Here is a 54988-nt window from a genome sequence, read left to right as displayed (position 1 = left end):
GGGGCAGACTGCCAGGGCGATACTGGCCTGATCGTTGAACGCGCGGCTGAGCCGGGTGATGCAGCGGCGACTGATCTGGCGATGGCGATGTCTCCGAAATATGCCGAGGCGCTGAGCGGCAGCTCGGCACGGACAGCCGTGTTGTGGGAAGGTGCGGATTGGCAAGCGCTAGGGTTGGAGGCGGCCATCTTTGTGCCCCGTCCGCGTATGGCGATGGCCGGGATCACCACAATGTTGGATCGCGGGCAGGGCGTAGCGCCGGGTATTCACCCTTCGGCCGTGATCGACCCGACCGCGGAAATCCCCAAAGACGCAGCCATCGGCCCCTTGGCCGTCATCGGTGCGCGGGTTCGTATTGGCAAAGGCGCAGTTATCGGCCCGCATTGCGTGATTGGCATGGATACGGTTCTGGGCGAAAACGCCATGTTGCGTGAGATGGTTAGCATCGGGTCCAGGGCGCAGATCGGTGATCGTTTCATTGCCCAACCCGGCGCACGGATCGGGAGCGACGGGTTCAGCTTTGTTACCCCCGAGGTTTCGGATGTTGAGAATGTCCGCAAAACAATGGGCGACAAAGGTGATGCGCGGGCGCAAAGCTGGCTTCGCATTCACTCGCTGGGTGCAGTTGAGATCGGGGATGACGTTGAGGTCGGCGCCAATTGTACCGTCGACAACGGAACGATCCGGAATACCTGCATCGGAAACGGGTCCAAGTTGGACAATCTTGTGCATGTGGGGCACAACACACGGGTTGGGCAGGATTGTCTAATTTGTGGTCAGGCTGGCGTTTCCGGCTCGGTCGAGATTGGCAATAACGTGGTACTGGGTGGCCAGACCGGCGTGGTCGACAACATCTTTATCGGTGACGGCGTGATAGCGGCGGGCGGCACTAAAATCCTGTCCAACGTTCCTGCGGGTCGGGTACTAATGGGATATCCGGCCATCAAAATGGAAACCCATACCGACATCTACAAAGCACAACGTCGTTTGCCCCGCATGGCGCGTGACGTCGAGGCGTTGAAAAAGGCTGTTTTCAAACAGCCCCCGAGTGATTAAATCATCCGCAACGGGAAAATCAGAGGACCGACATGAGCATCACCGACCGCGTCATCGCAATCATTGCTGAGCAGGCCGTGCTGGAGCCTTCGGACGTCACGCCCGAAAGTACACTTGAAGATCTGGGTATCGACAGCCTGGGTCTGGTCGAGAGCATTTTCGCCATCGAAGAAGAGTTCGATATCTCGGTCCCGTTCAACGCGAATGAACCACAAGCCAGCGATTTCGATATCTCAAATGTGGCAGCGATCATTGCCGGGATCGAAAAGCTTGTGTCGGAAAAGGTCTGACCTGAAATTATGAAACGCGTTGTTATTTCCGGGGCCGGGACGATTAATTCGCTGGGTCACTCTGTCCCTGATACGCTTGAAGCTATGCGCGAAGGGCGTTGTGGTATCTCGCAACTTGAATTCCGCGATGTTGAGCGGCTTTCCATCAAAATCGGCGGCCAAGTGCGCGGGTTCGAGGCCGAAGGGCGGTTTAATCGCCAGCAGATGAGCCTTTACGATCGCTTTACGCAATTCACGCTGACCGCCGCGAAAGAGGCGATTGACCAATCCGGGATCGAGTTTCACGGAGATCTTGCTGCTCGGTCCGGTGTCGTTCTTGGCACCGCCGGTGGCGGCGTGTCCACTTGGGACGATAATTACCGTTCCGTCTACGAGGACGGTAAAAACCGTGTGCATCCATTTGTGGTGCCCAAACTGATGAACAACGCGGCGGCCAGCCACGTGTCTATGGAACATAACCTGAAGGGGCCAAGTTTTACGGTTTCAACCGCTTGCGCCTCATCCAATCACGCGATGGCATTGGCGTTTCAGATGGTCCGCAGCGGCGCCGCACCTGCAATGATCACGGGTGGATCAGAATCCATGTTGTGTTTTGGCGGCGTCAAAGCCTGGGAAGGCCTGCGCGTGATGTCCAAGGACGCTTGCCGCCCGTTCAGCGCCAACCGAAATGGAATGGTGCAGGGCGAAGGGGCCGGGGCTTTTGTCTTTGAAGAATACGAACATGCGCGCGCACGAGGGGCAGATATCCTGTGTGAGGTTGTCGGCTTTGCCATGTCCTCGGATGCGTCCGACATCGTGATGCCCAGTAAGCAGGGCGCGGCACGTGCCATGTCAGGTGCGCTGACCGATGCGCGCCTGAATGCGGACCAAGTCGGGTACATCAATGCGCATGGGACGGGCACAGCGGCGAACGACAAGACCGAATGCGCGGCGGTGGCCGGTGTGTTCGGGCCGCACGCAGACGACCTGATGATATCGTCCACGAAATCCATGCACGGGCATTTGATTGGGGGTACTGGCGCGGTCGAGTTGCTGGCATGTATCATGGCGTTGCGCGACGGGGTGATCGCCCCAACCATCGGTTATGAAGATCCAGATCCCGAATGTGCTTTGGACGTGGTGCCAAATGAGGCGCGAGACGCGAAGGTGGATGTTGCGCTTAGCAATGCGTTTGCCTTTGGCGGGTTGAACGCGGTTTTGGCTCTGAAACGGGTCTGAAGCTTCGGAAGCAAAACGACAAAACGCCGCCCGAAGGACTGGGCGGCGTTTTCTGTTTTACTAGTATTAGTTTTTGATGACTTCCAGCTGGTCAAACCCGGCAGTGAACCCTGCTAGAGATATTTCCAATTGCAGCGCCTGCGAAGGTGCCAGAACAGAAACCATCGACAAGGTACCTTTGGTCCCACTCTTCAAAGCTTCGAGGTCTTGCTGGGTAAAGCCCACTTGCGCAAGGCACCCAACGGGGTTGCAGTGGTGATAGTTGTATCGTTTGCCCGGCGCTCCGTCGATCGACAAGGATATCTGAGCTTGCAAAAGCACCTCGAGGGGCACAACGATGATCGCAGCAGCTACGGCCGGAGCTTCTTCGGGCAGCTTTTCAATCGTAATTTCCGCAATGGGCTGGTCTTGCTGACCGGTCAGAATCTGTCGCATGACACAAGGTTCGCTGTCAGTTCCTGTATTGATGCACATGACTGCCCAGTCGCCGGTCTCTTCCTTAAGGTACTGCTCGCCAATACGCGGGCCGGATTCCCCAAGATCCAGGTCAGCACCGGTTTGGGTTTGCGGAGCCTCGGCATCCTGCGTTGCTTCTTGTGCATAAGCGGCACCACACCAAAGCGCAGCGGCCACAAGGCTGAGAGATAGAGTGTTCTTGATCATGAATGCCTCGGCTATGTGATTGAGCTTTTTGACCCGTCTATCATCCTTGGATCATGGTGTCAGGCATTAAGCTGCACAAATGGGTGACCGTAGTCAGCTTTTTGCCGCTTTCCAGTGCTTGAAACCAGGATGAAACAAAAAAGAAAGGGAACCGGTGGAGCGGCTCCCTTTCATAAATTTTTCTCCCCGTCGGACTGGCCGACTTAGTTATGCGCAGACGTTACGAAAGGCGGTCGCATGCGTCAACTGAAAACCTGAAATTTTAATGGAAGAACCAGCATTGCTTTAAAAAAACCGCGCCCGAAGGCGCGGTCAGTCGACAGGGAGGAAGTTTGCCGCACCCGACCTCTGACAGCGAGGGCAGCAAAATGACTATCGCAGTCAAAGGTTAACTTTGTATGCTGGGTCCAGATCGGTGGAAATTAAGGCCTTACCTACATGGACAAAAACATTTTTCTGGGCGGCGCGGGTGAAGATTACAGCCAGCCTCAAAACCTGACCCTCAAATATGCCAACCGGCACGGGTTGATCGCAGGGGCGACGGGCACAGGCAAAACGGTGACGTTGCAAATCCTGGCCGAGGGGTTCTCGGCTGCGGGCGTCCCAGTGTTTCTATCCGATGTCAAAGGCGACTTGTCCGGGTTAGCAATGGCGGGCAGTGAAAGTCACAAGTTGCACCAGGCGTTTCAGGATCGCGCGGCGCGCATCGGCTTTCAGGATTATACCTATGCCGCATGCCCGGTAACATTTTGGGATCTGTTCGGCGAACAAGGCCATCCTGTTCGAACGACCGTTACAGAAATGGGGCCATTGCTGTTGTCTAGGCTCATGGACCTGAGCGAGGCGCAGGAAGGTATTTTGAACATTGCTTTCCGAGTGGCGGATGAAGAAGGGATGCCGCTGCTGGATCTCAAGGATCTGCAAGCCCTGCTGGTCTGGATCGGTGAGAACCGCACACAGTTATCCCTGCGCTATGGTAATGTCTCGACTGCTTCGATTGGAGCAATCCAGCGGCGGTTGTTGGTGTTGGAAAACCAGGGCGGAACCAATTTGTTCGGTGAACCCGCGCTGGAATTGGCCGATCTGATGCGTACTGATGCAAACGGGCAGGGGATGGTGAACATCCTGGCCTCGGATAAGCTAATGGGGTCGCCGCGTCTCTATGCGACTTTCCTGTTGTGGCTGTTGAGTGAGCTGTTCGAGGAATTGCCCGAGGTCGGCGACCCCGACAAACCCAAGTTGGTGTTCTTCTTTGATGAGGCCCATTTGTTGTTCGAAGATGCGCCCAAGGTTTTGGTAGACAAAGTAGAGCAGGTCGCACGGCTGATCCGTTCCAAGGGTGTCGGCGTCTATTTCATTTCTCAAAACCCGGCGGATATTCCCGAAGATATTCTGGGGCAACTCGGCAACCGGGTGCAGCACGCGCTGCGTGCCTTTACCGCGCGGGATCGCAAGAACCTGCGTTTGGCGGCCGAAACCTATCGCGAAAACCCGGCCTTTGACACCGAAACCGCAATCCGAGAGGTTGGCGTGGGTGAGGCAGTCACGTCGATGCTGCAAAAGAAGGGCGTGCCAGGTATTGTTGAGCGGACGCTGATCCGTCCACCGGGAACACAACTTGGGCCAATCACCGCGTCCGAGCGTCAGGCGATCATGACAGCGTCACCGATGCAGGCCAAGTATGGTACATTGAAGGATCGGAAATCGGCCTTTGAAATTCTGCAGGCACGCGCCGATCAGGCCGCGCAGGCTGCTGCAAAAGCAGAAGAACAAGAAGAGACACAATCTGTTGCTGAACGCGAGTTCGCCACGGCCAGGCGCTATTCCGGTGGCCGGGTCGGGCGATCTTCCTCTCGCGTTAAACGGCAGAAAGATACCTTTGCTACAGCAATGAGCGAGGCCGTCATCAAAGAGCTAAAAGGTACAACCGGGCGCCGCATTGTTCGTGGAATTCTGGGCGGGTTGTTCCGCGCTAGGTAAGCCCAAGGCGCCGCACAGCGGTTTCGTTGCGCGGCGCTGTTTAGGTTACTTCAGACGACGCTGACCTTCCTGCCGGCAGTAGCCGTCAGCCTCGGCCACAGACATCTTGGTCGCGGGGTAGTCGATGGCACGATCCCAGATGACGCGATCCGGGCGGTACAACTGGCACGTCACCACACCCTTTGAGGTCTGGACCTGAACTGGATCGGTTTCCAGATCTTCGGGTGACGGGATACATGCGGCCAGGCTGGCAACAACTGTCAGCATTAGGATTTTTGGGATAAACGAAGTTTTCATGTGTCGTCTTCTTACTCTCGAGAGGTGACCTGTAGTATCAGCGTCAACTGACTAATTAACCGTGAAGGCGATCTGGCGCAGGTCCGGAAACTGCCCAACGATAATTCGGTCTATTAAGGTTCGGTTCATGAATCAAGAAACCGCGCCGATTTTGAGGCGCGGTTCCGAATATTCCCCTGAAAGTGATCTATTTCTCGGGGATCAAGCCCCTTGGACTGAATCTGAGAACAATCAGTAGGATCAACCCCATGGTCAGCAGGCGCATATGCGCGGCGCTTTCGATCAGATGTGCCTTAAGCGCGCTGCCATCAGGCAATCCAGCGGTGATCAGGTTCATCAGCCACAGCCCGATAGGTTCGACCTGAACCCACAGGAACCAGATCACGAACGCGCCCAGTACCGCACCAAAATTGTTACCTGATCCACCGACGATCACCATTACCCAGACCAGGAATGTAAACCGCAATGGCTGATACGCGCTGGGGGTCAACTGGCCGTCCAGCGTTGTCATCATAGCACCTGCAATTCCGCAGATGGCCGAGCCCAGCACAAAGATCTGCAAATGGCGGCGGGTCACGTCCTTGCCCATCGCCTCGGCCGCGACCTCGTTGTCACGAATGGCGCGCATCATGCGGCCCCACGGGCTGTTCAGCGCCTTTTGCGCCATCCAGAGCAGGACCAGCAGAACGATCAGGAACAGAAACGAATAGCCCAGTTTAACCGCCAGCGTCGAAGCCGTGACTGTATCCAGCCCCAACCATTCGGCGCGAGCGACAAAGCCAGGGTCACTCTGCAGATCGACCTCGTACCCAACGACCGGCGCAGGGCGCGGGATGCCGTAGACGTTTTTGACGCCCCGGGCCAACCAGTCCTCGTTTTTCAAGATCGCGATGATGATCTCGGCAATCCCCAGCGTTGCAATCGCCAGATAGTCCGAGCGCAGGCCCAGAGCAGTTTTACCAATCAGCCACGCTGCACCAGCCGCCAGCAGTCCACCTGCGGGCCAGGCCAGCAGAACAGGCAGATTCAGACCGCCGAGGTTGCCCGCAACAGCCGGTTCAATGGCCTCGACCGCCGCGGTGTTGGGGTCGAGAACAGCGCGGTAAACAAAGAAGCCGATGATGAGAATGGCAATGATCGACAAAGTCCGAACCCGACCTTTGGGCATCTTCTGCGCCACCAGAACTGTGGCCACAACGGTTGCAGCGCCCAGCAGCAGGGCCAGTACAATACCGAAACCTCCGGCAGACCAGGCGCCAGGTGTTGTCGGGGTCGAGACCAGCACAACGGCAAGCCCGCCCAACGCAACAAAGCCCATGACCCCGACGTTGAACAAACCGGCGAAACCCCATTGCAGGTTCACCCCAAGCGCCATGATGGCCGAGATCAGTCCCATGTTCAGGATCAATATCGCGGCGTTCCAGCTTTGCGTGAATCCGGTCAGCAGGATCAGGCCACCAACAACAGCGAAAAGCAGCGTATTTTTGACAGGCTCGGTCATACCGCTTTCCCTTTAAACAGACCCGTAGGTTTGAACAGAAGCACGATCAGCAAAATGACAAAACTTACGGCGAATTTGTAATCGGTGGACAGGAATTGCACCAATCCCGACGGCTCCAGGTTTTCCGGGGCAAGATAGGTCAGCACCTTTTTCCAGGCGTAAGTGATCGTGACTTCGGAAAAGGCGATGATGAACCCGCCGGCAATGGCACCCACAGGGCTGCCTAACCCGCCGACGATGGCCGAGGCGAAAATCGGCAGAAGCAGCTGGAAATAAACGAAAGGTTTAAAGCTCTTGTCCAGCCCGTACAGGACCCCGGCCGTGGTCGCGAGCGCCGCCACGATGATCCATGTAATCATCACCACCCGCTCGGGGTTGATACCGGACAGCAGGGCGAGATCTTCGTTATCCGAATACGCACGCATCGATTTGCCAGTGCGGGTTTTGTTGAGGAACCAGAACAACAGCACAACGGCAACAACTGCAACGATGACGGTAATGCCCTGAGATGTCTTGATCGCCAGCCCCTCATTCAGCCCGGTCATGGCCTTGAATTCACGTGCGGAGATCACAAACCGCTGACCGTCCGAAAACCTCTGATCGTCCGGGCCGATGATGAACCGCACCAGACCGTTCATGATGAACATCACGCCCATCGACACAATAACCAGAATGACCGGCTTGGCCTTTTGCTCGCGATAAAATCGATAGACCATTCGGTCGGTGATCAGCACCAGAACGATACAGCCCAATATGGCAAAGGGCAGGGCCAAAAGGGCGGTCGGCAGCGGACCAAAACTGACCCCAACGGCCTGCAGCCCCCAGGTGACCAGAACGGCGATCATCGCGCCAAAGGCCATCGTGTCGCCATGGGCAAAGTTGGAAAACCGCAGGATACCGTAGATCAGCGTGACCCCCAGCGCCCCCAGTGCCAGCTGGCTGCCATAAGCAATTGCAGGCACCAACACAAAATTCGCAAGCGCGACAAGCGCGTTCAGTATGTCCATCTCACCTTCTCATTCCGCCGGGTGCGGCCTTATGGCATACCCGCGCGCAAAGACACAATATTTCAACGGTTATGGACGGTCGAATTCCGAAGAAAAACTGCATATGGGCAGCGTTCCTTTCGGGCAATCAAGGCGCGCCTGACAGGATCATGTCCGTCAGACGCGTCGCTGGTTCAGCTTTGCTGTTCTTGCGATAGTAAATGTGGTCAATTTTTGAGCGTACAGACCCCGCGTTCGTTGCGCTGTTGCCCGCCAGAGGCGCGAACTTCAAGGTGGCCGGTCTCTGATGCAACCGTGTATCCCACACTTCCGTTGCTTAGAATTTGTAGAAATTCCTGCGCGCCGAGGCCGGGGATCACAAGGACTTCATGCTCTTGACCCTCGGCCAGCAGCAAGCCCTTGGATTGCCCTTCGATCTGTTTCAGCACGACCTGGTGGGCTGGTTCAATTGGATTGCACCCACCGGGGTTGCAGGTTTCGGTAATCTGGCACTCGTAAACAAATTCACCTTGCGCGGGGGCTTGCGACACGGCCTGCGCGGTCGCAGGCAGAACGATGGCGGCAAGCGCAGCCAGATATTTCATAATATGTCTCCTGAAGGGGGCAATTGCCCGAAATATTTGAGAATCCAATCAGGATTCCCGCTGTTCGCGCGTTCGTGATTAGGGGCGGATCGTGGCGGAAATTGAGCCGAGACAGGGCGGAATTCTGAAGGGATTAATTTTAACAATTCTTAGGGGAGTGGGGTAACCATCCGGGAATAAACCGTTTTATTGGAGGTTGTTTATCCGACCAGTGGCGCAAAGCTGCAAACGCCATCTTCTCGCCACGATTGGTTGCATGAAAGCACGCGTTTTAACCGTGTCAAAGAGGCGTTGACACGCGAACACAGCCTTTCACCTGGGATCAACTGAAAGTGAGGACCGCCGTGCAGCCCGTTGAAGTTATTGATCTAAATGATGATCTTGCCCTGTGCTCGAGGGCGCTGACTAATGGGAGGTACATCATGAAAATCTGTGCAGTAGTGATATTGAGCGCGGCTTTGCCAGCAATGGCGCTAGCCGCAACAAGCGACCCTCTGGACGGGGCGGATTTCGTTGTTAATTGCGTATCGGACAATACTGGCGGCGCGGTGACATTGGCGAGGTCCGGAACCACGGATAAGGGATTTATCGTCACTGATGACATCCGCGGAGAGGCCACGATCATTGCCGGTCTGAACTCGCTGACCTTTCTGCACATCATGGACAAGGACGTCGTGACCTTTGTCGTGGATTTTGAGGATCTGAACTACGACATGTCGATTAAAGGACCGCATGCCGCGCAGGATTTCGGGTCGTGTGGTGATCCGATCGGGTGAATGAGGCTGAATGTATTGGTGGTGAAGGTAGTACTAATGAGAATAAGTCCTATTTACCCCACCTCAGCTATTTATCGTAAAGTTACCGAAGCAATTTCAATACGACCAAATTTGATTAGCCAATTTATACGACTGCAGAAACAAGGACGAAGTTGGAGAGCGCTACAAAGACGTCCATTAGTTGTTTTCTCCGCAGTGGCCATGAAGTACCGACACGTCGACCATCCAACCTCTGGTTTGTGTTGTGATAGTGACGTCAGTTGGCTGACCCTTGTCCAACTCGATCTGCATGATCGCCATTTCTCTGTCGTCGGTGCGGCGTGCGACAAGTCGGCCATTTTTCGAAAGTTCCGGTTCGAACTCAAAGCCAGCTAACGGAAATTTGGAGTCCTTATCTGGCCCGACGGCAAAAGTGTTCAGTTGGTTGCCGATAGAAGAAAGTTCCATAGTAAAGCCGCCTTCTAGACACTCGACGGCATCACAGTCGTTCGAGATGCAATGCGCACGAACTTCACACATTTTTACCTGACAGTAAGTTTGGGGAACGATTTCGGCATATCCTACACCAGTTGCACCGAACCCAGCGACAGTTAAGAAAAGAAAGTGTTTCAGTCCTCGCTGAGGAAACACAGCACTCATCCCCCCAAGAAGCTCTTGCGCACTTCGGGATCGGCCAGCAATTCTTTACCCGTGCCACTATACGCATTCCGCCCCTGCACCAGGACATATCCCTTGTCCGCAATCTCCAAAGCCTGACGGGCGTTCTGTTCCACCATCAGGATTGGCAGGCCGGTGCGTGAGACCTCAATGATCCGGTCGAACAGTTCATCCATCACGATGGGTGAGACACCGGCAGTGGGTTCGTCCAACATCAGCACCTTGGGCTGGGTCATCAGCGCTCGGCCCACGGCAACCTGCTGGCGTTGACCGCCCGACAGCTCTCCGGCCGCCTGGTTGCGTTTGTCGCGCAGGATCGGGAAGAGGTCATAGACCTGCTCCATCGTCTGACTGATATCGTCGCGCCGGATGAAGGCACCCATTTCTAGGTTTTCCTCGACCGTCATGGACGTGAAGATATTCGAGGTCTGCGGCACAAAGCCCATCCCCCTGATCACCCGATCCTGTGGCGACAGTTTGGTGATGTCCTCGCCATCCAGCCGCACCGACCCGGCACGGACATCCAGCATTCCGAACACGGCCTTCATCGCGGTGGACTTACCGGCACCGTTGGGACCAACGATGACGGCGATTTCACCCTTATCCACGGCGATGGTACAGTCGTGCAGAATGTCGGGACCCTTGCCGTAGCCACCGGTCATGGTATCTCCGATCAGGAAGGGGCCGCCGCTGACCTTGTAGGTTTCTCCGCTGGTTGGATGCGCGGGGGTCATTGTGCCAATGCCCTTGGTATTGGCAATTGTTGCGTCCTTGTTGCCGTGATCGTCCTGATAGGGGTTGTCGCTTGCGCCCGCAGTCATGTCTGGGCCTCCAGCTTGTCTTTGTTCTTCAGGCCGGTGCCCAGATAAGCCTCGATCACGTGTTCGTTGGCCTTGATCTCGTCCAGAGTGCCCTCGGCCAGCACTTTGCCCTCGGCCATGCAGATCACCGGGTCGCAAATTTTGCCGATGAAATCCATGTCATGCTCGATGACGACAAAGGTATAGCCGCGCTCCTTGTTCAGACGCAGAATGGTGTCGGCTATGGTCATCAGCAAGGTGCGGTTCACACCCGCGCCAACCTCGTCCAGAAACACGATCTTGGCGTCGACCATCATGGTGCGACCAAGTTCCAGCAGTTTCTTTTGCCCGCCCGAAACCTGACCTGCCTTGTGGTCGGCCAGGTGTTCGATGGTCAGGAACTCCAACACCTCGTCCGCCTTGGCGCGCAGGGCGCGTTCCTCGTCGGCGATGCGTTTGCGGCCAAACCAAGTGTTCCACAGTGATTCACCCGATTGCGCGCCGGGCACCATCATCAGGTTCTCGCGGCAACTCATTGACGAAAACTCATGCGCGATCTGGAACGTGCGCAGCAGCCCTTTGTGAAACAGCTTATGCGGAGGCAGGCCAGTGATATCTTCGCCATCCATGAAAACCTTGCCGCTGGTCGGCGGCAACACACCCGCGATCACGTTGAACAGGGTTGTCTTGCCCGCACCGTTCGGTCCGATCAGGCCGGTGATCGAGCCCTTTTGGATTTCCAGCGAAGCACCGTCCACCGCGTGGAACCCGCTAAAATGCTTATGCACGTCCTCAACGACGATCATGGTTTTCCCTTGCCTTTTCCCCGAAAACAGAGGTGCAGCCTTTTGTCACTGAAACAGCCCGGACACAAGGCCCGGGCTGTTCGGTTTTGCTCTGTCAGATGAGGATTTAACGGTAGTTAACCGTCTTCATCTCACCATCGATGACTTCGATTTCGCGGTATGCACCGGCGCTTTCGCCGGGGCCGATCAGCTCAACGCCCGAGGCGCCGACATAGTCGATGTCTTGGCCCGCTGCGAGGAGCTCCAGACCCTTGGCCAGCTCACCCGGATAGATCTTTTCACCCGGTTCGTTGGCAACATCCATGATCTTGCCGCCATAGTCCGCCGGGTTGCTGGAACCCGCCGCCTGCATGGCCAGCAGGAACAGCGCCGCTGCGTCATAGGACTCGGGCACGAAGATGGACGAGCCGTCAAAACCCTCGGCTTCGGCCATGGCAAAGAACGAATCCGCAGCTTCGCTTTTCGATCCTGGGGCCTGACCATACGAGCCGTTCAGATCCGGACCGACGTTTTCAGGCAGCGAGTCACCGATCATGCCACCCGGCAGACCAAAGGTGTCAAATGCGCCGCTGTCCAGCGAGGACTGAATGATGCCCAGACCGCCCTGATCCAGATAGCCCGCAACGACCAGAATGTCGCCACCTGCCGATGCCAGCGCGCCGACTTCGGCCGAATAGTCGGCTTTGCCGTCTTCGTGCGCGGCAACGATGGTTACCTCACCGCCCAGCGCCTCGAACGAGGATTTGATCGCCTCGGACAGGCCCTTGCCGTAGTCGTTGTTGGTATAGGTCAGAGCGATCGAGTTGACGCCGCGCTCTTTCAGGATGTCGGCCATGATTTCGCCTTCGCGCGCATCCGATGGGGACGTGCGGAAGAACAGGCCGTTATCTTCCATAACTGACAGGCCCGGAGAGGTGGCCGAAGGTGAGATCATGACCATACCGTTCGGCACGGCGACGTTTTGCAGAATGGCACCGGTTACGCCCGAACAGTCTCCGCCAACAAGGCCGTTGATGCCTTCGGCAACCAGACGTTCCGCATTAGCGGTGGCCAGAGCATTGTCAGCGCAGCCCGTATCAGCACGTACGGGCGTTACGGTGGACCCGTCCAGCAGTTTGCCGGATTCCGAAACCTCTTTCATCGCCAGCTCAGCGCCGGACGCCATTGCTGGCGAAAGCGATTCAATCGGGCCGGTGAAACCGAACATAATGCCCAGTTTAACGTCTTCGGCCATGGCGGTGCCGGCCAACAGTGCGGTTGCTGCGGTTGCAGTAAGCAGCTTTTTCATGTGGTTACTCCCAAATTGGAACGTGTTCGTTCTGGGCACGACCCTAGGCAAGCTGTTCGGAAAAGAAAAGTCCTCACGCAATTGTGTGGTTGCCACCTGAAGTTCTGATTGTTTTGTTGGGTTTGTCCCGTTTCTGGCGGCTGGCATGCTGCAGGTGGAGAGCTGAATGTTGAGAGTTTTCACGATTCTGTTTCTTGTCTTTAAGGCGGGGCTGCTCAGTGCCGACGTACTGCAAACTTCTTCTGGCCCTGTGCGAGTGACGCCGATGGTCGAAGGATTGGATGCCCCGTGGGCAATTGGTATTTTGCCGAACCAGGGGGTATTGATCACCGAACGGGATGGCAAACTGCTTTATGTTGCGGATGGGAAAGCCAAATCCGTCAAAGGTGTGCCCGACGTTTTGGCCAAAGGGCAGGGCGGTTTGTTGGACGTGACGGTCGCCCGTGATTTTAGCCAAACACGCGAGATATTCCTTACCTTTTCCAAACCACAGCGCGGCGGCACCGGAACGGCCCTTGCGGTGGCCCGATTGTCTGAAGGCGGTGATCGGCTGACCAACCTGCGTGTGATCTTCGAGGCTGTCCCGGGTGGTTCATCAGGGCGTCACTACGGTTCCCGCGTGGTGGAAGCTAAGGACGGAACTTTGTTCGTCACAATCGGCGACAGGGGGGAACGCCCCAAGGCGCAAGACAGGTCCAATCATAATGGCACGGTGATCCGCGTGAACCGTGACGGATCGGTTCCCGGTGACAATCCCTTTGTTCAGGCAAGCGGTGTGCAGCCTGAGATCTGGTCCTATGGCCATCGCAATCCGCAAGGGGCCGGTTTGGACGCAAGGGGCCGCCTTTGGATATCGGAACACGGGGCAAAAGGTGGGGATGAGGTCAATCTGGTTCAGCCAGGGTCGAACTACGGTTGGCCAGTCATCTCCTATGGCGTGCATTATTCCGGCGACAAAATAGGAGAAGGCACCGCGAAGCCGGGTATGGAACAACCAGAGCATTATTGGGACCCTTCCATCGCCCCTTCGGGTCTGATGGTTTATTCCGGCAAGCTTTGGTCGGACTGGAAAGGGGATATCTTCGTTGGGTCGCTCAAATTCGACTATATCGCGCGGCTGGCGGGATCGCCGCTGCGCGAGGTTGAACAGATCAAGGGCCCTGAAACGATTCGGGTGCGCGACATAGTCGAGGCCCCTGACGGGTCAATCTGGTTCATTTCCGTGGGTGAAGGGGCCGTCTATCGTATGACCCCTGAGTAACTTACACCGACAACCGGTCGCCCTGCGCTCCACGCTCGCGATAAGGCGTGGTATTGTAATGCGCCCGGTAGCATTTCGAGAAATGGCTGGGCGAGGCAAACCCGCAGGCCAGCGCCACATTGATCACACTCATATCGGTTTGCATCAACAAGTTGCGCGCTTTGTGCAGGCGCAGCTCCATGTAATACCGTTTGGGCGAACGGCTCAGGTAGCGGCGGAACAGACGTTCCAACTGCCGCGTCGACATGCCGACATCCTTGGCCAGAATCGAGGGTGAGATCGGTTCCTCGATGTTCTTTTCCATCATCAGGATGACCTGGCTCAGTTTCGGGTGACGCACGCCAATCCGAGTTGGTGTCGATAGACGCTGGGTGTCTTGGTCGGTGCGGATCGAGGAATAGATCATCTGATCCGCAACGGCATTCGCCAAATCCTCGCCGAAGTCATCAGCAATGATTTTAAGCAGCAGGTCGATGGAAGACGTGCCGCCTGCAGTCGTCATCCGGTTGCCGTCGACGATAAAGACGGACTTGGTCAGTTCAACCTCGTCGAATTCCTCGACAAAGCTGTCGGAGTTTTCCCAGTGAATGGTTGCGCGTTTGCCATCCAACAGCCCGGCCTTGGCCAAAGTATAGGCCGCTGTGCATAGGCCACCGATGCGCAAGCCGCGCCTTGCCTCGCGGCGCACCCAGTTCAACACCTTCTTGGTGGTCGCCGCCTGAACGTCGACCCCACCGCAGATCATGACAACATCGTCGCGCTGCAGCTCAACCAGGTCTGAATCCAGCGCAAAGGTAGTTCCGGCCGAACAGCTGACTGTTTCGCCACCTTCACCCATCAATGTCCACGTATACAGCGTTTTGTCCGCCATACGGTTGGCTATGCGCAGGCTGTCCAGTGCCGAAGCAAACGACAGCAGAGAAAATTTGTCCAAAAGGACAAATACGAAATTGCGGGAGTTGGCCGCAGTGTCTTCCACCGTGACAACTTGGCGTTGCTCTTGCATGGCGAGGTGTCCTTGATTCGGCGCCCGGCGACTTTTTGTCCGACGTCAGATTTGGCAGCCACCTTGATCAAAGCTTGTTTGCTGCGTCAAGAGGGCCAAATCGTATATGGTCAGTCTTCAATGCATTTTGTATAGAAGCAACCTGAATACTTCAGCGGAGATCAAAGCTATGACTGAATGGCAAAAAACGAACTGGCGCAACAAGCCCCGGGTTCAAATGCCAGACTATACCGACGCGGCCGCGCTGGCCAAAGTCGAGGCTCAGCTTTCACAGTATCCCCCGCTGGTCTTTGCGGGCGAAGCACGGCGTCTAAAGCAACATTTGGGTGCCGCCGGTCGCGGCGAGGCCTTCCTGTTGCAGGGCGGGGATTGTGCGGAAAGCTTTGAACAATTCAGCGCGGATGCGATCCGTGATACGTTCAAGGTGATGCTGCAGATGGCAATGGTTCTGACCTATGGCGCCAAGGTACCGGTGGTCAAAGTGGGCCGCATGGCAGGCCAATTCGCCAAACCGCGCAGCGCCCCGACCGAGGTGGTGGATGGCGTTGAGCTGCCCAGCTACCGTGGTGACATCATCAACGAACTGGCCTTCACACCCGAAGCACGGATTCCGAATCCGGGCAAGATGCTGCAGGCCTACACTCAGGCGGCTGCGACCCTGAACCTTTTGCGCGCTTTCTCGACCGGTGGTTTCGCCGATATGAGCATGGTGCATTCCTGGACTTTGGGCTTCACCGATGTACAGGACGTGCAGAAATACTCGGAAATCGCCGACCGTATTCAGGACACTATCGACTTCATGGGTGCGGCGGGGATCACGGCGGACACCACGCATGAGTTCTCGACCGTTGAGTTCTACACCAGCCATGAAAGCCTGCTGCTGGAATACGAAGAGGCGCTGACCCGTCTTGATTCCACCTCTGGCAACTGGCTGGCCGGTTCGGGCCATATGATCTGGATCGGTGACCGCACCCGTCAGCCGGACGGGGCGCATGTAGAATTTTGCCGCGGTGTCCTGAACCCGATTGGTCTGAAATGTGGTCCCTCGACCACGGCAGAAGACCTCAAGGTTCTGATGTCCAAGTTGAACCCGGAAAACGAGGAAGGTCGCTTGACCCTGATCGCGCGCTTTGGTGCGGGCAAGGCGGGTGAGCATCTGCCGCGTCTGGTCAAGGCCGTCAAGGAAGAGGGCGCCAAGGTCACATGGGTCTGCGACCCGATGCACGGCAACACGATCAAATCGGCGACGGGCTACAAAACCCGTCCGTTTGATTCAGTCCTGCGCGAGGTGCGCGACTTCTTTGGTGTGCATCAGGCCGAAGGCACCATCCCTGGGGGCGTGCATTTTGAGATGACCGGTTTGGACGTGACCGAATGCACCGGTGGGGTGCGTGCCGTGACCGAAGAGGACCTCTCGGATCGTTACCACACTGCGTGCGACCCGCGACTGAACGCGACGCAATCGCTGGAACTGGCCTTTTTGGTTGCCGAAGAACTGACCAACCTGCGCCGCGATCGCAACAAACGTGAAGCCAGCTAAGATTTGCTGTCTTTAAGGTTAAAAGGCGGGCTGCACTGGCCCGCCTTTTTTGTCAGTCGTCCCGTGACGCAACCAGCCGTAGATGTGATCCGGGTTTCTTGAATTCTGCTTGCTCTTCCGCAAACCCGGCCGAGATTTGCTGCGCCGGTTGTTGCGGTGCCTGAACGTCTGAAACAGCCCGCACTCTGGTGTCGGGGATTGAGAAACGGCGAGGCGTCGCGCCGATTGCACCGTCGGACATCATGACACCCAACACGCGGCTGACATCGCCAAGATCGCTTTTCAGGGGCAACAGGATCATACGTGCCTGCAACTGGTTGCGGCCCAGTTTGCCGGCGGCGACTAATCCAAGCTCGGCAATTGCCGGCTGGGCAAAGACCTGCTCCAATACGTCCGATATCTGGCCACGAGCGCTGGGTTCGAAAAACGCGGTTAACGGCATGCCGCGCACTTCCATGCCTGCCAGCTGTGTTAGTTGGCTTCCAGCCAGACGAAACCGGGCCAGACCGGGCGCGATACGTTCCAGAATGAACGTGTATTCCAGAACGTTCTCAAGCCCGCGCGGATCGATCTGCGCACGTTTGGGGACACCGTCGCCGGTTAACAGCGCGGTCCAGTACGCCTCGACCTGTCGGATGGGCGAGAGGCTGCGCCCGCTGTCAAAACGATCCATTGCGACGATCTTTCCAGAGTTTGATCCGAACCTGTTACCGAAAAACGTTTTCATTTACATCACCCTAGCGTCAATCGCCCGTCATTTATCTAAAATTCAAGATATCGGGACCCTTCAGGTCCGATCATCCCTGACCAAAGCCAAATTGACACGAGTTGAGTCAATTTTGGAGGAATTCTTTAACGAATGGTTAACTTCTGGACGAAGGCCGAAAACCAGCAAACTCTTGCCCTGCGCCCGCCGATGGCATTAGGTGCGACAACCGAGCAGACAAGGACAGCCAACATGATCAGATCCATGACCGGATTCGCCGCAGGCAAAGGGGCGTATGGACCCCATAGCTGGACGTGGGATCTGCGCAGCGTGAACGGCAAGGGTCTGGACATACGGTTGCGCATGCCCGAGTGGCTGACCGGGCTCGAAACCGCCTTGCGCGGCCAGCTGTCCAAATCACTGAGCCGGGGAAATGTCACTTTGTCCTTACGGTTAAGCCGCGAAGAAACTGCCCCTGATCTGGTTCTGAATGAAGACGCCATGGGCGCGGCACTTGCTGCGCTGGCCCGTACGCAGGAAATGGCGGCAGAAAGCGGCGTCGCGCTGGCACCTTCGACCGCGGCGGACCTGATAGGGCTGAGAGGAATGTTGGAGGCTGGCAGTGAAGTGGACGACCCCGCGCCTCTGGTCAAGGAATTGACGAACGAATTTGCCGACCTGTTGGCAGCTTTCGTCGACATGCGCCAGACAGAAGGCAAGGCTCTGGCAGACATTCTGGACGGTCAGCTTGCTCAGGTCGCCGACTTAACGGTGCAAGCGGCCGAGCTTGCAGAACAACGCAAGGACAAGACCGCCGAGGCATTGCGCGAAAATCTGGCCCGTGTGCTGGACAATGCGCAAGGGGCTGACCCGGACCGGGTCGCGCAGGAATTGGCGCTGATCGCGGTCAAATCCGATATCACCGAAGAAATTGACCGCCTGAAAACGCATGTGAACGCCGCACGCGATCTGCTGTCGCAGGATGGGGCCGTGGGGCGCAAGCTGGATTTCCTGATGCAGGAGTTTAACCGCGAGGCCAACACGCTGTGTTCAAAGGCGCAAAGCGCCGAGCTGACCTCGGTTGGGCTTGAGCTGAAGGCCGTAATAGATCAGATGCGCGAACAGGTGCAAAATGTTGAATAGCGATGGGAACAACTGACATGGCAGATCGCCGCGGCCTACTTATCATCCTGTCTTCGCCTTCCGGGGCGGGGAAATCCACTTTGGCCCGCAGGCTTATGGCCTGGGATGAAGGTCTGGAATTCTCGGTTTCGGCCACGACCCGCGCACCTCGCCCGGGCGAAGAACACGGACGGGAATATTACTTTTTGTCAGAGGATGAATTTAGACAGCAGGTTGCCAAGGGTCAGATGCTGGAACATGCGCACGTGTTTGGGAATTTCTATGGCTCTCCAGCAGGCCCGGTGCAGGACTCGATAAATGCGGGCCGCGATGTTCTTTTTGACGTGGATTGGCAGGGTGAGGTTCAGATCCGCAATTCGGATCTGGGTAAGCACGCATTGTCGATTTTCATCCTGCCACCCTCGATCCCCGAATTACGCCGCCGCCTGGAAACCCGCGGGCAGGACAGCGAGGACGTGATCGCCAAGCGGATGCTCAAAAGCTGGGATGAAATCAGCCACTGGGGCTATTACGACTATGTGCTGGTCAACGATGACCTGGATACAACCGAGGAAAAGCTGAAAACCATCGTCAGCGCAGAGCGTATGCGCCGTATCCAACAACCAAGACTGCAAGACCACGTACGCACCTTACAGAACGAATTTGAAGGTTTGTCATGACCATCTATGCCTTGGGCGAACACGCACCACAGATCCACGACGATACTTGGGTTGCACCCGATGCCAACTTGATTGGCAAAGTAGTGCTGGAAGAAGGAGCCTCGGTTTGGTTCGGCTGCACCATCCGCGCTGATCATGAAGAGATTCGCGTTGGCGAAGGCAGCAATGTGCAGGAAGATTGCATCATGCATATCGACGCCGGTTATCCTCTGACCATCGGTAAGAATTGTACCATTGGCCACAAGGTGATGCTGCATGGGTGTACGATCGGGGAAAACACGCTGATCGGCATGGGAGCCATCGTGTTGAACGGGGCAAAGATTGGTAAGAATTGTCTGATCGGGGCAGGGGCCTTGATCACTGAAGGCAAGGAAATCCCCGACAACTCGCTGGTCATGGGAACGCCGGGCAAGGTCGTGCGGGAACTGGACGAAGCCGCGGCGCAGAAAATCACGCTCAGCGCGTTACATTATCAACAGAATATGCGCCGGTTCCGTGACGAGATGAAGCCTGTGTCCTAACTTGCCGGGAAGGGTCTGAAGAATGTCAGACGACCTGCTTGCCGAATTTGTCTCGGCCATTCCGATGCCGGCTTTGATGGTCGACCAGACCGAACGGATCATTGCCGCCAATGACGATGCCAAAACCCTTCTGACGCAGAATATCGTCGGTCGGCATTTCGCGACGATTCTGCGGCAGCCTGGGGTGATTGACGCAATTGAACAGTGCCTGCATACCAATGGTCCGGCAAAGGCGCGCCACCTGTCCAATGACGGAGCGCAGGACACCACGTTCGAGGTCGAATGCCGTTATCTGAACGGTGTAGGGGCGGTGTCCGGCGGTGCCATGCTGGCGACTTTCCAAGATGTCTCGCATGTCGAGCAGGCCAGCCAGATGCGGCGGGATTTCGTGGCGAATGTCAGTCATGAGTTGCGCACACCGCTGACAGCGTTGATGGGCTTCATCGAAACGTTGCGTGGTCCGGCGCGTGATGACGCCGCCGCGCGCGCGCGGTTTCTTGAGATCATGGCCGACGAAGCCAATCGTATGAACCGATTGGTGGGGGATCTGCTGTCACTAAACCGTGTCGAAAGCGAAGAACGTGTGCGGCCCAAAGATCAGCTTGAATTGACGGGGCTGTTGCAATCAACGCTGAACTCACTGCGCCCGCTGGCCGAGAGTGCCAACGTCGAGGTGAGCTTGAACGCGCCAGAAGGGCCTGTCTCGCTGATCGGGGATGGCGACCAGCTGCGTCAGGTCTTCACCAACCTGATCGAGAACGCCATCAAATACGGTGGCAGTGGGGGCAGCGTCGACATTCGGGTGGAATCATCCGAACGCGATTCCGTCATGCGTGGTCCGGCTGTCAGGGTTTTGGTCAGTGACAAGGGGCCCGGCATTGACGCGATACACCTGCCCCGCCTGACCGAGCGATTCTACCGCGCCGACAGCCACAGATCGCGACAACTGGGCGGAACTGGGCTGGGCCTTGCGATTGTAAAACACATAATCAACCGCCATCGCGGGCGTTTGCGGATGCAAAGCGAAGCTGGAAAGGGTTCAACCTTTACCGTAATATTGCCGCGATAACAAAAGCTTGCCGGCCGTGGTCTGCCTGTCATGTAAAAAGCGCATTGCAGCTTTGCGTTCCAACGGCCTGTTTTCATGCGATCCGTCATAAAGCTGTTACATACCTGTCACAAAAGGCTTACGCGCGACTTTTAGACGTTGGCGCAAGATCATCATGGGGATGATCACAAACTGATATGATCAAGGAGACTGGAATGTCCTTTGTAAAACTGTCGGCTTCGGCGCTTGCTATCGCTGCCGTATCGGCCACCGCTGCTGCTGCGCGTGACCAGGTTCAGGTCGCGGGTTCTTCGACCGTGCTGCCTTATGCTTCGATCGTTGCAGAAGCCTTCGGTGAAAATTTTGACTTCCCGACACCAGTTGTCGAGTCGGGTGGTTCGTCAGCGGGCCTCAAGCGGTTCTGCGAAGGTGTTGGCGAAAACACCATCGACGTGGCAAACGCATCGCGCGCGATCCGTGAAAAAGAGATCAAAGCCTGTGCCGAAAACGGTGTGACCGACATCATCGAAGTGCAGATCGGTTATGATGGCATTGTGTTCGCCTCGGACATTAACGGCAACACGTTCGAGTTCACGCCGGAAGATTGGTACAAGGCCCTGTCCGCGCAGATCGTTGTGGACGGCGAGCTGGTCGACAACCCGAACAAAACCTGGGCCGACGTGAACCCGGATTTCCCGGCGCAACCCATCGCGGCTTTCATCCCGGGCACCAAGCACGGCACCCGTGAAGTGTTCGAAGACAATGTGATCCTGGCCGGTTGTGAGCATCTGGGCGACTTTGACGTCTACAAAGCGGCCAACGGCGACGACAAAAAGGCGGCTGAGAAAGCCTGTATCGCTCTGCGCACCGACGGCGTTTCGGTCGACATCGACGGCGACTATACCGAGACCCTGGCGCGCATCGACAGCAACAAGGACGGCATCGGCGTCTTTGGTCTGGCGTTCTACGAAAACAACACTGACAAGCTGCAGGTTGCGACCATGTCAGACGTTGTTCCGTCGACCGAATCCATCGCATCGGGCGAATACCCAGTGTCGCGCCCGCTGTTCTTCTACGTGAAGAAAGCGCATATTGGCGTGGTTCCCGGCCTGAAAGAATATGCTGAGTTCTTTGTCGCGGATGAGATTGCAGGCCCCGATGGTCCGCTGGCCGAGTACGGCCTGGTCTCTGACCCGGAGCTTGGCAAGGTTCAGGAAACTGTTGCAAACGAAGCCGTTCTAGGCGGTGGTTCCTAATCCATATCGAAGACCGAACCGGGGCGTTTTCTTCACGCCCCGGTTCTTTTTGACTCCACTCACTGCCATCCTCACGGAGTTCTCATGGCGTTATCCTGGCTGTTGCTAATCCTGCTTGCGCTGGCAGTGATCGGATTTTTCACGGGCCGTTCCCGAGCCCTGGCTAGCGCGGGGGGTAACGCCCGCGAACTGCATTCGTTGCCGTCTTATTACGGCTACAATGTTGCCTTTACGGCGCTTGTTCCGGCCTTGGGCGTACTGATCATCTGGCTTTTGGTGCAGCCAATGATCATCGACAACGCAATATCCGGTTTGATCCCTGACAACGCGATCGCCGAAGGGTCGGATCGCGGCCTTGTTATGAGCGAGGTGCGCCGCGTGGCTGACGGCCTGAACGGTGCTGTTGCCGCTGGCACGATGACCGAGGCACAAGCGCAAAACGCGAATGCGGATATTGATACACTGACCGCGGCCCTGAAGGACGCGGGCCAGGTTCTGACGCAAGATATAACCCAGCCAATCTTGATGGCCGCTCAGAAATACCGCAGCATGACCAGCAGCGGGTCTGTGGCGATGCAGGTCGTAGTGCTGGCGCTGGCCTTGTTGGGTGCGGCCTTTGCTTATGTTCGCACGAATAAGGAATTCCGCGCGCGCAACGTGGTCGAGCAAGGTGTTCTGGCCTTGCTGCTACTGGCTGCGTCGATTGCTATTCTGACCACCGTAGGCATCGTCTTGTCGATGTTCTTCGAGACGCTGAACTTCTTCCAACTACACTCGTGGAAAGACTTTTTCTTCGGCAGCACCTGGGCCCCGAATTTCCGCGGTGGGAGTGAGTTGTCGATCCTGCCGCTTTTGTGGGGTACGCTCTATATCTCGGTGATTGCGCTGTTGGTGGCGGTGCCGATTGGCCTATTTGCGGCTGTGTATCTGTCAGAATATGCCTCGACCGTGACGCGGTCGGTCGCGAAACCTTTGCTGGAAATCCTCGCGGGTATTCCAACCATCGTTTACGGCCTGTTTGCCTTGCTGACCGTGGGGCCTGCGCTGGTGTCCCTATTCGGAAATGGCGGCGCGTTGGGGCTGGGGTGGATGGCAAGTTCCAATGCCGTTCTGACCGCTGGTTTGGTGATGGGCATCATGCTGATCCCGTTTGTCTCATCACTGTCTGATGACATCATCAACGCGGTGCCACAGTCGATCCGGGATGGCTCGCTTGGACTGGGCGCGACGAAATCTGAAACCGTGCGTCAGGTGGTTCTGCCCGCCGCGCTGCCGGGGATCGTGGGCGCGATCCTGCTGGCCGCCAGCCGCGCCATTGGTGAGACGATGATCGTGGTGATGGCCGCCGGTGCAATCGCCAAGTTCTCGGGCAACCCGTTCGAGGCAATGACCACCATTACAACCCGGATCGTCAGCCAGCTGACCGGCGACACCGACTTTGCCAGCCCCGAGACACTGGTGGCCTTCGCACTGGGTCTGACACTGTTCATCATAACGCTGGGGCTGAACATCTTTGCCCTCTACATCGTACGCAAATACCGGGAGCAGTACGAATGACCGATATTTCCCAAACACCTGGCGCTGCTCCTGCGGCGAAACCCAAGGGCGGTTCGCTGTTTGAAAAGGACGCGCGCACCAAGCGGCGCAATGCGGCTGAAAGTCGGTTCAAGATGTACGGTGTCGCCGCAATCGGTATCGGGTTGCTGATGCTGGTCGTGCTGGTCACGAATATTGTGACCGCTGGGACCGGGGCCTTCCAGCAGACCTATCTTGAACTGAATGTCGAGCTAAAGGCCGACAAGCTTGATAAGAAGGGCAACCGCAATATTGAGGACATCAAGAAGGTTTCGACCTTCGGTTACGCGCCCCTTATTGCATCGGCTCTGGAAGCCGAAGTTCAAGAGCTGGGCATTCAGACCGATCTGAAACCCAAGGCAATGGGTAAAATCCTGTCCAAGGCAGCGCAAGCCGAGCTGCGCAATTACGTCATCGCCAACCCAGATGAGATCGGCAATACGGTCAGTTTCCGCTTTTTGACCAACAGCCGCGTCGATGGCTATTTGAAGGGCCGCGTCACACGTGAGTCGATTGCCAACGATAAGAGCATCACGGTCGAACAACTTGATTTCGTTGATCAGTTGCGGGATGCGGGCGTGCTGTACAAAGCCTTCAACCCTGATTTCATCTTTGGCTCGGACGCATCTGATCAGCGGCCCGAGGCTGCGGGGATCGGTGTATCGATGCTGGGTTCGCTGTTCATGATGTTTGTGGTGCTTGCGCTAGCGCTTCCGATTGGTGTTGCGGCCTCAATCTATCTTGAGGAATTTGCACCGCAGAATCGACTGACTGATATCATTGAGGTAAACATTTCGAACCTCGCTGCCGTGCCGTCCATCGTGTTTGGTATTCTGGGTCTGGCCGTGTTCATCAACTATATGCACCTGCCGACATCCGCTCCGCTGGTCGGTGGTCTGGTGCTGACGCTGATGACCTTGCCGACGATCATCATATCGACCCGCGCGTCGCTGAAGGCGGTTCCGCCGTCGATCCGTGATGCAGCGTTGGGGGTAGGGGCCTCGAAAATGCAGGCGGTGTTCCATCACGTTCTGCCTCTGGCCGCGCCCGGCATCTTGACTGGCACGATCATCGGCCTGGCGCAGGCGCTGGGGGAAACCGCACCCCTACTGCTGATCGGAATGGTGGGCTTTATCGCCTCGAACCCACCGGATGGCATCGTCGCTGGTTTCCTGTCGCCAAACTCGGCCATGCCGGCGCAGATCTATGAATGGTCCAAGCGCGCCGACCCGGCCTTTTATGAACGCGCATGGGGGGGCATCATCATTCTGTTGATCTTCCTTGTGACAATGAACACCATCGCGGTACTTCTGCGCCGCCGCTTTGAACGCCGCTGGTAAAAGGGGCCCAAGATGAACCAGATGACAAATGTGGAGAGAACCGTGGACTCCAAAAACATCAAGATCGCCGCGAATAACGTTCAGGTCCATTACGGCGATACGCACGCCATCAAAGACGTAAATGTTGAAATCGAGGACAAAACCGTCACGGCATTCATCGGGCCGTCGGGCTGCGGTAAGTCCACTTTTCTGCGGTGCTTGAACCGGATGAACGACACGATCGACATTTGCCGGGTGCAGGGCGATATCCTGCTGGATGGCGAGGATATCTATGACAAGCGCGTCGACCCAGTACAACTGCGTGCAAAAGTGGGCATGGTGTTTCAGAAACCCAATCCGTTCCCAAAGTCGATCTATGACAACGTGGCCTACGGTCCGCGCATTCACGGTCTTGCGAAAAACAAGGCGGAACTGGATGAGATCGTGGAAAAATCCCTGCGCCGCGGTGCGATCTGGGACGAGGTCAAGGACCGCCTGGATGCCCCTGGCACCGGTCTGTCCGGCGGTCAGCAACAGCGCCTGTGCATTGCCCGCGCTGTGGCGACGGAGCCCGAGGTTCTGCTGATGGATGAGCCATGCTCAGCCCTGGACCCGATTGCAACAGCACAGGTCGAAGAACTGATCGACGACCTGCGCGCGCGCTATTCGGTGGTGATCGTCACTCACTCGATGCAGCAGGCCGCACGGGTCAGCCAGAAGACCGCATTCTTCCATCTGGGCAATCTGGTGGAATTTGGGGAAACCGGGCAAATCTTTACCAATCCCGTCGATCCTCGCACGGAAAGCTACATCACCGGCCGGATCGGCTGAACACAGGTATTCAGATATGAGCGAACAACATATTGCATCCGCCTTCGACCGCGACCTAGAAGCCATTCAGGCCCATATCATGAAGATGGGCGGTCTGGTCGAAGCCGCCATCATGAACTCGGCCCGGTCCCTTGAAACACGCGACGAGGAACTGGCTCAGCAAGTTCGTCAAGGTGACAAGGCCATCGACGCTCTGGAAGAGTTGATCAACGAAGAAACCGCCCGCCTGATCGCGCTGCGTGCGCCGACCGCCAGCGATTTACGTCTGGTGCTGTCAGTTCTGAAGGTATCTGCCAACCTGGAACGCATCGGCGACTATTCCAAAAACATCGCCAAGCGCACCACGGTTCTGGCCAGTGGGGGGGATATCAACGGCAGCGCGGCTGCCTTGCGTCGTATGGCACGCGAGGTTGAACGCATGCTGCGCGACGCACTGGACGCATATATTCAGCGTGATGCCGAACTGGCCGCCGAGGTGATCGACCGCGATGAAGAGGTCGACCAGATGTATAACGGTCTGTTCCGCGAATTGCTGACCTTCATGGCCGAGGATCCGCGCAATATCTCGTCCTGTATGCACCTGCATTTCATCGCCAAGAACATCGAGCGTATGGGTGACCACGTCACCGCGATTGCCGAACAGGTCGTGTATTTCGTCACCGGCGAGCGCCCGACCGAGGCGCGCCCGAAAGCCGATATAACCTCTCAATCCGCCTAGGAGTTCAGACGAATGTCCGCTGATCAACCAACCGTTCTGGTGGTCGAGGATGAACCGGCCCAGCGTGAAGTGCTGGCCTATAACCTCGAAGCTGAAGGGTTCCGCGTATCCAAGGCCGCCAATGGCGACGAAGCCATGCTGTTGGTCGATGAGGAACAGCCTGACATCATCGTATTGGATTGGATGATGCCGAATCTCAGCGGGATTGAGGTCTGTCGCCGTCTTAAAATGCGCCCTGATACACGCGCAATTCCGATCATCATGCTGTCGGCGCGTACGGAAGAGATCGACAAGGTGCGCGGTCTGGAAACCGGCGCAGATGATTACGTGGTCAAACCGTATTCGGTGGTAGAACTAATGGCGCGGGTGCGCACGCAACTGCGCCGGGTCCGCCCGGCAACTGTTGGTATACGTCTTGAATTTGACGACATCATTCTGGACGCGGAAACGCACAAGGTGAGCCGTAACAGCAAACCATTAAAGCTTGGCCCAACCGAGTTTCGCCTGCTGAGCACATTCATGGAAAAACCCGGCCGCGTCTGGAGCCGCGAGCAACTGCTTGACCGGGTTTGGGGCCGCGATATCTATGTCGATACGCGCACCGTAGACGTCCATATCGGTCGGTTGCGAAAAGCACTGACGCAGCATGGCGGTAAGGACCCGGTTCGAACCGTTCGCGGCGCCGGTTACGCTCTGGGTTGAAGATCGGGGCAGGGGTATGAGTTTTGCTCATAGTCAGATGCCAAACTCTTACTGTCTTTTGCTGAAAGGCCGGGTTAGTTTGCCGCGAAGCTGATTGAGCGGAGAAGCACCATGAACGCCCCTGACACCAAGCCAACTCTGCGCGCCAAAGATGCGCCTGATATGGGTAAATTCACATGGGATGATCCTTTTCGTTTGTCCGATCAACTGACGGAAGACGAACGTATGATCGCCGCCAGCGCCAACGCTTATGCGCAGGAAAAGCTGCAACCAAGGGTGACCAAGGCCTATCAGAACGAAGAAACCGACCCCGAGATTTTCCGCGAAATGGGTGAAATGGGCCTGCTGGGCACCACGATCCCCGAGGAATACGGCGGACTGGGGGCAGGGTACGTGTCCTACGGTCTGGTCGCGCGCGAAGTCGAGCGTGTAGATTCGGGCTATCGCTCGATGATGTCGGTGCAAAGCTCATTGGTGATGTACCCAATTTATGCCTATGGCAGCGAAGAACAGCGCCGGAAATACCTGCCGAAACTGGCCAGCGGTGAATGGATCGGGTGTTTCGGTCTGACCGAGGCTGATGCAGGATCGGATCCGGCCGGTATGAAAACCCGGGCCGAGAAAATAGACGGCGGATACCGTTTGACCGGCAGCAAGATGTGGATCTCGAACTCTCCGATTGCGGATGTGTTTGTGATTTGGGCCAAGTCAGACGCCCATGACGGAAAGATCCGTGGCTTTGTCTTGGACAAAGGTCTTAAGGGACTGAGCGCTCCGAAAATTCAGAACAAGCTGAGCCTACGGGCGTCGATCACCGGCGAAATCGTTTTAAACGGCGTCGAGGTCGACGAAAACGCGCTGTTGCCGCATGTACAGGGGCTGAAAGGTCCGTTTGGCTGTTTGAATCGTGCACGCTATGGCATCAGCTGGGGCGTAATGGGGGCGGCTGAAAACTGCTGGCACGCCGCGCGCGAATACGGGTTGGATCGAAAACAATTCAATCGTCCGCTGGCGCAGACGCAGCTGTTTCAACGCAAGCTGGCAGACATGCAGACCGAAATCTCATTGGGCTTGCAGGCAAGCCTGCGCGTTGGCCGTCTGATGGACGAAGCGAATGCCGCACCCGAGATGATTTCGATCGTCAAGCGCAACAACTGCGGCAAAGCGCTGGATATCGCGCGGATGTCGCGGGATATGCACGGCGGTAACGGTATCTCGCTGGAGTTCCATGTCATTCGCCACATGGTCAATCTTGAGACTGTGAATACCTATGAAGGGACCCATGATGTGCATGCGCTGATCCTGGGGCGGGCTCAAACCGGGTTGCAGGCATTCTATTGAGGTTAGCGTGTAATTGGTATTATGGTAAAAAAATGATATGCCTGATATGCAAATTACACCATTTTAACAATGGATTACGACGGTTCACTGAACCGTCGTTTGAATAAGCTGAATGGAACTGCGCGGAAAAACTGTGGTTGTCACCGGTGCCGCTCAGGGTATTGGCAAAGGTCTGGCTGAGCGGTTCGCCAAAGACGGTGCCACTGTTGTCTGTTCAGATATCGACCAGCGCGGCGCAAAATCCGTGGCCTCACAAATCGGAGGTCACGGACTGGCATGCGATGTGTCGAGCGAAGACGATATCAAAACTCTGATCAACACTGTTGAAAACGAAATTGGACCCATTGATCTTTTCTGTGCCAATGCCGGTATTCTGACACTTGGCGGTCTGGATGTTCATGACCAGGATTGGGATCGCATCTGGAAGATCAATGTCATGTCCCACGTCTGGACCGCGCGCCATATGGTGCCGCGTATGGTTGCGCGTGGCGGTGGTTATATCATGATCACGGCGTCTGCGGCTGGCTTGCTAAATCAACCCGGCGCCGCACCGTATGCCGTCACAAAGCATGCGGCAGTCGGATTTGCCGAGTGGCTGTCAATTACATACGGCCAGAAAGGTTTGCGTGTGTCTGTTCTATGCCCACAGGCGGTTCGCTCCGAAATGACGCGCGGGCATGAAACTTCGGTCGCTGCAATAGACGGCATGTTAGAGCCTGAAGAAGTGGCTGATGCCTGTCTTTCAGCTATTCAGTCCGAGCAATTTCTGGTCCTGCCGCATCCCGAAGTTCGGGATTACATGCAACTTAAAGCTGGTGACTACGATCGCTGGCTGTCCGGAATGCAAAAGCTAAATCAGCGGTTTATCGAAGACACCTAAGGTTTGTGCCGCACCTTGCGCATCAAACCTTCCTGCGCCACCGAAGCGACCAGTGTGCCGTCTTGCGCATAAATGGACCCACGATTGAAATTACGTCCCTGCCCGCTCCAGGGAGAATCCATTGCGTATAGATGCCAGTTTTCGAAATGTATCGGCGCGTGGAACCACAAAGCGTGATCCAGGCTTGCTCCGTTGACGTCTCCGGCAAACCAACTAAGCCCATGCGGGCGCAGGCCGGACGTCATCAGGTACATGTCAGACGCATAAGCCAGAATCAGATGTTGCGTCACCGGATCAGTTCCGGCGGCAGCTTTCATGCGAAACCAGATCTGGTTTCGGTCGTCTGATTTTTCGGGGGAAAATGGATTTTGGTGATCCACTTCGCGCACCTCGATTGGACGTTCTCGCAGCAGTTCGTCGCGTAATTTTTCGGGAACCTGGTCCACGTATCTTTGGCGCAATTCCTCGCGGGCCGGATAAGCTTCGGGTGCTTTGGTCTGCGGCATGGCGTGCTGGTGATCCCATCCTTCGTCCTGAACATGAAACGAGGCTGACATGTTGAGGATTTGTTTGCCGTGTTGGATCGCAACGACGCGACGTGTGGTCATGGAACCTCCATCACGCGCTCTATCAACTTGATAAATAACAGGAATAGACGGATCACCAGCGCGAATGAAATAAGCGTGCAGTGAGTGGCACAGGCGATCTTCGACAGTTCGATAAGCCGCTGCTAGGGCCTGAGCGATCACCTGACCTCCGAATATGCGTGTTGGTGTTTCACCACCCGATCCGGTGCCGCGAAACAGGTCGACCTCAAGCCTTTCGATGTCCAAAAGGTCAAGAAGAATACGTTCTGCTTCGGTCATGTTGCGGTCTCCGGGTGTTTTAAGTCTTGGGTATCAGCGGTCAGAACGTCATTCAATCAATGCCCCGAGGACAAGCGCCTTTAGCTCTGCCCGCGATGGGTATGAACTGGAGGGTGACAACTGGGTGAAGAAGACTGTGGTCAGGTCGTTGACCCGGTCGATCCAAAAGTATGTCGACGCCATGCCGCCCCAGCCAAAATCCCCCAATGAGCCTGGCACTCGGGTTCGACCGGGGTTTATCACCACAGCACCGCCCAAGCCGAATCCTGTACCCTCCATGGGCTGTTCTGCGAAACTTTGCGGACCCATCGCGGCGATGTCGCCTGGCAAATGGTTGCGCAGCATGTAGTCGACGTTTTTAGGACCTAAAAATCGATGGCCCGCGCCCTGCCCGCGATTTCGCAACATCTCCGCAAACCGTAAATAGTCGTCGATCGTGCCAACCAAGCCGCCGCCACCCGAAAACGTCGTGGCGTTTTCGTACGGAGACCCCTTGGCCTGATCAACCAGCCGCAGGGTCTCGGCACCGGTTTGTGCCGAATTCAAGGCCATCGCGTCCCCGGCCAACGGAGTGTACAGCGACGCAAACCGATCCCCTGCCCCTTTTGGCACTGAAAATCCGGTGTCCTTCATTTCAAGCGGTTCAAGAATTTCCGTCGCGAGAAACTGATCCAGGGTTTGACCCGAAACAACCTCGATCACGCGGCCAATAACGTCGATGCCCACGGAGTATTCCCAGCGAGTGCCCGGTTGGAACGCAAGAGGCAGAGCAGCGAGGTCGCGGACGCGATCGGCTAGAAGACCTTGATCTGGTTTGAACATAAGGTCCTGTTCATCCATCGCTAGCGGCAGCACTCCGGGGTTGAAGGGATAGCTGAACCCACTTGTATGCGTCAGGAGTTGATGCAGCGTCGGCGTAGGTGCGTCTTCGGTTTGATCTAACCGCGCGGCCCCCGGAATCAGTGCCTGCATCTTGGAAAATTCTGGCAGAAATTCTGATAGTTGCGCATCGAGGTGAAACAAACCCCGCTCGGCCAGCATCATCAGAGCGACAGTGGTGATCGGTTTGGTCATTGAATAAATGCGCACAACTGTATCGCGCTGAAAATCCAGATCATCTTCAACGCTTCTTTTGCCGCAGGCGTTGAAAAACTCCTCGGAACCCTTGTGTTTCACCAACAGGGAGTTGCCCGCGTATTTTCGCTCATCGACATAACGCTGCATCCAGTCGGCAATGCGGCTCAGGCGGTTCGCGTCGAAGTTTGTCATTGATGATTAACCCTTTGGTACATGGGCGCGATCTTGCGGGCTTACGTGCTGAATTGACAGGGAAATCGACCACACGGACTGCAAGCCTGTTACACTAGGGTCGTAGCGGATTCGCTTGTCACGAGTTGGTTCATTTCTAGTGTTCAAATTCTCGGAGGAGCAACATGGCGCAACATATAGATTTCGTTTATGATTTTTGCAGTCCCAATGCATTTTTGGCGTTTAAGACCTTGCCGGACTTGGCAGGCGAATACGGTGTGCAGGTGAACAATGTGCCAGTCCTGCTGTCGACGGTTTTCAAGGTGACCAACAACCAAAGCCCGTTTCAGGCCTTTTCGGAAAACCGTCAGAAATCGGCCTATCTGACTCATGACCTGCATCGATTTGCACGCACGCGGGGCCTGAGCTTTCACATGAGTCCTCATTTTCCGATTAACACCAAATTTGCCATGCGTGGGGCAGTGTTTGCGTCCGGAAAACCCTGGGAAGACAAATATATGAACGCTGTTTTCGATGCGATTTGGGTGCATGGTCAGAAGGTCGATGAACTGGGTGTTCTGTCGGAAATCATGCAAGAGAACGATCTGCCAGCGCGTAAAATACGCGAGGCGATGACCAGTGTCGACATCAAGCAACAATTGAAAGACCAGACCAAGGCTGCCGTAAAACGCGGTGTGTTCGGCGTTCCCAGCATGTTTGCGGGGTCCGAAATGTTCTTTGGCAAGAATAGTCTGGGAAATCTAGGGTTGGAGCTGTCAAAGACCCCTTAGCTTTCTATGGCGTCCAGCCCGTGGCGTGCGAATATTGGAACATACGAACCAAGTATCATCGCCCGTTCCGGGTCGGAAGCATTTCCGTCCTGGGCGCGTTTGAAGACCCCCTGCAAAATCGCGGCCATACGAAAGAAGTTGAAGGCTAGATAAAACCCGAAATTGTCGATCCCGGAAAGGCCACGACGCTGGCAATACTGATCGATAAATGCCTGATCTGAGGGCAGGCCTAGACTTGCCCGATCAATTCCGGCCAGACCCCTGCCCTCGGCACCTGGCGGCATCTGCCACTGCATGATCACTGCCGCCAAATCTGCATACGGATGCCCGATCGTCGACAATTCCCAATCCAGAACCCCGATGCACTGTGTGCCGTCTTTCTCAAACATCAGATTGTCGATACGGTAATCACCATGCACCAGCGTTCTTTGGCCGTCATCTGCGGGTATCGAACCTTCAAGGGCGGTCATCAGCGCATCTATCTCGGGGATATTTGCGGTCTCAGAGGCGCGGTACTGTTTGATCCAGCGCGCAATCTGGCGTTCAAAGTAGTTTCCGGGCGGGCCATAGTCAGATAGTCCGGCGGCATCTATATCCACCTCGTGGAGGTCGGCCAGTACACGGTTCACTTCATCGAGCACTGCGGAGCGGGTGGCATCGGTTTCCCCGCTCAATGTAGGTTCTAGAAATACGCGCCCTTCCAGATGCTCCATAACATAAAAATCCGACCCGATGACATCGCCATCCTCGCACAGCAGGTACATTTTCGGGACCGGTACGGCACTGTTGGCCAACGCGCTTTGAACACGGAATTCCCGATCCACCGCATGGGCAGATTTCAATAACGCACCCGGAGGCTTGCGACGCAGAACATAAGACTGATCGGGGGTCTTCAGCAAAAAGGTCGGGTTGGATTGCCCTATCGCAAACTTCCTCGCCTGCAACGGCCCACAATAGCCCGGAAGATGCGACTTGAGGTACGCATCCACAGCTGCCAGATCCAAACTCGTGCTGTCCATCTACGCCTGAATCCTCACAAAGCTTCGGCAAATATGTTCCCGGCCGTCTCGACGTTGATCCCACCGGACACCGGGATCACTGCACCGGTGACATAGCTGCCGCCACGACCGCATAGGAACAGCATACAGCCGGCAATATCCTCATCACGCCCAACCCGACCCAAAGGAACCGAGTTACCAACCCTTTCGCGTGTCTCTTCATCGGCCGTGGCAAAGGCAGTCATCTTCGAGACGAACGGCCCCGGTGCCAGCGCGTTGACCGTGATGTGGTAGGGCGAAAACTCCTTGGCCATGATCTTGGTCAGGTGCAGCACTGCCGCTTTCGAAGCCGAGTAGCTATAGGCCCCATCGCCCATCGGCACCTCACCCATGACCGAACCGACATTGACCACTCGCGCCGGGTCGTCAACTAAGCCAGACTGCATCAGCATCGGCAACAGTTTTTGGGTCAGCTCGAACAAGCCCGCGACATTGACCGACATAACTTTATCCCAGGCCTCATGTGGGAATTGTCCCATCGGCGCACCCCAGGTTACGCCTGCATTATTCATCAGGATATCAAGGCGATCTGTTCGCTTGTTAACCTCGGATACAAGCGCCGCGATTCCATCTTTGGTTGCAACATCACCGCCGAACCCTTCGGCATGACCGGGCGCATCCAAAGCGTTCAGCTCAGCCGCAACGGCTTCGCAGGCGTCTGCCTTGCGGGATGCGATCAGAACACGCGCCCCTGCCCGCACCAAAGCCTCGGACGCCATTCGCCCGATGCCTGTTGCGCCGCCGGTGACAAGCGCGGTTTTGCCTAGCAATGAGAATAGCGTGTCAGGGGTCATGGTCTGCTCCTCAGTACAGTAGTTGTCGACACGTTGGAGAAATGGTTGATTTCTTGACAACTCATTGGTCCGCGCCAAAGCTCCTCATATCCGAATAACAGGGATAACGGGATTAATATGCAAGCTTTACTCAGCGTCGCGCCGGGCGGGCCAGATACACTAGAGCTGACCAGCCTGCCTGATCCGGTACCGGGTAAAGGCGAATTGCTGATCGGGGTTAGGGCCGCAGGCGTTAATTTCCCCGACACACTGATCATTCAGGACCTCTATCAGATCAAGCCACCCCGCCCCTTTGCGCCGGGCGGTGAAATCGCCGGGGACGTTCTGGCCATTGGCGAAGGTGTGACCGGGTTCAACGTTGGAGACCGTGTTCTGGCGCTGACCGGGCATGGCGGGTTTTCAACACATCTAACAATCCCCGCTGCAACCGCCATTAAATTCCCAGGCTCGATGCCATACGAGGATGCGGCCTGCTTTGTCTTTACCTACGGCACGTCTTATCACGCGTTGAAAGACCGCGCTGCCCTGCAGCCCGGGGAAACCCTGTTGGTGCTGGGCGCTGCCGGGGGGGTCGGGTCTGCTGCGATCGAGTTGGGCAAGGCCATGGGCGCACGTGTGATCGCCGCAGTCTCCTCGTCCGACAAAGCGGATTTTTGCCGAGATTTGGGGGCGGATGAAACGCTTATCTATTCCCTTGAGATGAACAAAGAGGCACAAAAAGAATTCTCATCGGGAATCAAAGATTTGGCAGGGCCGTTAGGTGTAAATGTCGTTTATGATGCTGTGGGTGGAGATTATGCGGAACCTGCGCTGCGTAGTATGGCCTGGGCCGGGCGATATCTTGTGATCGGTTTCCCGGCGGGCATTCCCAAAATACCTCTGAACCTGCCATTGCTGAAAAGCTGCCAAATTGTAGGGGTTTTTTGGGGCGCATCGGTGCTGCGCGATCCTGTAGGCCATTCAAAAAATGTGAGTGATTTGTTCAAGTTATACGTCGATGCTCGTATAAAACCGCGGATCAGCGCCAAGTATCCGTTCGACCTTGCCTCCAAAGCTCTGACTCATCTGGCCAACCGTTCTGCCCTTGGTAAAATCGTGGTGACAATGCCTGCAAGGGCTGAACATGATTGACGGTTTCTTTAATCGCTCGCCCTATACGCGCGTTGGCCGGTGGACATTCCCACCTGTTCGCGTTTAAGAAACTGGTATGGGAACAGTGAAATAATGCACAAAGCTCTGATTTTGAATGGCCCGAACCTGAACCTTTTGGGCACCCGACAACCCGAGGTTTATGGAAGCACCACGCTGGAGATGGTTGAGAATCTGTGCGTAAGCCACGGATCTTCCATCGGTCTGGACGTGTCGTGCTTTCAGTCAAACCACGAAGGTGCCCTGATTGATGCCATCCACGCGGCCAAGGGGGATCAGGACGGCATTGTTCTGAATGCAGGTGCTTATACGCATACCTCAATCGCCCTGATGGATGCGATTGCGTCCGTTGAACTTCCAATGATCGAGGTCCACCTGTCCAACATCCATGCCCGCGAAGAATTCCGGCACGTGTCCTATATCTCGAAGGTGGCGATCGGCCAGATTTGTGGCTTTGGCCCGCAAGGCTATGTGATGGCTCTGGACGGATTGGCGGCGCATCTAAAAGGCGGGTCGACTGCATGAAGCTGAGCGAATACCTGCACTTTCTCAGCTATACCAAAACTTTGGAAGAGCTTTGGGACGCCCATTGCCGTCAGATGGCCGAATACGGGTTTGATCGGCTGATCTATGGCTACACCCAATACCGCACCGAGACATCGCTGGGTGATCCAGAGGATTTCGTGATTCTGACCAATCATGGAAAGTCCTATCTGGATGGATTCCTTCGTGGTGGCCTGTATTTTCATGCTCCGATGTTGAAATGGGCGCTAAGCAACGAAGGTGCCGCCAGTTGGAATATCGCCCAGGATTTGGTGTCCAACCGCGGATTAACGCAGCAAGAACTGGACGTTCTGGAATTCAATCGAAAGCACGGCGTTGCGTTCGGATATACGGTCAGTTTCACCTCGGTTTCGATGCGTTCCAAGGGGGCGATTTCCCTTTCCGCCGGAAATGCGACCAGCCAGGACGAAGTGGATGCGATGTGGGATGAGCATGGTGACGATATCCTGCTGATGAACAATGTTGCGCATCTTAAAATCCTCACCCTGCCCTATAACGCGCCGAACCGAGCGCTGACCAAGCGCCAGCGTGAAGCGTTGCAATGGGTCGGTGACGGCAAGACCACCCAGGACATTGCCCTATTGATGGGGCTGACATCGGCTACGGTCGAAAAACATTTGCGATTGGCGCGCGAGGCGTTGTCGGTGGAAACCACCGCTCAGGCCGTTCTGAAGGCGTCACTACAGAATCAGATGTTCGTTATGGAGGTCTAAGGTCCGAGAATTGACGCTTAGGAGCGTCAATTTACCCTAGGTAAGGAAATCATGACTTTCCAATCTGGGGGGCTGGTTGCAAAGTGAGAGTGTTCCGTGAGTGGTGGCTTTAGCCAGGGAACATTTGGTTGGATCTTTGTAATACCAAGGCTCTCCAATCGCTCTGACATAAAGGCGCCTATTTGTCCGCGTCAGTTTGTCGGAATTTTGAGGGGCCTCGACCATCCCCATCATGCGGGGCCCCTCATACCTTTTCAGAAAGGTTCAGGACGCGAGTGCGTCCTTTTTTATTGGCTAATGGCTTGAGTGGCCTAAACAAACCGGCCACGACTAGCGCGACCGGTTTCTTTGGCTCCCCGAACTCTGCAGAGTTCGGGAGTGCTTTTTTAGCCTTGTGCGGCTTTGGCAACTTCTGCTGCGAAGTCTTCTTTTTCGACAACGATGCCTTCGCCAACTTCCAGACGGACAAAGCCGGTGATGGTTGCGCCTGCCTCTTTCGCCGCTGCTTCAACGGTCAGGTCAGGGTTCACAACGAAAGACTGGTTCAGCAATGTGGATTCCGCGACGAATTTCTTCATGCGACCAACGATCATCTTTTCGATCACCTGCTCCGGCTTGCCGGATTCGCGGGCAATGTCCATCTGAACCTGCTTTTCTTTTTCAACAACAGCCGGGTCCATGTCTGCCTCGGACAGGGCCGCCGGGTTCACGGCTGCGATGTGCATTGCAACTTGTTTGCCGATGGCTTCATCGCCGCCAGACAGAGCAACCAGAACACCGATTTTGCCCATGCCGTTGGTGGCCGCATTGTGGACATAGGACACAACAGTGTCGCCCGACAGCTTGGCCATACGACGGACCGACATGTTCTCACCAATGGTGGCGATTTTGTCGGTCAGGGTGTCCGCAACATTCTTGCCACCCAGATCAGCAGCCAGCAGCGCCTCGACATTGTCGACGCCTTCTGCGGCATACGCGATCTTGCCAACCATTTCCTGGAACTCGGCGTTTTTCGCGACAAAGTCGGTTTCCGAGTTCACTTCGACAGCAACACCGTTGCCACCGTTGACGTGAACAGCGACCAGACCTTCTGCAGCGGTACGGCCCGATTTCTTGGCCGCCTTGGCCAGGCCCTTGGTGCGCAGCCAGTCAACGGCTTCGTCCATGTTACCTTCGGTTTCGGTCAGCGCTTTTTTCGCGTCCATCATGCCTGCGCCGGTCGAGTCGCGCAGTTCTTTAACCATTGCTGCTGTGATTGCCATCTCTTGGCTCTCCTCAATTCAAACGGAATTGGGGCAGGTCTACCCTGCCCCATATGTCATTTAGGTGACGGGCAGCTTACGCTTCGGCTTTGGCTTCCGGCGCGGCTTCTTCTGCGGGTGCTTCTTCCGCAACGGCTTCTTCAACCGGAGCTTCTTCGAACGCACCCAGATCAACGCCTGCTGCACCCATCTGCGCGGTCATACCGTCCAGAGCGGCCCGTGCGGCCAGATCGCAGTACAGCGCAATCGCGCGCGCCGCGTCGTCGTTGCCGGGAATGATGTAATCAACACCGTCAGGCGAGCAGTTGGTGTCGACAACGGCCACAACCGGGATACCCAGTTTGTTGGCTTCGGCGATGGCCAGTGCTTCTTTTTTGACGTCGATGACGAACAGCAGATCAGGGACGCCGCCCATTTCGCGGATGCCGCCCAGCGAAGCCTGCAGCTTGCCCTGGTCACGTTCCATGCCCAGACGCTCTTTCTTGGTCAGGCCCTCGGCACCCGATTCCATGGCTTCGTCGATCTGGTTCAGACGGTTGATCGACTGAGAAACGGTTTTCCAGTTGGTCAGCGTGCCACCCAGCCAGCGGTGGTTCATGTAGTACTGAGCCGACTTTTCAGCTGCTTCAGCGACGGGCTGAGCTGCCTGACGCTTGGTGCCGACAAACAGAACGCGGCCACCTTTTGCGACGGTGTCACGAACGGCTTGCAGAGCCTGATCCAGCATCGGAACGGTCTGAGTCAGGTCCATGATGTGGATACCATTGCGCGAGCCGTAGATGAACGGGCCCATGCGGGGATTCCAACGCTGTGTCTGGTGACCAAAGTGAACGCCAGCTTCCAGCAGCTGACGCATGGTGAACTCGGGAAGAGCCATGCTATTTTCCTTTTCCGGTTTACGCCTGGGCGGGGGTGAAAGAAGCAGATGCTCCAACCGGCGGTCTTAATGAGGATGTCTCCCTCAAAAAGCCCAAACCCCGCCTGCGGGTTTGAATGGCGCGCGTATACGGCAGGTTTTCGGCTAGCGCAAGGGCTTTTCGCCCTTATTTTTCAAGCCCTGCCAGTGCGTGCGCGTGGCGCACGGCCTCTTCACAATATGCGGCCAGCGCCTTGCGGCTTTCGAAATCGCTAACCTTGGCCGGTGCATGATAAATCAATTCAACCGCACCCTGCCCGCGCGCACCCAGCGTTTTCAAAAGGTGTGGGGCGAAATCCATATCTCCCCACCAGCCATAAAACCGGTCGGGTTGCCCTTTGGGCGCGTGATACACAACCGAGACTGGCTGCACATACATGAAATCTCGCAATTCATCTGCGAAGAACGCGGCGAAAAGAGTTGTTTTAAAAGGTAAAACACGCTGCCCGTCGGTCGACGTCCCTTCGGGGAAAAACAGCAGCTTATGACCAGCTTTCAAGCGAGTTTCGAATATTCTTGTCTGTTCTCTTGCTTTCTTGCGGTCCCGCTCGATGAACACGGTTCCTGTTGCACGGGCAAGCCAGCCGATACCGGGCCATTTGGCCACCTCGGCCTTGGACACGAAATAGACGCGCTTGCGCGCATTCAAGGCGAAAATGTCCAGCCATGACGTGTGATTTGCAACCACAGCGCCGCGCTGTTGCATCAATTCGCCCGAGGTTCGAAACCGTATCCCGAGGATCCGAAACGCATTGCGGCAGACAAATTGCGAAATAAACGGCGTTACGGGGCGGCGCACGCCGTACAACGGACGCTCGATCAAGCGCACCACTAATAGAACTAGCAAACCTCCAAACACCAATACGGCCAGTGGTAATCCGCGGAGAAAAACCAACATCCACCCCACCAACCCCAGTTTGATGGGGTCTGGTTCATCCTCGCTGTTCCAAAGCGGTTCGTTCACCAATTTATGCCCCGCCATAGATGCGTTTCTGCCGCTCGTTCATGCGGGCCGTATCGAGGATCAGGCAAACATCAGTGGTGTTGAATGAATGGTCGATGAACGCGCCTTCTCCCACGAAACCTCCTAGACGAAGATAGGCCTTGATCAATGCCGGAACCTGAACCATCGCAGCTCGGCGATCCAGATCGGCGGGCGCAACAAGATCCATGGATTCAAATACTTCTGGTTGTGCCCTCACCCTCAAATCAGGCGGCGCGAGATGGTTGTGATGCAGCATCGACAAGGGCTGCGCCAATTCCTGAACATCCGTTCCGTGAAAGCTGGCGACACCGAACAGAACTTCGATATCACGCTCGTTTACATAGGCCGCCAATCCGTTCCACAGGTGATACATGGCAGTGCCCCCGCGATAGTCACGGTGGACGCATGAACGGCCGAGTTCCAACAGCTTGCGACCGCTTTGCTTCAAAACAGTCAGATCGTATTCATCTTCGGAATAAAACTGCCCCAGTTCCGCAGCACGTTCGCCCGGTAATAGCCTGTAAACGCCAACAACTTCGCCTGTCAGGTCGTCTATCGCCAGCATGTGATCAAAATACGGATCGAACTTGTCGCGCTCCAGTCCGGCGTCATGATCCACCATCTCTCCGCCACCGCCCAGTTCGCGAACAAACACGTCATAGCGCAGCCGTTGGGCAGCGCGCAGTTCGTCCTCGGTCTGTGCAAGTTTAACGGTAAAGGAAGGGCCTGCGTCCGGCATTGATGGTTCCGTTCTTGTTTGCGCGCTGATACCGCAGTTTCCGTAGGGATGGCAACAAGAGCGGATTTGCGGGGCCGTTAACCTTTCCTAAACCAGTTTCACAGATCAAAGACCGGCATCAGGGCGATGCGCGTTCCGTCAATCACCACTTTCCCCTGCTCGCGAAAGTTCACGGTGATCTTGCCCCCGATGTTGGACTGCACCTGTCCAACGCCCCAATCGGGGTAATCGGGGTGGCGGACGTACATGCCCGGTGCAAGAATAGCATTAAGGTCTGTCATGCGAGGGCTCCGGTCCGGCGGCAGATGCAGCAGGAGGTACGCATGAGCGACACCACAGTCAACCTGGCCGAGTTGATCGGGTCCCGGATCTGTCACGATTTGATCAGCCCCATCGGGGCGATCACCAACGGTCTGGAGCTGCTTGAGATGGTTGGCGCAGTCCAGGGGCCTGAGATGGAACTTATCTCGGGCAGTGTTGGCAGTGCCGGGGCGCGGATTCGGTTTTTCCGCGTGGCGTTTGGTTCAGCCAGCGATCAGCCTTTGGGCCGAACCGAGGTCTCGGAACTGTTAAAGGATGTCGAACGCGCAGGCCGCGTGCGCGTCAACTGGCACCTGACCGAGGCGGTGCCGCGTAATCAGGTCAAACTGGCATTTCTGGCGTTGATGTGCTGCGAAAACGCCATGCCTTTTGGGGGCGAAGTGACCATCGATCAAAATGGTGAAAGCTGGACGGTCACAGGATCAGCCGACAAGCTGAATGTGGATAATGACCTTTGGAAAAACCTGCCGACCGGGCGATACCCCAATAAAGTCACGCCCGCACAGGTGCAGTTTGCTCTTTTGCCAAAGACTGCCACGTCGGTGGGGCGGCGGGTTGTGGCGGAAACCACCTCAACCCGCGTTGTGATCCGGTTTTAAGACCGGGTCGTTCCATTCCCGCGCACAAGATACTGAAAGCTGGTCAGCTGCGCCGCACCCACCGGGCCACGCGCATGCATCTTACCAGTCGCAATGCCGATCTCGGCGCCCATACCAAACTCACCCCCATCGGCAAATTGGGTTGAGGCATTGTGCATCAGGATCGCACTGTCGAGCCGTTCGAAGAACCGTGCAGCGGCGGTCTCGTCCTCGGTCATGATGCAGTCGGTATGGTCCGAGCCATTGAGGCGGATATGCGCGATGGCTTCGTCAATATCAGCGACCGGTCTCGCCGCGATGATACTGTCGAGGAATTCCTTTCCCCAATCATCGACCGTCGCAGCCACGGTGCCATTCTGGGCCAGCGCGCCTTCGGCGTGAACCTCAACACCTGCGGCCATTAGCGCAGCGATAACGTCGCGTCCCAGTGTTTCCACCACATCCTGATGGATCAACAGGCATTCGGCTGCGCCGCAGATTCCGGTCCGCCGGGTTTTGGCGTTCATCACCACGTTCAGCGTTTTCTGCGGATCGGCGGCTTTGTCGATGTAGATATGCACGATGCCTTCAAGATGCGCGAAAACAGGCACGCGCGCCTCGCGCTGCACCAGCCCCACCAGGCCTTTACCCCCGCGCGGGACGATAACATCGACATAATCCGTCAGGGTAAGCAATTCCTGAACCGCGGCGCGGTCTCGCGTCGGCACCAGTTGGATGGAATCCTCGGGCAGGTTTGCGGCCTTTAGCCCTTGGACTAGGCAAGCGTGGATGGCGCCCGAAGAATGAAAGCTCTCGGACCCGCCACGAAGGATCACCGCGTTGCCCGATTTCAGGCACAGCGCGCCGGCATCTGCCGTCACATTGGGGCGGCTTTCATAAATCACACCGATCACACCCAAAGGCGTGCGCACACGCTGGATATGCAAACCCGAGGGCATGTCCCATTCGGTCAGCACCTCGCCCACAGGATCAGCCTGATCCGCGACCGTGCGCAGCCCGTCAACCATGCCCTGAATGCGCGCCTCGTCCAGCATCAGGCGATCCATCATTGCCGGGCTCAGGCCTTTTTCACGACCGAATTCTAGGTCTTTCTTGTTGGCCTCGATGATTCTGGCACGGTTGGCCCAAACCGCATCAGCGGCGGCGATCAGGGCTGCATGTTTCCGTTCGGCGCTGGCAAAAGCCAATTCGGCCGAGGCTTTCTTGGCGCGTTTTCCAAGATCGGCCATCAGTGTGGGGATGCTGTCGAAATCCTTCATCTCAGATGCCTTTCAGTCGGTCTTTTGGTGTTCTAACATCGCTCGGCTACCGCGCCAAATCGTCTCGATGGATCAGCACGGCCCTGCCCGGATAACCCAGAGTTGCCTCGATTTCCGAGGACTTTCGCCCCTTGATCGCGTCTGCTTCTTGCGCGGTATAGCGGCTGAGGCCCTGTGCCAAGCGTCGCGCTTCTGGGTCCAGAATGGCCACAGGATCGCCACGGCCAAAGTCTCCGGTCACTTCGACGATCCCGGCAGGCAACAGGCTTTTACCGTTGCCAAGTGCCCGGGCTGCGCCGGCGTCCACCACGATTTCACCACGCGGTTTCATCGCCGAGATCCACCGTTTCCGGGCCGCATGTGGGTCCAGGGTCGCGGTGAACCAAGTGCAATTCGCACCGTTTTCAAGTGATTTCAGAGGGTTCAGCGGCGATCCTTCAGTAATCGCCATATCACACCCGGCGGCTGTCGCCATCTTTGCAGCCAGCAGCTTTGTCTTCATTCCGCCTTTGGACAGGCCTGACCCTGCGTCACCCGCCATCTGTTCGATCTTAGGCGTAATTTCTTCGATCACGTCGTAACGCGTGGCCGAGGCGTCCTCATTCGGGTTGCCGGTATAGAAACCGTCCACGTCAGATAGCAGTATCAACTGATCCGCGCCCACCGTGACAGCGATCTGTGCGGCCAAGCGATCATTGTCGCCATAGCGGATTTCATCCGTTGCGACCGTATCGTTTTCGTTGACGATAGGCACGACACCCAAACCCAGCAAAGTTTCAAGTGTCGCGCGTGAGTTCAGATAGCGGCGGCGGTCAGCGCTGTCCTCCAACGTCACCAAGACCTGCGCGGTAGTGATCTTATGCGGCGTTAACGCCTCCTCGTACGCGCGAGCCAGCCGGATCTGACCTACAGCAGCGGCAGCCTGAGATTTCTCCAGCGGCAAAGCCTCCATCGGCAAGCCCAAGACCCCGCGACCCAACGCGATAGACCCGGATGACACCAAAATGACGTCCGTTCCCTGCCCCTTTAGCCAAGCTACGTCCTGCGCCAAGGAGTGCAGCCAGTCCGAGCGCAAAAGGCCCGTGTCCCGATCCACCAGCAAGGCGGACCCGATCTTGACCACCAGACGCTTGGCTGAGGTCAGGGTTGCCACGTCTTCGCCTCCTCAACGGGCTTTTGCCGCAGGCGGTTTTCGTCAATCTGGGTACGCAATGCGCGCAGAACCTCGGTTACGCCCAGATGCGCCACACCGGACATTGTCATGACGGGGCCGCCGACGGCCTCTTCCAGCTCGGCCTTAGCCGCTTCGCGTTCTTCGTCATCCAGTGCGTCGACCTTGTTCAGCACCGTAATGCGAGGTTTCTCAGCCAGTTCGCCGCCATAAGCCTCAAGCTCGTGAATAATGGTCCGATAGTCATCAGCCACGGTCTCAGACGTTCCATCGACCAGATGCAGCAGAACGGCGCAGCGTTCCACGTGACCCAGAAAACGATCTCCGATCCCACGGCCTTCGTGGGCGCCTTCGATCAGGCCGGGAATGTCAGCCACGACAAACTCGACGTTATCAACGCCGACCACACCCAGGTTCGGGTGCAGCGTGGTAAAGGGATAATCCGCAATTTTCGGACGGGCGTTGGATGTTGCGGCCAGAAAGGTCGACTTTCCAGCATTGGGCATGCCCAGCAAGCCCACATCGGCGATCAGTTTCAGCCGCAGCCAGATGGTGCGGTCGATCCCCGCCTGCCCCGGATTGGCCCGGCGCGGGGCTTGGTTGGTGGCAGATTTGAAGTGCAGGTTGCCGAAGCCGCCATTGCCGCCTTTGGCCAGCAAAACCCGCTGACCGACCTCAGTCAGATCGCAGATGACGGTTTCTTCGTCTTCGTCCAGAATCTCGGTACCAACCGGCACCCGCAAGACAATGTCGTCGCCGTCCTTGCCGGTGCGCTGCTGACCCCGACCGGGTTGACCGTTCTTGGCAAAGAAATGCTGCTGATAGCGGAAGTCGATGAGGGTGTTCAACCCGTCAACGACCTCGGCCCAGACAGATCCGCCCTTACCGCCATCACCGCCATCGGGACCGCCGTATTCGATGTACTTTTCGCGCCGAAAGCTGACGCAGCCGCCACCTCCGGCCCCGGACCGGATGTAGACCTTTGCAAGATCGAGAAATTTCATGTGTGTCCCCTACTGCAAAGGCCCCATCGGCCACAAGTCAGAGTTTCTTAGTATACGTCCAGGTGGGCACATTCGCATCACGCGCCACCGAATAGGTTTCGGCATCACCCAGATATTCAAACCCGCAATGGGTCAACACCCGCGCCGAGGCCGGATTGTCCTGAAAAACGCTGGCAAACATGGTGGCGTTTTCCAACGGGTTGGCATTGACCAGCGCTTCGACCGCCATCGAGGCAACACCCGTGTTCCAATAGACCGGCGCGACCCAATAGCCCACCTCGGATTGGTTGCGATCCAGACGCGTCAGCGAGATCAGGCCGATCAGCTCGGGGCCGCCATCTTTGGTGGCGTCCATTGCCCAGACGTCTTCATCGCGTACTTCGGACATCGCGCGCGTCACAAAAGCTTCGGTCGAACCCGGTGGCAGCGGATGTGGAATTGCTGTGGTCATGCGCGCCACGCGCTCATCACCTGCATAATGTTCAATGAGACCCAAATCCGACCGGCGCAATGGTCGCAGATCGAACCGCTCGGTTTCAATGACCGGCTGGTTTATTATTGCCTCAAGCTTCATGAGTGCGTTCCTCCTCCGAACAACACGAATAACACGGACGCAACGGTGAGACTGGCTAACGTCCACATCAGATATTTTTCAATTGGCCGTCCTTCAACCGCGTGGGCAATTCTATCGCCCGCAAATGTCCAAATTGGATGAAGAATGACCTGACAAAACAACAAACAGAGAGCAATCGTTACTGTGGCCTCAATACTGGGCGTCCCTGCCGCCACAAACCCGGTAAACCCTGCAATGATCATCGCCCAAGCCTTTGGATTTAAGGGATGAACGATCAAACCAGCCAAGAACCCGGGTGCTTTGCCATCAGCCTGCTGACGCGACAGGCGTGTGTTGGCGATCTTCCAGGCTAGCCACATGATATAGGCTGCTGACACGTATTTCAGCACTGTAAATACGCCCGGAGCCTGATCGGCCAGTTGCAGCAGGCCAAAGCCCACAGGCCAGATGATCAATTGCTTCCCTACAATGACGCCCCCGACAAACGGAAGTGCCGCCCGAAAACCATAGCGCGCACCAGTTCCCAACAGGACCATATTGGCCGGTCCTGGGGTGCCGACCTGACTGGCGGCGAAAATCAGGAAACTTGTGGTTGCGACGGGCATAGGTGCGTTCAATCAAAACTACGTTAAAACGAGAAAGGGGACCGGCATTTTCTGCCGGTCCCCCAAGAATTTTCAAACCTTATGGGTTTCGGCTTACTCTGCGGCCTCCGCCACTGGCAGGACTGAAATAAAGGTGCGGTTTTTGAGGCCTTTGTGGAACTTCACAGCGCCGTCGACAGTTGCAAAGATTGTATGATCTTTGCCCATGCCTACGCCTTCGCCCGGCCAGAACTTGGTGCCGCGCTGACGCACGATGATGTTGCCTGCGATGGCGGCCTGGCCACCATACAGTTTCACGCCAAGGCGGCGACCAGCTGAGTCGCGACCGTTACGGGAGGAACCGCCAGCTTTTTTATGTGCCATTCTCTCTCTCCTTAGCCTTTAGCCAGTTCTTTGGCCTGCTCAACCCATTCGGGTTTCACTTTGATGGTGTCGATAGCAGCAATCTGCTCGTCCGACAAGGCGGCCAGAGCGGCAAAGCTCTCGATACCGGCGTCGGCCAGCTTTTTGGCGGCGGCGGGACCGACACCGTTCAGGGCTGTCAGATCATCAGCGGCAGCAGCAGCGGCAGGTGCCTCTGCTTTGGCTTCAGCTTTCTTGGCAGGCTTTTTCGCCGCCGGAGCAGCTTCGCCAGCAGGTGCCGAACCAGTTGCAGCTTTGATGCCCGATTTGTCAGCGCCCGATGCCAGGATGTCAGTGATTTTGACCAGAGTCAGTTTCTGACGGTGGCCAACGGTACGCTTCGAGCTGTGCTTACGACGACGCTTGACGAAGTTGATGACCTTGTCACCTTTGATCTGTTCGATCACTTCGGCCTGAACGCCTGCGCCTTCAACGAAGGGTGCGCCAACAACCGGTGCGTCACCGCCCAGCATCAGAACATCGTTGAATTGAACTTTTTCACCTGCGTCGGCAGCCAGCTTTTCAACACGGAGCACATCGCCCGCCTGAACCTTGTACTGCTTGCCGCCAGTCTTGAGGACCGCAAACATGCGTCTTTCCTTTTCTAAACCGCGTTCTGTGGTCCCCGTTTGGGTGTTTTGGCTTTCGCCACCTCGAACAGCGCGCCCTTTTTCCGGGCTGTGTGACGACCCGTGGGAAAAGCCCTTTGGGTCAATAATAACGAGACCCGGCGCGGAAGAACCGGCCGGGATGCGCGCTTATCCAAAGATTGCGGGGGAAAGTCAACATCAAATGCGACGCTAAAGGTCCGATCCTTTCAGCACCTGAGCGACCGCCTGACCCAGCTGATAATAGATCGTGTCGAACATCCGGTTAAAGCTTTCAAACAGGGCCGTGTTGATCGCTTTGCCCGTTTCAGTGCGTGAAAAGGCGATGTTCTCGCGCATTTGACTGTCGGTCAGTGGTTTATAGGCTAGCAGAAAGAAGGAATACAGCCACGTTCGGGTGTCTTCGGTCATGCTGTCTTTTTCCTCAAGCAGCTGTGCCAAAAGCTCCCCGTCGTCTCCGCCAACCCCCAGGCTCATCCCACGGAAAAAATTGTAATCTGCACTGATGGAGTTATGCACATTCTCGTCAATCAGGTTGTTGACCTGAATATACTCGTCGACCAGCCGATATAGCTCCGTGCTGCGATCACCGTTTCTGTAGACGTCCTGTGCCATTTCTTCGATGGCTTCATCTGCCAAGGCGACACGGGCGGATAATTCCAGCGAGGTGATAGCCTGCCCTAAATTGCTTTCGAAAAACAGGATGGCGCGGTCCATCTGGCTTTCGGTCAGGGTTTCCGCGAACACACTTTCGACCTGATCACGCATTCTGTCCGCGTCGTAAATCCGGTCTACCTGATCCAGAAAGACCGGGCCGCCATTGTTGTTCAGAAAGGTTTGCTGAAGGTCCTGCCCAAGTGAACTGCCTTCGTCCCGCAGGATGTCGATGACCGCGTCCACTTGCAGGGCCTGCATAAGTTGTTCGACCTTTTCCTCGGCCTGCAAAGGCGTGGTCCAAACGAACAACGCCAGGAACGTCGCGATAAAACGCATCAGATATCCTGTGCCGGGTGCAAGTCCGCCATCCGAGTGGCAAGAATTTCGAATTTCATGGCCATGATTTCATATTGAACGGCATTCAGCAGTTCATAGACCTCTTGCATAAGCGGCTGTTCTAGCGCATCGGCATAAGCGTTCACATCGGCATCGGAAAAATTCTGATACGTATAGGCAGCCCCGGCCAGGGCCGATAACTGCAACGCCTGTCGCATGCTTGTTTCGTTCTGGCGCATCATGAGGCGCAGTTGATCAGCATCCAACTGAAGATCAATTACCCCCGAAGCACTGGCGGCCAACAGAAACCGCAGTTGAATCTCTTGCAGGGCTCGCAAGGCTGTCCCGCTTGAATCAATGGCCCTATTCATGCGTTTGAGGCTTTCAACACGATGCGAACCGTCCTTGATCAACTCGGCCACGATCTCTTGACCCTGCTGCTGCTTGGCCTCGTCATCATCCAGCATATGCGAGGCGTTTTCCGCTTCGACCAGACGCTGCCCCAGGTCCGAGGCGTAAAATTCCACTGCATGAAGCAGCGCCTCGTCTCTGAGTGTCTGCTCCAGAATCGACACGGCGGTTTCATGCATGTCTTCAGTGTCGAATACTTCTTCGGTCAGTCGGGCCCAATCGGAGCCGAAACCATCCGGGTCTATGCCCAGCATCTGCGGCGCCGACGCAGAAGAGAGCGCGATACTTTCCAGCGCCACGTCAAAACCAGTTGTAGTCAGAAACGCTTCGATCCTGTCTCGCCCGGCGGCAAAGGACGACACAGGCGCCATGGCCAGTGCCAGAAGCAACAAGAATAGGGTCTGAGCGGAGCGGCGAAGAGAATAAGTCATACTTCAAAGCCTAGGCGTTTTGTGCCGTCTGGCAATGGAAAATCCCGTCATAGTGAATTTCGGGAATTTTCTGCTTGCACCCCCGCGCGTTCCTCACTAAATCCCCCCCTCACAGACCCCCGCGGAGAGGTGCCGGAGTGGTCGAACGGGGCGGTCTCGAAAACCGTTGTGGGTGCAAGCCCACCCAGGGTTCGAATCCCTGTCTCTCCGCCACTATCTTTTTGAAATGGAAAGCTAATAATAGAAATTCAGGGTGTAGTGTGCTTTCTGCCCTAGTCGACAGGTACGGCCATAGGTGTCCTACTGCGCCCCATTTTAGGACTTCCGGCCATGCCAATTACGGCCCTTTGGCGCAGACTATGACACATTGACACCCTTCCAAGCCGCAATCAGGCAAACGAAATAGAGATCCTGCGTCTGCGGAATCCCTTTTGAATGTTGCGGGGTTAAAGGCTTCAGCGAAAGCCGTTGTCGCTGTTCTGCCTTAACCTGAGCGACTTTTTCCTGTGTCAGATATCTCAGGTAGTAACGGCCTGTGGCAATTCGTTTGTGACCGCTGCAGTAAGACATGCCTCGCGTAGAGCGGTCTGAGTTGTCACTCTTTACGAAGGATCCGATATAGACACCAAAATCCTGTCAAGCTCGCTGTGAACTGGCTCCCATCCCGTGGCTAGTTTAAGAGCGCTGACATCCGCACAGATCTTTGCGATGTCACCAATACGTCTGGGCGTGTAGACCGGTGTGATCGAAGGCGCATGGCGGGCGTTACTTATTTAACTCCCCTTCCCGACCAATATTAGTTAAGGGAACCTTGGCAACCGCCAGAAATGTCCTGAAAGCTAATTTGCCAGACAGTTCATAAAACTACGTTTAGGTGCGTGAAACGCTCTGCCCCAAGCCGCAGGATACGCACCAATCAGACAAACTTCATTCAGCCATCAGACGCGAAATTGAAGGTGGAGAACAAAAGCTCCGAAATTTAGGACACTGAAAATCTTTCGCGTTAAATAGCGGTTGCTCCCATTGTTGACGAGATCACCGCAGGGAAAAATGCGACACTTCACATATGTTCACTGGGCTTTTCTTTTTGCTGAAAAAGCTGCTGAACCACGATAGCGCATTGATTTATAGGCGATAATTGAAATGATTAGGCAAATCCTAATGTTTAGTGAGGAAGTCAATTCTTAGGACGGCAACGCAGCCCGTATATACCTGAATGGAATTTCGCGATGCTCAGGGGAGGCGCAATTGTCTGGCAAAGAAAATATCGCGATTGACGTGCGGGACGCGGTAAAACGTTATGGCGATTTTACGGCACTCAAGAAGATCTCGCTGTCGATCATGGACAATGAGTTCTTTACCCTTCTGGGTCCGTCTGGCTGCGGCAAGACAACTCTCCTCAGAATGATCGCCGGGTTCGAGGCCGTAACCGAAGGTGCGATCTACCTATACGGAGATGAAATCGAGAACCTGCCTCCCAACAAGCGCCCGGTGAACACAGTTTTCCAAAACTATGCTTTGTTTCCGCATATGACCATTTTGGACAATGTTGCATTCGGCTTGGAAATGCGCGGGGCCTCGAAATCCGAAGCGCGTAAGAAAGCGGGTGAGATGCTGGAATTGGTACAGCTCTCTCAATTCTCGGCCCGCAAGCCCAGCCAGTTGTCAGGTGGCCAGCAACAGCGTGTTGCGCTGGCACGTGCCCTGGCGCCTCAGCCCAAGGTTTTGTTGTTAGACGAACCCCTGTCTGCACTGGATTTGAAGCTCCGCAAAGCAATGCAGCTTGAGCTGAAGCATCTGCAACGTGAAACCGGGATCACCTTTATCTTCGTGACCCACGACCAAGAAGAAGCGTTGACCATGTCCGATCGCATCGCTGTTATGTCCGCTGGCGAACTGCAGCAACTGGGGTCTCCGACGGACATATACGAGCGTCCGCACAACATGTTTGTGGCTGATTTTATTGGCGAGACCAACCTATTGGAGGTTTCCGTTGACGATATCTCGAATGGCCGTGCGACCTGCCACCTTGGCGGTGGGCATGAGTTGACCTGCAACTCGGTTGAGGGGGTCGGCGTCGGCTCCAAGGTTCACATGTCAATCCGGCCAGAGCGGTTGTTTATGTCGGACAGCCCTGCCGAAACCGAAAGCCTGAAAGGGCGGATCAAGGAAAACATCTTTGTCGGCACAGATATCACAACCATCGTGGACTTGCAGGATGGCCCAGATTTTGTCGTACGCACCTCAAACTCAGACCGCGGCAATAAGCGGATTTTTGAGCCGGGCACCGAAATGTATGTCAACATGGAGCTGGGGGCTGGTCGCCTCCTGGTCGACTAATGGCGGCGGGTGCGGCAAGCGGCGGCAGCGCAACGACAGATACTTATAAAGAGGCGCGAACCTGGCTTCTGCTGCCCGCATGGGTGACACTGGCCATTCTGGTTCTGGCGCCGGTCATCATGATGCTGATCTACTCTTTCCTGACAAAAGAGTTCCGGGGCGGCGTCATTTGGGAATTCTCGCTGGCGGCTTATGATCAGTTCTTCTTTGATCGAGGATTGTTCGGTGACGACCCCCCTAAGATAGAATGGACCTATATCACGATTTTCTGGCGCTCGATTTGGCAGGCAGGTGCTGCTACATTGCTCAGCCTCGTTATTGGCTTTCCAACGGCCTATTTCATCGCCACCCGATCCGAAAGCATGCGTCCGGTTTGGGTGTTCCTGATTACCATCCCCTATTGGGTGAACCTGTTGATCAGGACTGTGTCAATGAAATTCCTTCTGCGCGATCAGGGGCCGTTGAACGACTTTCTGATGAATATCGGCCTGATCGACAGCCCCCTACATATCGTTAACACCAATTTTGCGGTGCAGCTCGGCCTGTTCTATTCATACCTGCCCTTCATGGTGTTGCCGATCTATGCTGCAGTCGAGCGGTACAACTTTGCCCTGTCCGAAGCCGCGGCCGACCTATACGCGTCGAAATGGACCACACTGCGCCGCGTGCTGCTTCCTGCTGTCAAACCAGGCGTGTTTGCGGGTTGTATTTTGGTGTTTGTTCCGTCGATGGGGTCGTTTCTTGCACCCGACCTTCTGGGTGGCGCCAAAAACTTTATGATCGGCTCGCTGATTGAGGAGCAGTTCAAAGGCAACGCCGGCAACTGGCCGTTTGGCGCGGCCGCGTCGATGATCCTGCTGACAATGGTTTTGATCATCCTGATGTTCTCGGCCCGTCAGCAGGCCAAAGCCGACAAGGCGGGGGGCTGACCAATGGCAAGCAAGCAATTCGACATCAAGTCTTACACTGGCTTCAAGGGGATCACCCTGCTGTGTCTGGTCATTCTCTATGCGCCGCTGGTTGTGGTCACGATCTACAGCTTCAACGCATCCCAATCACTGACCAACTGGGAAGGCGTTTCGCTCCGTTGGTATGCGGATGTTTTCACCGGGCCTGAAAGCGGTAAGTTCAAGACGGCTGCCAGGAACAGCTTTATCATTGCGATCATTGCCTCAACCACGGCAACCGCAATTGCAACGTTGGCCGCAACTGGCATGGTTCGAGGTGGCAAGTTCCGCTTTCGCACATTGTCCTTTGGGTTGATCAGCCTGCCGCTGATGGTGCCCGAGATCGTTCTGGCCGTCGCGACCCTGATCTTCTTCAATTCGATCGGATTCGAACGCGGGCTACTTACCATCCTACTTGCCCATATCGCCTTTTGTATTCCGTTTGCCTATCTGCCGATCTCGGCCCGTATGCAGGGGATTGAGGACAGTTATGAGCAGGCCGCACTGGATCTCTATGCTACTAAACGGCAAGCATTCACTAAGATCCTCCTCCCGTTGATGATGCCCGGCATCATATCAGGTTTTCTGCTGGCCTTCATCGTCAGCCTGGATGACTTCATCATCACCAACTTTGTGAAAGGTGCCGGGGTCGAGACTTTGCCAACGGCGATCTTTGGCTCGGTCAAACAAGGGATCAAACCGAATATCATGGCGATTTCGACCATGTTGCTGAGTGTGTCCATCCTCATGGTCACGATCAGCTATTTCGTCAGCAAGTCTGACAACACAAAATAACCAACAGATGGAGAGACACATGAAACATATGATGAGAAGCGGCGTTGCTGCCATTGCTTTGGCTATTGGCGCGAACGCTGCCGCCGCCGATGGTGAACTGGTTCTGTACCATTGGTTTGAGTACATCCCGCAAGAGCTGCTGGACAAGTTCACCGAAGAAACCGGCATCAATGTCACCATGGACACCTACGACTCGAACGAGGCGATGCTGGCTTCGCTCAAGGCCGGTGGTATCGGGACCTATGACGTATCGGTTCCAGGCGATTACATGGTGTCGATCATGGCCGGCGAAGGCATGTTGGACACAATCGCCGACGGTGAATTGAAGAACAAGGGCAACATCGCCGAGGAATGGGCCGATCCCGGTTTTGATCCCGGTCGGCAGTCCTCGATCCCGTATCAGTGGGGCTCGACCAGTTTTGCAGTCAGCCGTGATGCGTTTGACGGCGATATTCAAACCACCGATATTCTGTTCAATCCGCCAGCTGAGCTGCAAGGTCGTATCAACATGTTGGACAGCCAGGGCGAAGTGATGGCCATGGCCGCGTTGCATATGGGTATCCCGCAATGTTCCACTGACCGCGAGCAGTTGAAGGCGCTGAATGCCATGCTGCAAGAAGCTAAGCAGCACTGGGCGTCGTTCAATTCGGATACCGCGAAAGAGGTTCTGGTTTCCGGTGACGCAGCCGTAGGCCAGATCTATGACGGGTTCTCTGCCAAGGCGCGCGAGGAAGGCGCCAATGTGGAATACGCCTTTCCGACACAAGGTTACATCGCCTGGATGGACAATGTCGTTCTGCTAAAAGACGCACCCAACCGCGAGAACGCGCTGATATTCATGGATTTTCTGCTGGAGCCCGAGAATATCGCAGCTGTGTCCAACTTTGCGCAGTACAACGCCGGTGTGAACGGTGTGGGTGAATTCCTAGACCCGAAGCTGGCTGAACAACCCGAAAAGAACCCTCATGCCAATGCAGGCTCGGGCGTGTTCATCGAAGTATGTGATGAGGAAACCCAGGCGGTCTATGACCAGATCTGGACCAACTTGAAGAAATAATTCAGGCCTTATTCCTGACGCCAAAGCCCCCGGTTTTTCCGGGGGCATTTTCGGTTTCAGTAAGTGTTTGTTTTTTAGCGGCTGATGTCTTCGAGGATGCGATCCATCATTGCGTCGCACGCGTTCAGCTGTTCGATTTCAAGGTATTCATCCGGCTTGTGTCCCTGACGTTCCATGGAACCCGGCCCGCAGACAACAGTTGGAATCCCCAACTCGCTGAAAAACCCGGCCTCGGTGCCAAAGGCGACTTTGGTGGTGGCGTTACTTTGCGCAAGTTTCTGGGCGTAAGCGATGACACCCTCGGTCTCGACAACATCCAGCCCGGGATAGGCGTTATACTGTTCGACCTCAATGCGCGCCTCCGAGCATAGGGCCTGATACCGGGCCCCTACCCTGACCGCTGCGTCTTGTATCTGTGACAGAATATCCTTGCCATGATCCAAAGCAAGATGACGGTATTCAAAGGTCAACTCAGCGCGGTCGGGCACAATATTCAGGGCTCTGCCGCCCGACAGTATACCCACGTGGAAGGTCGTATAGGGCACCGAGTAAGCCGGGTCGCTGTTACCACTTTTGGCGTAAACGTCTTGTAGCGCACGCAACTCGGCCACAAAATCGGTTGCAAGATGCAGTGCATTGACAAATTTAGGGGCCAGCGCGGAATGCCCGCTTTGACCGTGGCAAACAGCGCGCAGCGCAGCTTTGCCTTTGTGCCCGATAGCGACCTGCATTTCTGTCGGTTCGCCGACGAAACACGCGCGGGGCTGACCCAGCATTGGGGCGAGCCGATCCAGCATGTGTTGAATACCGACGCATCCCACCTCTTCGTCATATGACAACGCGATCTTAAGGGGTTCTCGCAGGTCAACCCCGGCAGTCCGGTCTGCCAAAGCCATAACCGACGCCACATAACCCTTCATATCTGTGGTGCCACGACCGTAGACACGGTTACCTTCT

58 protein-coding genes and 1 tRNA gene (2 of these 59 only partly in view) are annotated in these 54988 nt (G+C 56.1%); 29 read left to right on the top strand and 30 right to left on the bottom strand.

What is annotated here, in order from left to right; all coding sequences use genetic code 11:
• The 3 genes in view from lpxD to ACR0B0_RS05025 are tightly spaced (at most 32 nt apart) and all read left to right on the top strand, a layout consistent with a single transcriptional unit that may run on beyond the window.
• Positions 1-1056, top strand: partial view of a UDP-3-O-(3-hydroxymyristoyl)glucosamine N-acyltransferase gene (gene lpxD, locus ACR0B0_RS05035; protein WP_480646674.1) — the 3' portion only. The gene continues 36 nt to the left of window position 1, outside the view; the window shows 1056 of its 1092 coding nt (coding positions 37-1092); its start codon lies beyond the left edge, outside the window; it ends in the stop codon at positions 1054-1056.
• Between the two features lie 32 nt (positions 1057-1088).
• Positions 1089-1346 carry an acyl carrier protein gene (locus tag ACR0B0_RS05030; RefSeq protein ID WP_170348740.1) on the top strand — a complete coding sequence of 86 codons (258 nt, stop codon included), beginning with the start codon at positions 1089-1091 and terminating at the stop codon, positions 1344-1346.
• Between the two features lie 9 nt (positions 1347-1355).
• Positions 1356-2564 carry a beta-ketoacyl-[acyl-carrier-protein] synthase family protein gene (locus tag ACR0B0_RS05025; protein ID WP_170375382.1) on the top strand — a complete coding sequence of 403 codons (1209 nt, stop codon included), beginning with the start codon at positions 1356-1358 and terminating at the stop codon, positions 2562-2564.
• Between the two features lie 66 nt (positions 2565-2630).
• Here the strand turns inward: ACR0B0_RS05025 and ACR0B0_RS05020 are convergent, their stop codons facing one another.
• Complete coding sequence (locus ACR0B0_RS05020; protein WP_480646672.1) at positions 2631-3227, bottom strand: invasion associated locus B family protein; 597 nt, start codon at positions 3225-3227, stop codon at positions 2631-2633.
• A gap of 438 nt (positions 3228-3665) precedes the next feature.
• Here ACR0B0_RS05020 and ACR0B0_RS05015 point away from each other — a divergent pair, with 438 nt between their 5' ends.
• Positions 3666-5207 (top strand): helicase HerA-like domain-containing protein, encoded by a 1542-nt coding sequence (locus tag ACR0B0_RS05015; protein ID WP_170348737.1) that lies wholly within the window; start codon positions 3666-3668, stop codon positions 5205-5207.
• Positions 5208-5252: 45 nt separating this feature from the next.
• Here ACR0B0_RS05015 and ACR0B0_RS05010 read toward each other — a convergent pair whose 3' ends face one another.
• The 4 genes from ACR0B0_RS05010 to ACR0B0_RS04995 form a co-directional block, all read right to left on the bottom strand.
• Positions 5253-5504, bottom strand: coding sequence for a hypothetical protein (locus ACR0B0_RS05010; protein ID WP_170348736.1), 252 nt, complete (start codon positions 5502-5504; stop codon positions 5253-5255).
• A gap of 187 nt (positions 5505-5691) precedes the next feature.
• Positions 5692-7005: a branched-chain amino acid ABC transporter permease gene (locus ACR0B0_RS05005; RefSeq protein ID WP_170348735.1), complete on the bottom strand. Its 1314-nt coding sequence runs from the start codon at positions 7003-7005 to the stop codon at positions 5692-5694.
• On the bottom strand, positions 7002-8012 hold the full coding sequence (locus ACR0B0_RS05000) for a branched-chain amino acid ABC transporter permease (RefSeq protein WP_170348734.1): 1011 nt from the start codon (positions 8010-8012) through the stop codon (positions 7002-7004). The genes ACR0B0_RS05005 and ACR0B0_RS05000 overlap by 4 nt, the downstream gene beginning before the upstream one ends.
• A 206-nt stretch (positions 8013-8218) precedes the next feature.
• Positions 8219-8596, bottom strand: coding sequence for a hypothetical protein (locus ACR0B0_RS04995; RefSeq protein WP_170348733.1), 378 nt, complete (start codon positions 8594-8596; stop codon positions 8219-8221).
• 422 nt (positions 8597-9018) lie between these two features.
• Here ACR0B0_RS04995 and ACR0B0_RS04990 point away from each other — a divergent pair, with 422 nt between their 5' ends.
• On the top strand, positions 9019-9372 hold the full coding sequence (locus ACR0B0_RS04990) for a hypothetical protein (RefSeq protein WP_170348732.1): 354 nt from the start codon (positions 9019-9021) through the stop codon (positions 9370-9372).
• A 177-nt stretch (positions 9373-9549) separates the two neighbouring features.
• Here ACR0B0_RS04990 and ACR0B0_RS04985 read toward each other — a convergent pair whose 3' ends face one another.
• The 4 genes from ACR0B0_RS04985 to ACR0B0_RS04970 all read right to left on the bottom strand — a co-directional run bounded on the left by ACR0B0_RS04985 (position 9550) and on the right by ACR0B0_RS04970 (position 12923).
• Positions 9550-10011: a hypothetical protein gene (locus ACR0B0_RS04985; protein ID WP_480646670.1), complete on the bottom strand. Its 462-nt coding sequence runs from the start codon at positions 10009-10011 to the stop codon at positions 9550-9552.
• Positions 10008-10850, bottom strand: a complete 843-nt coding sequence (locus ACR0B0_RS04980; RefSeq protein WP_170348730.1) for an ABC transporter ATP-binding protein — start codon at positions 10848-10850, stop codon at positions 10008-10010. The genes ACR0B0_RS04985 and ACR0B0_RS04980 overlap by 4 nt, the downstream gene beginning before the upstream one ends.
• The gene (locus tag ACR0B0_RS04975) at positions 10847-11635 is read right to left on the bottom strand and encodes an ABC transporter ATP-binding protein (RefSeq protein ID WP_170348729.1); all 789 of its coding nucleotides are present in this window, start codon (positions 11633-11635) and stop codon (positions 10847-10849) included. The genes ACR0B0_RS04980 and ACR0B0_RS04975 overlap by 4 nt, the downstream gene beginning before the upstream one ends.
• A gap of 106 nt (positions 11636-11741) precedes the next feature.
• Positions 11742-12923, bottom strand: coding sequence for an ABC transporter substrate-binding protein (locus ACR0B0_RS04970; RefSeq protein ID WP_170348728.1), 1182 nt, complete (start codon positions 12921-12923; stop codon positions 11742-11744).
• Between the two features lie 166 nt (positions 12924-13089).
• Here ACR0B0_RS04970 and ACR0B0_RS04965 point away from each other — a divergent pair, with 166 nt between their 5' ends.
• The gene (locus ACR0B0_RS04965) at positions 13090-14184 is read left to right on the top strand and encodes a PQQ-dependent sugar dehydrogenase (RefSeq protein WP_480646668.1); all 1095 of its coding nucleotides are present in this window, start codon (positions 13090-13092) and stop codon (positions 14182-14184) included.
• A 1-nt stretch (position 14185) separates the two neighbouring features.
• Here ACR0B0_RS04965 and ACR0B0_RS04960 read toward each other — a convergent pair whose 3' ends face one another.
• The gene (locus ACR0B0_RS04960; RefSeq protein ID WP_170348726.1) at positions 14186-15190 is read right to left on the bottom strand and encodes a GlxA family transcriptional regulator; all 1005 of its coding nucleotides are present in this window, start codon (positions 15188-15190) and stop codon (positions 14186-14188) included.
• A gap of 169 nt (positions 15191-15359) precedes the next feature.
• Between ACR0B0_RS04960 and ACR0B0_RS04955 the strand changes: the two genes are divergently transcribed.
• Complete coding sequence (locus ACR0B0_RS04955; RefSeq protein WP_170348725.1) at positions 15360-16730, top strand: class II 3-deoxy-7-phosphoheptulonate synthase; 1371 nt, start codon at positions 15360-15362, stop codon at positions 16728-16730.
• 52 nt (positions 16731-16782) lie between these two features.
• On the opposite strand, the gene ACR0B0_RS04950 is transcribed toward ACR0B0_RS04955, so the two are convergent.
• Positions 16783-17457 carry a PAS domain-containing protein gene (locus ACR0B0_RS04950; RefSeq protein WP_170394114.1) on the bottom strand — a complete coding sequence of 225 codons (675 nt, stop codon included), beginning with the start codon at positions 17455-17457 and terminating at the stop codon, positions 16783-16785.
• Between the two features lie 231 nt (positions 17458-17688).
• Between ACR0B0_RS04950 and ACR0B0_RS04945 the strand changes: the two genes are divergently transcribed.
• The 12 genes from ACR0B0_RS04945 (at position 17689) to ACR0B0_RS04890 (ending at position 29429) form a co-directional block, all read left to right on the top strand.
• Positions 17689-18579, top strand: a complete 891-nt coding sequence (locus tag ACR0B0_RS04945) for a YicC/YloC family endoribonuclease (RefSeq protein WP_480646666.1) — start codon at positions 17689-17691, stop codon at positions 18577-18579.
• Positions 18580-18596: 17 nt separating this feature from the next.
• Positions 18597-19238: a guanylate kinase gene (gene gmk, locus ACR0B0_RS04940; RefSeq protein ID WP_170348722.1), complete on the top strand. Its 642-nt coding sequence runs from the start codon at positions 18597-18599 to the stop codon at positions 19236-19238.
• A complete protein-coding gene (locus ACR0B0_RS04935; protein ID WP_170358490.1) occupies positions 19235-19759 on the top strand; it encodes a gamma carbonic anhydrase family protein in 525 nt (174 codons plus the stop codon). The genes gmk and ACR0B0_RS04935 overlap by 4 nt, the downstream gene beginning before the upstream one ends.
• Positions 19760-19781: 22 nt before the next feature.
• Complete coding sequence (locus ACR0B0_RS04930; protein ID WP_170394108.1) at positions 19782-20828, top strand: sensor histidine kinase; 1047 nt, start codon at positions 19782-19784, stop codon at positions 20826-20828.
• Positions 20829-21022: 194 nt separating this feature from the next.
• Entirely contained in the window at positions 21023-22063 is a 1041-nt protein-coding gene (locus ACR0B0_RS04925) for a substrate-binding domain-containing protein (protein ID WP_480646663.1), read from the top strand.
• 84 nt (positions 22064-22147) lie between these two features.
• Positions 22148-23620: a phosphate ABC transporter permease subunit PstC gene (pstC, locus tag ACR0B0_RS04920; RefSeq protein WP_480646661.1), complete on the top strand. Its 1473-nt coding sequence runs from the start codon at positions 22148-22150 to the stop codon at positions 23618-23620.
• Complete coding sequence (gene pstA / locus ACR0B0_RS04915; RefSeq protein WP_480646659.1) at positions 23617-24978, top strand: phosphate ABC transporter permease PstA; 1362 nt, start codon at positions 23617-23619, stop codon at positions 24976-24978. Before pstC ends, pstA begins: the two co-directional genes overlap by 4 nt.
• 12 nt (positions 24979-24990) lie before the next feature.
• Positions 24991-25788: a phosphate ABC transporter ATP-binding protein PstB gene (gene pstB, locus ACR0B0_RS04910; RefSeq protein WP_170358484.1), complete on the top strand. Its 798-nt coding sequence runs from the start codon at positions 24991-24993 to the stop codon at positions 25786-25788.
• A gap of 16 nt (positions 25789-25804) precedes the next feature.
• Positions 25805-26506 (top strand): phosphate signaling complex protein PhoU, encoded by a 702-nt coding sequence (phoU, locus tag ACR0B0_RS04905; RefSeq protein ID WP_058281268.1) that lies wholly within the window; start codon positions 25805-25807, stop codon positions 26504-26506.
• A gap of 12 nt (positions 26507-26518) precedes the next feature.
• On the top strand, positions 26519-27208 hold the full coding sequence (phoB, locus tag ACR0B0_RS04900; protein ID WP_170348715.1) for a phosphate regulon transcriptional regulator PhoB: 690 nt from the start codon (positions 26519-26521) through the stop codon (positions 27206-27208).
• Between the two features lie 111 nt (positions 27209-27319).
• Positions 27320-28549 (top strand): acyl-CoA dehydrogenase, encoded by a 1230-nt coding sequence (locus tag ACR0B0_RS04895; protein WP_170348714.1) that lies wholly within the window; start codon positions 27320-27322, stop codon positions 28547-28549.
• A gap of 112 nt (positions 28550-28661) precedes the next feature.
• Positions 28662-29429: an SDR family oxidoreductase gene (locus ACR0B0_RS04890; protein ID WP_480636648.1), complete on the top strand. Its 768-nt coding sequence runs from the start codon at positions 28662-28664 to the stop codon at positions 29427-29429.
• Here the strand turns inward: ACR0B0_RS04890 and ACR0B0_RS04885 are convergent.
• Together ACR0B0_RS04885 and ACR0B0_RS04880 are read right to left on the bottom strand one after the other, a co-directional pair.
• Positions 29426-30295, bottom strand: coding sequence for an acyl-CoA thioesterase (locus ACR0B0_RS04885; RefSeq protein ID WP_170394098.1), 870 nt, complete (start codon positions 30293-30295; stop codon positions 29426-29428). The genes ACR0B0_RS04890 and ACR0B0_RS04885 overlap by 4 nt on opposite strands.
• A 48-nt stretch (positions 30296-30343) precedes the next feature.
• Positions 30344-31564, bottom strand: coding sequence for a serine hydrolase domain-containing protein (locus ACR0B0_RS04880; protein WP_480646656.1), 1221 nt, complete (start codon positions 31562-31564; stop codon positions 30344-30346).
• A gap of 164 nt (positions 31565-31728) precedes the next feature.
• Between ACR0B0_RS04880 and ACR0B0_RS04875 the strand changes: the two genes are divergently transcribed.
• Complete coding sequence (locus ACR0B0_RS04875) at positions 31729-32334, top strand: 2-hydroxychromene-2-carboxylate isomerase (protein ID WP_170409873.1); 606 nt, start codon at positions 31729-31731, stop codon at positions 32332-32334.
• On the opposite strand, the gene ACR0B0_RS04870 is transcribed toward ACR0B0_RS04875, so the two are convergent.
• Both ACR0B0_RS04870 and ACR0B0_RS04865 read right to left on the bottom strand, forming a co-directional pair.
• Positions 32331-33353: a phosphotransferase family protein gene (locus ACR0B0_RS04870; RefSeq protein WP_480646653.1), complete on the bottom strand. Its 1023-nt coding sequence runs from the start codon at positions 33351-33353 to the stop codon at positions 32331-32333. The genes ACR0B0_RS04875 and ACR0B0_RS04870 overlap by 4 nt on opposite strands.
• 14 nt (positions 33354-33367) lie before the next feature.
• Positions 33368-34186: an SDR family NAD(P)-dependent oxidoreductase gene (locus tag ACR0B0_RS04865; RefSeq protein ID WP_480646651.1), complete on the bottom strand. Its 819-nt coding sequence runs from the start codon at positions 34184-34186 to the stop codon at positions 33368-33370.
• A 117-nt stretch (positions 34187-34303) separates the two neighbouring features.
• On the opposite strand from ACR0B0_RS04865, the gene ACR0B0_RS04860 reads away from it, so the two are divergent.
• From ACR0B0_RS04860 to ACR0B0_RS04850, 3 genes are all read left to right on the top strand, one after another.
• Positions 34304-35317 (top strand): NADPH:quinone oxidoreductase family protein, encoded by a 1014-nt coding sequence (locus ACR0B0_RS04860; RefSeq protein ID WP_170348707.1) that lies wholly within the window; start codon positions 34304-34306, stop codon positions 35315-35317.
• A 93-nt stretch (positions 35318-35410) separates the two neighbouring features.
• A complete protein-coding gene (aroQ, locus tag ACR0B0_RS04855) occupies positions 35411-35860 on the top strand; it encodes a type II 3-dehydroquinate dehydratase (protein WP_170348706.1) in 450 nt (149 codons plus the stop codon).
• Positions 35857-36612 carry a helix-turn-helix transcriptional regulator gene (locus ACR0B0_RS04850; protein ID WP_170348705.1) on the top strand — a complete coding sequence of 252 codons (756 nt, stop codon included), beginning with the start codon at positions 35857-35859 and terminating at the stop codon, positions 36610-36612. The genes aroQ and ACR0B0_RS04850 overlap by 4 nt, the downstream gene beginning before the upstream one ends.
• Positions 36613-36998: 386 nt before the next feature.
• Here the strand turns inward: ACR0B0_RS04850 and tsf are convergent, their stop codons facing one another.
• From tsf to ACR0B0_RS04825, 5 genes are all read right to left on the bottom strand, one after another.
• Positions 36999-37874, bottom strand: coding sequence for a translation elongation factor Ts (tsf, locus tag ACR0B0_RS04845; RefSeq protein WP_170348704.1), 876 nt, complete (start codon positions 37872-37874; stop codon positions 36999-37001).
• A gap of 76 nt (positions 37875-37950) precedes the next feature.
• On the bottom strand, positions 37951-38751 hold the full coding sequence (rpsB, locus tag ACR0B0_RS04840) for a 30S ribosomal protein S2 (RefSeq protein WP_170348703.1): 801 nt from the start codon (positions 38749-38751) through the stop codon (positions 37951-37953).
• A 166-nt stretch (positions 38752-38917) separates the two neighbouring features.
• Positions 38918-39772: a lyso-ornithine lipid O-acyltransferase gene (gene olsA, locus ACR0B0_RS04835; protein WP_170348702.1), complete on the bottom strand. Its 855-nt coding sequence runs from the start codon at positions 39770-39772 to the stop codon at positions 38918-38920.
• Positions 39759-40514: an L-ornithine N(alpha)-acyltransferase gene (gene olsB, locus ACR0B0_RS04830; protein WP_170375332.1), complete on the bottom strand. Its 756-nt coding sequence runs from the start codon at positions 40512-40514 to the stop codon at positions 39759-39761. The genes olsA and olsB overlap by 14 nt, the downstream gene beginning before the upstream one ends.
• Before the next feature lie 98 nt (positions 40515-40612).
• Positions 40613-40795: a DUF3553 domain-containing protein gene (locus ACR0B0_RS04825; RefSeq protein ID WP_170348700.1), complete on the bottom strand. Its 183-nt coding sequence runs from the start codon at positions 40793-40795 to the stop codon at positions 40613-40615.
• Between the two features lie 42 nt (positions 40796-40837).
• Here ACR0B0_RS04825 and ACR0B0_RS04820 point away from each other — a divergent pair, with 42 nt between their 5' ends.
• Positions 40838-41434 (top strand): histidine phosphotransferase family protein, encoded by a 597-nt coding sequence (locus ACR0B0_RS04820; RefSeq protein WP_254428442.1) that lies wholly within the window; start codon positions 40838-40840, stop codon positions 41432-41434.
• On the opposite strand, the gene ACR0B0_RS04815 is transcribed toward ACR0B0_RS04820, so the two are convergent.
• The 9 genes from ACR0B0_RS04815 to ACR0B0_RS04775 form a co-directional block, all read right to left on the bottom strand.
• Positions 41431-42693, bottom strand: coding sequence for a glutamate-5-semialdehyde dehydrogenase (locus tag ACR0B0_RS04815; RefSeq protein ID WP_170375330.1), 1263 nt, complete (start codon positions 42691-42693; stop codon positions 41431-41433). The genes ACR0B0_RS04820 and ACR0B0_RS04815 overlap by 4 nt on opposite strands.
• Positions 42694-42739: 46 nt before the next feature.
• Positions 42740-43846 carry a glutamate 5-kinase gene (gene proB / locus ACR0B0_RS04810; RefSeq protein WP_170358454.1) on the bottom strand — a complete coding sequence of 369 codons (1107 nt, stop codon included), beginning with the start codon at positions 43844-43846 and terminating at the stop codon, positions 42740-42742.
• Positions 43834-44868: a GTPase ObgE gene (gene obgE / locus ACR0B0_RS04805; protein ID WP_170348696.1), complete on the bottom strand. Its 1035-nt coding sequence runs from the start codon at positions 44866-44868 to the stop codon at positions 43834-43836. The genes proB and obgE overlap by 13 nt, the downstream gene beginning before the upstream one ends.
• A 37-nt stretch (positions 44869-44905) precedes the next feature.
• Positions 44906-45442 (bottom strand): GNAT family N-acetyltransferase, encoded by a 537-nt coding sequence (locus tag ACR0B0_RS04800; RefSeq protein WP_170348695.1) that lies wholly within the window; start codon positions 45440-45442, stop codon positions 44906-44908.
• Positions 45439-46047, bottom strand: a complete 609-nt coding sequence (locus tag ACR0B0_RS04795; protein ID WP_170348694.1) for a LysE family translocator — start codon at positions 46045-46047, stop codon at positions 45439-45441. Before ACR0B0_RS04795 ends, ACR0B0_RS04800 begins: the two co-directional genes overlap by 4 nt.
• A gap of 93 nt (positions 46048-46140) precedes the next feature.
• Positions 46141-46410, bottom strand: coding sequence for a 50S ribosomal protein L27 (gene rpmA / locus ACR0B0_RS04790; protein ID WP_010440093.1), 270 nt, complete (start codon positions 46408-46410; stop codon positions 46141-46143).
• Between the two features lie 11 nt (positions 46411-46421).
• A complete protein-coding gene (locus ACR0B0_RS04785) occupies positions 46422-47039 on the bottom strand; it encodes a 50S ribosomal protein L21 (RefSeq protein WP_170348693.1) in 618 nt (205 codons plus the stop codon).
• Positions 47040-47249: 210 nt separating this feature from the next.
• Positions 47250-48050, bottom strand: coding sequence for a DUF2059 domain-containing protein (locus ACR0B0_RS04780; RefSeq protein WP_480646647.1), 801 nt, complete (start codon positions 48048-48050; stop codon positions 47250-47252).
• Positions 48050-48892 (bottom strand): DUF2059 domain-containing protein, encoded by an 843-nt coding sequence (locus tag ACR0B0_RS04775; RefSeq protein WP_170348691.1) that lies wholly within the window; start codon positions 48890-48892, stop codon positions 48050-48052. The genes ACR0B0_RS04780 and ACR0B0_RS04775 overlap by 1 nt, the downstream gene beginning before the upstream one ends.
• 123 nt (positions 48893-49015) lie before the next feature.
• Here ACR0B0_RS04775 and ACR0B0_RS04770 point away from each other — a divergent pair.
• The 5 genes from ACR0B0_RS04770 (at position 49016) to ACR0B0_RS04750 (ending at position 54031) form a co-directional block, all read left to right on the top strand.
• Positions 49016-49105: transfer RNA gene (locus tag ACR0B0_RS04770), tRNA-Ser, on the top strand.
• 1035 nt (positions 49106-50140) lie between these two features.
• Positions 50141-51232, top strand: coding sequence for an ABC transporter ATP-binding protein (locus tag ACR0B0_RS04765; protein WP_170348690.1), 1092 nt, complete (start codon positions 50141-50143; stop codon positions 51230-51232).
• A complete protein-coding gene (locus tag ACR0B0_RS04760; protein WP_170348689.1) occupies positions 51232-52161 on the top strand; it encodes an ABC transporter permease in 930 nt (309 codons plus the stop codon). Before ACR0B0_RS04765 ends, ACR0B0_RS04760 begins: the two co-directional genes overlap by 1 nt.
• Before the next feature lie 3 nt (positions 52162-52164).
• Entirely contained in the window at positions 52165-52974 is an 810-nt protein-coding gene (locus ACR0B0_RS04755) for an ABC transporter permease (RefSeq protein WP_170348688.1), read from the top strand.
• A gap of 19 nt (positions 52975-52993) precedes the next feature.
• The gene (locus ACR0B0_RS04750; RefSeq protein ID WP_170348687.1) at positions 52994-54031 is read left to right on the top strand and encodes an extracellular solute-binding protein; all 1038 of its coding nucleotides are present in this window, start codon (positions 52994-52996) and stop codon (positions 54029-54031) included.
• Between the two features lie 74 nt (positions 54032-54105).
• Here ACR0B0_RS04750 and argE read toward each other — a convergent pair whose 3' ends face one another.
• Positions 54106-54988: the 3' portion of an acetylornithine deacetylase gene (gene argE / locus ACR0B0_RS04745; RefSeq protein WP_480646645.1), read on the bottom strand. The gene runs 266 nt beyond the window's last position; 883 of the gene's 1149 nt are visible here — the last part of the coding sequence; the start codon falls outside the window, past its right edge; its stop codon occupies positions 54106-54108.

The sequence above is a fragment of the Ruegeria sp. BA12 genome, from assembly GCF_056539625.1.
The sequence above is the reverse complement of the archived record's forward strand: the minus strand, read 5'-3'. Positions and strand labels throughout refer to the sequence as shown.

Bases quoted from the DNA above. Each gene is read 5' to 3' on its own strand.
- ACR0B0_RS05030 (WP_170348740.1), top strand. From the start codon at position 1,089: ATGAGCATCACCGACCGCGTCATCGCAATCATTGCTGAGCAGGCCGTG.
- ACR0B0_RS05025 (WP_170375382.1), top strand. From the start codon at position 1,356: ATGAAACGCGTTGTTATTTCCGGGGCCGGGACGATTAATTCGCTGGGT.
- ACR0B0_RS05020 (WP_480646672.1), bottom strand. From the start codon at position 3,227: ATGATCAAGAACACTCTATCTCTCAGCCTTGTGGCCGCTGCGCTTTGG.
- ACR0B0_RS05015 (WP_170348737.1), top strand. From the start codon at position 3,666: ATGGACAAAAACATTTTTCTGGGCGGCGCGGGTGAAGATTACAGCCAG.
- ACR0B0_RS05010 (WP_170348736.1), bottom strand. From the start codon at position 5,504: ATGAAAACTTCGTTTATCCCAAAAATCCTAATGCTGACAGTTGTTGCC.
- ACR0B0_RS05005 (WP_170348735.1), bottom strand. From the start codon at position 7,005: ATGACCGAGCCTGTCAAAAATACGCTGCTTTTCGCTGTTGTTGGTGGC.
- ACR0B0_RS05000 (WP_170348734.1), bottom strand. From the start codon at position 8,012: ATGGACATACTGAACGCGCTTGTCGCGCTTGCGAATTTTGTGTTGGTG.
- ACR0B0_RS04995 (WP_170348733.1), bottom strand. From the start codon at position 8,596: ATGAAATATCTGGCTGCGCTTGCCGCCATCGTTCTGCCTGCGACCGCG.
- ACR0B0_RS04990 (WP_170348732.1), top strand. From the start codon at position 9,019: ATGAAAATCTGTGCAGTAGTGATATTGAGCGCGGCTTTGCCAGCAATG.
- ACR0B0_RS04985 (WP_480646670.1), bottom strand. From the start codon at position 10,011: ATGAGTGCTGTGTTTCCTCAGCGAGGACTGAAACACTTTCTTTTCTTA.
- ACR0B0_RS04980 (WP_170348730.1), bottom strand. From the start codon at position 10,850: ATGACTGCGGGCGCAAGCGACAACCCCTATCAGGACGATCACGGCAAC.
- ACR0B0_RS04975 (WP_170348729.1), bottom strand. From the start codon at position 11,635: ATGATCGTCGTTGAGGACGTGCATAAGCATTTTAGCGGGTTCCACGCG.
- ACR0B0_RS04970 (WP_170348728.1), bottom strand. From the start codon at position 12,923: ATGAAAAAGCTGCTTACTGCAACCGCAGCAACCGCACTGTTGGCCGGC.
- ACR0B0_RS04965 (WP_480646668.1), top strand. From the start codon at position 13,090: ATGTTGAGAGTTTTCACGATTCTGTTTCTTGTCTTTAAGGCGGGGCTG.
- ACR0B0_RS04960 (WP_170348726.1), bottom strand. From the start codon at position 15,190: ATGCAAGAGCAACGCCAAGTTGTCACGGTGGAAGACACTGCGGCCAAC.
- ACR0B0_RS04955 (WP_170348725.1), top strand. From the start codon at position 15,360: ATGACTGAATGGCAAAAAACGAACTGGCGCAACAAGCCCCGGGTTCAA.
- ACR0B0_RS04950 (WP_170394114.1), bottom strand. From the start codon at position 17,457: ATGAAAACGTTTTTCGGTAACAGGTTCGGATCAAACTCTGGAAAGATC.
- ACR0B0_RS04945 (WP_480646666.1), top strand. From the start codon at position 17,689: ATGATCAGATCCATGACCGGATTCGCCGCAGGCAAAGGGGCGTATGGA.
- gmk (WP_170348722.1), top strand. From the start codon at position 18,597: ATGGCAGATCGCCGCGGCCTACTTATCATCCTGTCTTCGCCTTCCGGG.
- ACR0B0_RS04935 (WP_170358490.1), top strand. From the start codon at position 19,235: ATGACCATCTATGCCTTGGGCGAACACGCACCACAGATCCACGACGAT.
- ACR0B0_RS04930 (WP_170394108.1), top strand. From the start codon at position 19,782: ATGTCAGACGACCTGCTTGCCGAATTTGTCTCGGCCATTCCGATGCCG.
- ACR0B0_RS04925 (WP_480646663.1), top strand. From the start codon at position 21,023: ATGTCCTTTGTAAAACTGTCGGCTTCGGCGCTTGCTATCGCTGCCGTA.
- pstC (WP_480646661.1), top strand. From the start codon at position 22,148: ATGGCGTTATCCTGGCTGTTGCTAATCCTGCTTGCGCTGGCAGTGATC.
- pstA (WP_480646659.1), top strand. From the start codon at position 23,617: ATGACCGATATTTCCCAAACACCTGGCGCTGCTCCTGCGGCGAAACCC.
- pstB (WP_170358484.1), top strand. From the start codon at position 24,991: ATGAACCAGATGACAAATGTGGAGAGAACCGTGGACTCCAAAAACATC.
- phoU (WP_058281268.1), top strand. From the start codon at position 25,805: ATGAGCGAACAACATATTGCATCCGCCTTCGACCGCGACCTAGAAGCC.
- phoB (WP_170348715.1), top strand. From the start codon at position 26,519: ATGTCCGCTGATCAACCAACCGTTCTGGTGGTCGAGGATGAACCGGCC.
- ACR0B0_RS04895 (WP_170348714.1), top strand. From the start codon at position 27,320: ATGAACGCCCCTGACACCAAGCCAACTCTGCGCGCCAAAGATGCGCCT.
- ACR0B0_RS04890 (WP_480636648.1), top strand. From the start codon at position 28,662: ATGGAACTGCGCGGAAAAACTGTGGTTGTCACCGGTGCCGCTCAGGGT.
- ACR0B0_RS04885 (WP_170394098.1), bottom strand. From the start codon at position 30,295: ATGACCGAAGCAGAACGTATTCTTCTTGACCTTTTGGACATCGAAAGG.
- ACR0B0_RS04880 (WP_480646656.1), bottom strand. From the start codon at position 31,564: ATGACAAACTTCGACGCGAACCGCCTGAGCCGCATTGCCGACTGGATG.
- ACR0B0_RS04875 (WP_170409873.1), top strand. From the start codon at position 31,729: ATGGCGCAACATATAGATTTCGTTTATGATTTTTGCAGTCCCAATGCA.
- ACR0B0_RS04870 (WP_480646653.1), bottom strand. From the start codon at position 33,353: ATGGACAGCACGAGTTTGGATCTGGCAGCTGTGGATGCGTACCTCAAG.
- ACR0B0_RS04865 (WP_480646651.1), bottom strand. From the start codon at position 34,186: ATGACCCCTGACACGCTATTCTCATTGCTAGGCAAAACCGCGCTTGTC.
- ACR0B0_RS04860 (WP_170348707.1), top strand. From the start codon at position 34,304: ATGCAAGCTTTACTCAGCGTCGCGCCGGGCGGGCCAGATACACTAGAG.
- aroQ (WP_170348706.1), top strand. From the start codon at position 35,411: ATGCACAAAGCTCTGATTTTGAATGGCCCGAACCTGAACCTTTTGGGC.
- ACR0B0_RS04850 (WP_170348705.1), top strand. From the start codon at position 35,857: ATGAAGCTGAGCGAATACCTGCACTTTCTCAGCTATACCAAAACTTTG.
- tsf (WP_170348704.1), bottom strand. From the start codon at position 37,874: ATGGCAATCACAGCAGCAATGGTTAAAGAACTGCGCGACTCGACCGGC.
- rpsB (WP_170348703.1), bottom strand. From the start codon at position 38,751: ATGGCTCTTCCCGAGTTCACCATGCGTCAGCTGCTGGAAGCTGGCGTT.
- olsA (WP_170348702.1), bottom strand. From the start codon at position 39,772: ATGGCGGGGCATAAATTGGTGAACGAACCGCTTTGGAACAGCGAGGAT.
- olsB (WP_170375332.1), bottom strand. From the start codon at position 40,514: ATGCCGGACGCAGGCCCTTCCTTTACCGTTAAACTTGCACAGACCGAG.
- ACR0B0_RS04825 (WP_170348700.1), bottom strand. From the start codon at position 40,795: ATGACAGACCTTAATGCTATTCTTGCACCGGGCATGTACGTCCGCCAC.
- ACR0B0_RS04820 (WP_254428442.1), top strand. From the start codon at position 40,838: ATGAGCGACACCACAGTCAACCTGGCCGAGTTGATCGGGTCCCGGATC.
- ACR0B0_RS04815 (WP_170375330.1), bottom strand. From the start codon at position 42,693: ATGAAGGATTTCGACAGCATCCCCACACTGATGGCCGATCTTGGAAAA.
- obgE (WP_170348696.1), bottom strand. From the start codon at position 44,868: ATGAAATTTCTCGATCTTGCAAAGGTCTACATCCGGTCCGGGGCCGGA.
- ACR0B0_RS04800 (WP_170348695.1), bottom strand. From the start codon at position 45,442: ATGAAGCTTGAGGCAATAATAAACCAGCCGGTCATTGAAACCGAGCGG.
- ACR0B0_RS04795 (WP_170348694.1), bottom strand. From the start codon at position 46,047: ATGCCCGTCGCAACCACAAGTTTCCTGATTTTCGCCGCCAGTCAGGTC.
- rpmA (WP_010440093.1), bottom strand. From the start codon at position 46,410: ATGGCACATAAAAAAGCTGGCGGTTCCTCCCGTAACGGTCGCGACTCA.
- ACR0B0_RS04785 (WP_170348693.1), bottom strand. From the start codon at position 47,039: ATGTTTGCGGTCCTCAAGACTGGCGGCAAGCAGTACAAGGTTCAGGCG.
- ACR0B0_RS04780 (WP_480646647.1), bottom strand. From the start codon at position 48,050: ATGCGTTTTATCGCGACGTTCCTGGCGTTGTTCGTTTGGACCACGCCT.
- ACR0B0_RS04775 (WP_170348691.1), bottom strand. From the start codon at position 48,892: ATGACTTATTCTCTTCGCCGCTCCGCTCAGACCCTATTCTTGTTGCTT.
- ACR0B0_RS04760 (WP_170348689.1), top strand. From the start codon at position 51,232: ATGGCGGCGGGTGCGGCAAGCGGCGGCAGCGCAACGACAGATACTTAT.
- ACR0B0_RS04755 (WP_170348688.1), top strand. From the start codon at position 52,165: ATGGCAAGCAAGCAATTCGACATCAAGTCTTACACTGGCTTCAAGGGG.
- ACR0B0_RS04750 (WP_170348687.1), top strand. From the start codon at position 52,994: ATGAAACATATGATGAGAAGCGGCGTTGCTGCCATTGCTTTGGCTATT.